The sequence below is a fragment of the Streptomyces sp. NPDC014676 genome (genome assembly GCF_043084105.1).
Taxonomy (GTDB): Bacteria; Actinomycetota; Actinomycetes; order Streptomycetales; family Streptomycetaceae; genus Streptomyces.
Window position 1 is genome coordinate 168,521 of record NZ_JBIBZI010000011.1, and the last position, 56,799, is coordinate 225,319.

Sequence of the window (56,799 nt, forward strand, 5' to 3'; positions counted from 1 at the left end):
TCGCCTCCCTCGCCGCGCGCCGGGAGGGACGCCCGCTGCCGGAGCGCCGCCCGCCCTGCTTCTTCGACCCGCGCCACGGCCCCTCGGTCGCCGACGCCGTCTGGACGCCGCCGGGCGGTGCCGAGCGCGAGGTCCCGGTGTGCGCGGCCGACCGGGCCCGGCTGGCCGACGGCCTCGACCCCGCCGTCCGCGAGGTCGACACCGAGTACGGGCGCCGGCCCTACTGGGACGCCGGTCCCGCGTACGGCCCCTGGGCCGGCGGCTACTTCGGCGGCGGTCTGCTGCCCGGCCTGCTCGTCGGCACCATGCTCGGCGGCATGATGGCCGGTCCCGCCTACGCGGCCGACTACGGAGCCGGCTACGGCGACTTCGGAGGCTACGAGGGCGGCGACGTCTCGGGCGCGGACTTCGACGGCGGGGACTTCGGTGGCGACTTCGGCGGGGGCGGCGGCTCCGGCGGAGGCGACTTCGGAGGCGGCGGGGACTTCGGAGGCGGCGGCTTCGGAGGCGGCGGGGACTTCGGAGGCGGCGGCTTCTGACCGGCCGGGGGATCCCGCCTCGGCCACCCGCGTGCCACCGCGTACCGCTCCCCGGCGGCATGCCACCACCCGGGCGGCGACGCGTCGCCGCCCGGAACGACGGAGCCGGCCCGCCCGGGATCCAGCCCGAGCCGCCGCAGCGCCTCCACGTCGACGGACACGGTGATCCACCCCCGCCACCGCCCGTCGCGACCCGGCCCGCACGCGTGATCCAGCCGCAGCTCCTCCGCGGTGAAGGGCACCCAGTCGATCCCCCGCTCACGCAGTCAACCGCACACGGCCGCCCAGGGGCGAAGGCGACCCGGCAGGTTCTCGTACTCGATGACGACGACCCACCCGGGCCGTGAGAACGCTCCACTGACCGTCATACCGGCCATGATGCGCCTTTCCCGTGACCCGGGTGCGCCACCGGCAGCGGTGGGGGCGGGCGCGCCGACGAGCCGAAGGCGGCGGAAAGCGCGGCGAGGTCGTGCTCGTGGATCCGCAGTGGCCGTACCGAGGGGAGCGAGGCCGCCGGTCCGGCGTGCTCCGGTACGCCGAGCGCCCGCCTTCCCACACGGGGGCGGGAGGCGGGCGCGCTCAGGAGGCGGCACCGGACGGGGCGCCGCGCCGACGAGGTCAGGCGTTGCGGATCGCCGAGATGTCGAAGTTCAGCTTGATCTTGTCGGAGACCAGGACGCCGCCCGTCTCCAGCGCCGCGTTCCAGGTCAGGCCCCACTCGGAGCGCAGGATCTCCGCCTTGCCCTCGAAGCCGACGCGCTCGTTGCCGAAGGGGTCCTTCGCGGCGCCGTTGAACTCCAGGTCGATGGTGAGCGGCCGGGTGGTGCCCAGGATGGTCAGGTCGCCGGTGATGCGGTAGTCGTCGCCGCCGAGGGCCTCCGCCTTGGTGGTGCGGAAGGTCATGGCCGGGAACTCGTCCGTCTTGAAGAAGTCGGCGCTCTTCAGGTGGCCGTCGCGGTCGGCGTTTCCGGTCTCGATGCTGTCCATCACCACGTCGATGGTGGCCGTGGACTTGGACGGGTCGGTGCCGTCCAGGTGCAGCGTGCCGGTGAAGTCCTGGAAGCTGCCCTTGACGTTGGTGACCATGGCGTGCCGGGCGACGAAGCCGAACGTGGAGTGCGCGGGGTCGATCGTGTACTCGCCGGTCAGCGCGGCCAGGTCCGGGTTCACCGCGGTGGTGGTCGCGGTGGCGGTCTCGTTGTCCTTGCGGCCGAAGATGCCCATGGTGTTCCTCCTGAAAGGGTGAGGTTTAATGTTCAACTAACCCGACAGGGTCCACCGTAGACCTATTCTCTTTAACTTTCAACATGTTTGGTGAAAGTGGCGGGATTGGGCCGCCGCGACGGGTGGTACCCGCCGGTCGTGTCCTCGGTCGCGGTCCTGGTGGAGCTGGTGCGGCGCGATACGTCGGGCGGCCAGGTGAAGTGCTGGGAGCACTTCGCGCGGAGCGCCGCCCGCCTCCCGGAGCGCCTGCCCGACGGCTCCGGCGGCACACCCCTCGACCTGACCGTCTACTTCCTCGGCGAACGCGAGCGGGTCGAGCGGCTCTCCCCGCACGTCCGGCTCGTCATGCTCCGGCCGGTGCTCAGTTCGGCGGCGACGCGCTCGGCCGACCGCGCGGAGGACGTCTGCGACCTCGCGCCGTACCACCCGCGGCTCGCCGCCCTGCTGCCCCGCCACGACGTCTGGCACCTGACCCACGGCTTCGCCTTCGCCGCCACCGCCGTACGGCTCCACCGCCGCGCGGCCCGGCGGCCCGCCCCACGGCCCCGGCTCATCGGCTCCGTGCACACCGACGTACCGCTGCTGGCCTCCGTCTACGCCCGCTACCTGGCCGGGCGGTGGCTGCCCGGGAACCATCCGAGGGTGGAGGAGCTGCTCGCGGACCGGGCCGAGAACGCGCTGCGCCGGCGCCGGGACCGGCTGCTGGAACCCTGCGAACGCGTCCTCGTCCCGACCCCGGAGGGCCGCGCGGAACTCGCCCGCGTCCTCGGGCCGCACCGGGTCGCCCTGCTGCGCCGGGGCGTCGACCACGAACTCTTCCGGCCCGACCCCACCGCGCGGGACTGGCTCGTACGCGCGTACGGCGTCCCGGCCGACCGCCCGCTGGTGCTGTTCGCCGGCCGGCTGGACGCCAGCAAAGGCGTGCCGCTGCTGACCGAGAGCCTCCGGCTGCTGCGCGCCCGGGGCGGTACCGCGCACCTGGTCATGGCGGGTTCCGGCGCGGAGGAGGACGCCGTGCGCCGCGGGCTCGGCCGGGACGTCACCCTGCTCGGGCCGCTCCCGCAGGACCGGCTGGCGTGGGTGTACGCCGGCTGCGACGTCTTCGCCTTCCCGTCCCGTACGGAGACCAGCGGCAACGTCGTCGCCGAGGCGATGGCGTGCGGCCTGGCGGTCGTCCTGCCCGAGGGCGCGCACACCACCCGCTGGCTGGCCGCGCCGGGGCTCGACGGCATCGTCGTCCCGGCCGACTCCCCGGCGGCCTGGGCGGACGCCCTGCACCCGCTGGTCGGGCGGCCCGCCGCGCGGGAGGCGGTACGGCGCCGGGCCGTGGAGACGTCCAGGACCACCCACCCCACCTGGGACCGCGTACTCGAGGAGGACCTCCTCCCGGTCTGGACCCGGCCGGCCCGCACGCCCCGGCGGGCCGGCTCCCGTACCGCTTGAGCCGCCCCGCCCGGAGCACCCGGACACACGCCGTGGCCGACCGCGCGCCCGCCGCCGAGTTCCTTCGCCCCCGCCGCCCCTTCCCTTCCCGTCCCTGGGTGCTCTGCCCCCGGACCCCCATGCGCGACCACGCGGCGGAGCCACCCCCCAGGGGCGCGGGGAACTGCGCGATCAGCCACGACGCGGCCGCAGGAGCCGTAGGACAGAACCACCCGCGCTCTCCCGCGCGCATCCCTTCCCCGCGCAGACGGGCGCCTGGGGGCGCGGCCCCCGGCGACGGGACGGGAAGGGGCGGCGGGGCGAAACCCCCGGCAGCCGGGGCCCGGTCACTCGTCGGCGGCCCGGTGCCGGCCGTGCGACGCCGCGACGACCGGTGACGTGTCCAGGGCCGCGATGCCCGCGGCCACCAGGGCCAGGCCCGTCAGCGTCACCGCCGAGACCAACAGGCCCGTGTGGATCGTCTCGTCGAAGAGGAGCATGCCCATGGCCACCGCGACCACCGGCTCCGTCGCGTCCAGGACCGTCATGCTCGCCGCCAGCGGGCCCTGTTGGAAGGCGCTCTGGATGAGCAGCAGGCCGCCCACGCTGGCCGCGACGAGAGCGTAGGTCTGCCAGGCGGCCAGGGCCGTGGGCAGCCCGTGCCGGAGCCGGTCCACCGTCGCGGCCAGCAGGACGGACTGGGTGCCCATCACCGCCCCCGCGGCGAGCGCCGTCGCCGAGGCCCGCCACGGACCGGACAGCACCCGCGCGGCCGCGAGCGCACCGCACACCACGGCCGCGACCGCGCCGACGGCCGGCAGCCAGGACAGCGGGCCGGCCGCCCGGGGGTCACCGCCGTGCGGGCGGGCGGAGAGCAGCGCCAGCGCCAGCCCCGCCGCCACCGCGAGCGTGCCGGACCACTCCCGCCGGCCCAGCCGCAGCCGGTACAGCCGTGCCGACAGCGGGACCGCGAAGACCAGCTCGGCGACGATCAGCGGCTGCACCAGACTCAGCGGCCCGAACGCCAGCGCCAGCGACTGGAACCCGTACGCCACCACGGCCAGCCCGATCCCGCACAGCCACAGGGGATCCCGCGCCAGCCGGCCCAGCAGCCGCGCGGTGAGCGCCTCCGCGTCCGGCCGCGCGGCCGCCGCCCACTGCTGCAGGACCCCCGCGACGGCGAAACACACACCGGCGGCGAGCGAGGCGAGGACGGCGACCGCCATGACGGAAGAGCCCCGGGAGCCGGCTAGTCGGGTGTCCGGCCGGTCGACGCGCCCCGCGCCGCCCCCCGCGTGTGGACGTACAGCGTGCGCCGGTCGCCGACGTCGAGGCGCTGGGGGAGCGGCAGCTCGTGGCGCACCGGCCGCGCATGGTCGGCGAGTTGCCGGCGCGGGTTGTAGACCTGGTTGAACTTCCACAGCATGCGGGCGAAGTTGGTCTGCCCGTGCAGCAGGTTGCGGCCGAGCACGCGCGCCGCGCCGAACGCCGTGCGCACCCCCAGGTGCTTGCGGTTGATGACCGCCTGGGTGCGCACCAGCTCCTCGTAGAAGCGCTCCAGCGGCAGCGTCGTCGGCACCACCGCGTGCTGGATGTCGAAGAGGCGGTAGTCGCGGGTGGTGAGCCGGCGCGACTCGGTGTGCCAGATCTCCGTACCCGGATACGGCGTCATCACCGTGAAGTGCACGATCTCCGGAACCGCCAGCGCGAACTCCCGTACCACGCGGAAGCGCTCCTCGTCCCAGGCCGGATCCACGATCAGGTTGATCGCGACCTTGATGCCGAGCCGCCGGGCCGTCTCCAACGCCTTCAGGTTCTCGTCCGGGCTGACCCGCTTGCGGTACAGGTCGAGCCCCTCGGCGTCGATCGCCTCCATGCCGAGGAACATGTAGCGCAGCCCCAGCCGCGCCCACCGCTCGAACACCTCGGGATGGCGCAGCAGGACGTCGGCGCGCGTCTCCAGGTAGTACTTCTTGCGGATGCCGCGCCGCTCCACCTCGGAGGCGATGGCGTTCCCGTGCTCGGGCCGGATGAACGCGACGTCGTCCACGATGAACACGTTCGGCTCGCGGATCCTCGCCAGGTCGTCCGCCGCCGCCTCGGGCGAGGCCTTGCGGTAACTGCGGCCGTAGAACGTCCACGCCGAGCAGAACGAGCAGTCCCAGGGGCAGCCGCGGGTGAACTCGACGGACGCGCACGGGTCGAGCTCGCCGATGAAGTAGCGGCGCCGGTCCCGCATCAGATCGCGGGCCGGGAGCGGTCCGTCGATGGCGTGCAGCATCAGCGGCGCCGGGCCGCGCCCGGCCGCCGTGACGACGCCCGGCACGCCCTCCACCCCGCCGTCGCGCACCGCCTCGAGCAGCGGCGCGACCGCGGGTTCCCCCTCGCCGCGGACCACCGCGTCGACCGCGCCCTCCGCCTGTTCGATGACCTCCTCGGCGACGAACGAGACACTGTGCCCGCCGAAGAACACGAAACAGTCCGGCACCTCCCGCTTCACCCGCGCGGCCAGCGCGATCGCCTCGGGGATGTTCGCCAGGTAGTTGAGCGAGACGCCGAGCGCCTCCGGGCGGAAGGACCGCACCTCGTCGCGCAGCCGGTTCACGCCCAGCACCTGGAGGTCGACGACCCGGACCTCGTGACCGGCCTCGCGGGCGGCGCCCGCCACCCGCTCCAGGCCCAGCGGTTCGAGCCGGAGGAAGATCTCGGAGTACATCAGGGCACTGGGGTGGACGAGCAGCAGGCGCATGGGGACCTCGCCACGGGGTCGGACGGACCGGGTACGGAAGGGCGTCCCCTTCGTATCCCGGCACACGCGGCCGCGTCCCCGCCATACGCCCGCCTGGACGCACCCCGCGGCCCGCAGGAGTGGTCCTGCGGCGCGGCGCGCCGGCCCCCGTGAGCACGGACGCCGCCTTCCGGCAGAGGCGGAAGCGGGCCGGGCGGACGGGCTTCAGCGCTGGCGGGGTGCACCGGAGTGGGGGTGTCCTGGAAGCCGAGGATCCGCAGCGACAGCGCATGGGAGACCGACTCGTGACCACCACCGGCTCCGGTTCCACCTACGACCCCCCGGCGGACCCCGCACACGGTGCCGCGGCCTCCGCCTCGGCGGCGGCACGCGGCCACGGGCCGCCGCCGCGCACCGGCCGGCGCGTCGCCCTCGTCACCGGCGCCTCCTCGGGCATCGGCGCGGCCACCGCGCGGCGCTTCGCCGCCGGGGGCTGGCAGTTGCTGCTCAGCGGCCGGGACCGGCGACGCCTCGAGGAGACGGCGTCCGGCACCTCGGCGGTCCTGCTGCCCGCCGACCTCGCCGCGCCGGACGGGGCCAAGATGCTGGCACAGGCCGCGCTGCGGGAGACCGGACGCGTCGACGTGCTGGTCGCCGGGGCGGGCATCGGCTGGGCCGGACCCTTCCTGACCATGCCGCACACCGACATCGACCGGGTGCTGTTCCTGGACCTCAACGCGACGCTGCACCTCGTACGGGAGGTACTGCCCGCGATGGTGGCGGCCGGCGGCGGCCGGGTGGTGCTCGTCGGCTCGGTGGCCGGCTCGGTCGGCGTACGGGAGGAGGCGGTGTACTCCGCGGCCAAGGCCGGGCTCGCCGCGTTCGCCGAGGCGCTCCGCCAGGAACTGCGCGGTACGGGGGTGGGGGTGACGCTCGTCGTGCCCGGACCCGTGGAGACGGGCTTCTTCGCCCGCCGCGGCACGCCGTACCACCGCTCCCACCCGCGCCCCACCTCGGCCGGCCGGGTCGCGGCCGCCGTCTGGAACGCCGTCTCCCAGGGCCGTGACGACACCTACATCCCCGCCTGGCTCGCCCTCCCCTCCCGGGTGCGCGCCCTGACCCCCGGCCTCTATCGCAGGCTCCTCGACCGCTTCGGCTGAGACCCCGGCGGGGAGCGGACCACCGCCCCCGCTACGCTCCGGGTGAGCGGACCGACCCGAACGGGTGCATGCGCCTCACATGAATGTGAGGTGGCTCTCAGGGGCCGTCTTTGTGCGACCCCCACAAGGGAGATGCCCTCTGAGCAGTCGGAACGGCTGCATGCCGCCGGGGTTCTGTTCAGGGGTACCAGGAAAACACCCCGGAGACTGTGAGGAGTCGACGGCTCGCATTTCCAGGTCGGCTTCGTAAGGTCACTACATGACCGTTTTGGATGAGGCGCCGGGTGAGCCGACCGACGCGCGCGGACGCGTGGCCGAACTGCACGAGATCCGTGCCCAGGCACTGGCCGGCCCGAGCGAGAAGGCGACCGCGGCGCAGCACGCCAAGGGCAAGCTGACCGCGCGGGAGCGCATCGAGCTGCTGCTGGACCCGGGGTCCTTCCGTGAGGTCGAGCAGTTGCGCCGGCACCGGGCCACCGGCTTCGGTCTCGAGGAGAAGAAGCCGTACACGGACGGTGTGATCACCGGCTGGGGCACCGTCGAGGGCCGCACGGTCTTCGTCTACGCCCATGACTTCCGGATCTTCGGCGGCGCGCTGGGCGAGGCCCACGCCACCAAGATCCACAAGATCATGGACATGGCCATCGCGGCCGGGGCGCCGCTGGTCTCCCTGAACGACGGCGCCGGCGCCCGCATCCAGGAGGGCGTCTCCGCCCTCGCCGGCTACGGCGGCATCTTCCAGCGCAACACCAAGGCGTCCGGCGTCATCCCGCAGATCAGCGTGATGCTCGGCCCCTGTGCGGGCGGCGCGGCCTACAGCCCCGCCCTCACCGACTTCGTGTTCATGGTCCGCGACACCTCGCAGATGTTCATCACGGGCCCGGACGTCGTCAAGGCGGTCACCGGCGAGGAGATCACCCAGAACGGTCTGGGCGGCGCGGACGTGCACGCCGAGACCTCCGGTGTCTGCCACTTCGCCTACGACGACGAGGAGACGTGCATCCACGAGGTGCGCTATCTCCTCTCGCTGCTCCCGCAGAACAACCGGGAGAACCCGCCGCGCGTGGAGTGCGCCGACGCCGCGGACCGCCGCAGTGACGTCCTCCTCGACCTGGTCCCCGCCGACGGCAACCGGCCGTACGACATGGCCAAGGTCATCGAGGAGATCGTCGACGACGGCGAGTACCTGGAGGTCCACGAGCGCTGGGCGCGCAACATCATCTGCGCCCTGGCCCGGATGGACGGCCAGGTCGTCGGCATCGTCGCCAACCAGCCGCAGTCGCTGGCCGGCGTGCTGGACATCGAGGCGTCCGAGAAGGCCGCCCGCTTCGTCCAGATGTGCGATGCCTTCAACATCCCGATCCTCACCTTCCTGGACGTCCCCGGCTTCCTCCCGGGCGTCGACCAGGAACACGGCGGCATCATCCGCCACGGCGCCAAGCTGCTGTACGCGTACTGCAACGCCACCGTGCCGCGGATCTCGCTGATCCTGCGCAAGGCGTACGGCGGTGCCTACATCGTCATGGACAGCCAGTCCATCGGCGCCGACCTCACGTACGCCTGGCCGACGAACGAGATCGCCGTGATGGGCGCGGAGGGCGCGGCCAACGTCATCTTCCGGCGTCAGATCGCCGAGGCCGAGGACCCCGAGGCCATGCGGGCGCGCATGGTCAAGGAGTACAAGTCCGAGCTGATGCACCCGTACTACGCCGCCGAGCGCGGACTGGTCGACGACGTCATCGACCCGGCCGAGACCCGCGAGGTGCTGATCCGTTCGCTGGCGATGCTGCAGACCAAGCACGCCGATCTGCCGTCCCGCAAGCACGGCAACCCGCCGCAGTAACCCGGCGGACATCTCTCCCAGGGAGACTGAGAGCCATGAGCACACCTGACATCCGTGTCGAGAAGGGCCACGCCGGGCCGGAGGAGGTCGCCGCGATCACGGCGATCCTGCTGGCCAGGGCTGCCGCCCGGCCGGCGGCTCCGGCCCACCGGGGCCGTGCGCGGGCCGGCTGGCGTCGCCTGGAACGCGAAGGCGGCTTCCGAGCCCCCCACAGCTGGCGCTGACCCCAAGAAGGGCCCCTCCACAAAAGGAGGGGCCCTTCTTTCGCACCCCGGCAGGGGCAACGCCCCCGGGGGCGCGGGGCTGTGACGATATGCGGCTCCGCCGCGCGGTCGCGACCAGCCATGGACTACCCGCACCCGGCATGCGCGAGCGGCCACCCCCCAGGGGCGCGGGGAACTGCGCGCCAAGCCACGAACTGCCCGCACCCGGCATGCAACAGCCCCCGGCAACCCAGTGGTCGCGGGGGGCGTTGCGCCGCTCGGCGCTGGCGAGGCGCCGCCCGCGGCGGCGGCAGCCGTCAGCGCAGGCGCGCCATCAGCGCGTGCTCCACGAGAGTGATCAGCGCACTCTTCGCGTCGGCGCGGTGGCGGGCGTCCGTGGTGATGATCGGGGTGTCGGGGCCGATCTGGAGCGCCTCGCGCACCTCTTCCGGCTGGTACGGCTGCTGGCCGTCGAAGCCGTTGAGGGCGATCACGAAGGGCAGTCCGCTGTTCTCGAAGTAGTCCACCGCGGGGAAGCAGTCGGCGAGCCTCCTCGTGTCGACGAGGACGATCGCGCCGATGGCGCCGCGCACCAGGTCGTCCCACATGAACCAGAAGCGGTCCTGGCCGGGCGTGCCGAACAGGTACAGGATCAGGTCCTGGTCCAGGGTGATACGGCCGAAGTCCATGGCCACCGTGGTGGTGGTCTTGTCCCCGGTGTGGGTGAGGTCGTCGATGCCCGCCGAGGCGGACGTCATGACGGCTTCCGTGCGCAGCGGGTTGATCTCCGAAACGGCCCCGACGAACGTGGTCTTGCCCACGCCGAAGCCACCCGCCACCACGATCTTCGCCGAGGTGGTGGAGCGGGAAGGACCGCCGCTAGAGCTTGCGAAGTCCACTGAGCACCCTTTCGAGCAGTGTCACGTCTGGCTGGCCGCCGGCGTTCTCGTCGCCGCCGGGCTGATGGATGGCGACCAGTCCCGCCTCCGCCAAGTCGGCGACGAGGATCCTGGCCACACCGAGAGGGATCGTCAGCAGGGCCGAGATCTCGGCCACCGACTTGATCTCCCGGCAGAGGGTGCAGATCCGCTGATGCTCGGGCAGCTGGCCCTGCATCTGGTGCGGCTGCGCGGTGGTGTGCACCAGCGCCTCGATGGCGAGCTGGTACCGCGGCCTGGTGCGGCCGCCCGTCATCGCGTACGGGCGCACCAGGGGATTGTTCGACGCCCCGGCGGGCGCCGGCTCGGGTGCCCGGCGTTGCGGCTGCACCGGCTGGATGCGCGGGGCGTGCGGCTGGTCGTACGGCGAAGGGCCGGGGCCCTGCGGCGCGTACGGCTGACCGTGGTGTGGCGCGGAGGGGTATCCGTACCGGTTCTGGGAACCGTCGTGCTGGCCCTGGGCAGGACCGTACGACCAGCTGCCCGCGGATGAACCGTCTGGGGGTGTTGCCACTTTCTCCTCCTCCGACTGTGCCTGGCACCCATCACTGTGGAGCCGCGTCCCGAAACCTTACGGCCCCGGAACGCCAAAACGCACCGTCTGTCCTCTAGTTGAGAAGGCTCCCTTGGAGCTCCGCTCGAAGATCCGGCGTCAGGACCGTACCGGCTCGGTCGACCAGAAGGGCCATCTCGTACCCAATGAGACCGATGTCCGCCTCGGGATGTGCGAGAACCGCGAGCGACGAGCCATCGGAAATGGACATGATGAACAGGAATCCCCGCTCCATCTCCACAACCGTCTGGTTCACGCTGCCGCCCTCGAAGATCCGGGAGGCGCCTGCCGTCAGAGACGTCAGACCGGAGGCGACGGCCGCGAGCTGGTCGGCGCGGTCGCGCGGAAAGCCTTCGGACATCGCCAGAAGGAGTCCGTCGGCGGAGACCACCACCGTGTGGGACACCCCCGGGGTGTTGTCCACGAAGTTGGTGATCAACCAGTTCAGGTTCTGTGCCGCCTGGCTCATCGGGCTCACACTAACGCTCCTGGTTGTAGGTGCTGTCAGAACCGAAGCCCTGACCGTTCGTTTCACTGCCCGCGCTGCGGCCCTTTTGGACGCCGCGACGCAGGTTGCTCAGCCTGCCCCGGACGTCTTCCGGGGCGCGGGAGACCTGGGGGCCTCCCTGGGGGGTGGTCTCGGCGGCTCCCTGGACCAGATTGGCCTTGGGGACTCGCCGCGGCAGACCGGAAGAGGTCACTCCGCCGGCCTTGGGCTTCCGGAGCGACGATGCCTGCTGCCAGCGCTCGTCGTTCGCCGAACGCCAGCCGCTGCCGCCGTCGCCCTCCGGAGTGGAAGCCGGCGGCTCCTGGTCCACACGCCGCGCGCCGCTCGAGCCGTTCGCGCCGCCCGCGGTGGATCCGCGGCGGGGAAGCCCGGCGTCGGTCAGCGGGTGGACGTCGGAGACAGCCGGTCCCGGACGGTCGAAGCCTACGCTGTCCTGCTCACGTGCGTCAGCGGCCTGCGTATTTTCCGATTCCGGAGCCTGAGCAGGGTACTGGTCCGGGTAGCCGTTGTGGTAACCGCCCTGCTGCGGCCAGTCGTCCCGGGCCGGCTCCGCGTAGGAGGCGTCCGGGTAGCCGCCGTTGGACGGGAAGGCGTCGTTCCGCGCCGGCCCGCCGTCCGGCGCGTAGAACCCCTCGCCGTACGTCTGCTGCTGCGGCTCCTCGTACGCCGTCCGCTGCCCGTTGTCGTACGCCTGCTGGTCGTACCCGGCGGTCTGCTGCTCCTGGTAGCCGGCGTCGAAGCCCTGGCCGTTGTCCTGGTAGCCCTGGCCGTCGTCGTAGCCCTGCTGGGCGGCGAACCCGTCCGGGTAGGCGGGCGCCTCGGGGGTCTCCTGGGCGTTCGCGGCGGCCGGCTCGGGCTGCGCCTGGGACTCCAGGGCCGCCCGGCGCTCCTCGCGCATCAGGGAACGGCCGACCGGGTCCAGGTCGCGGATGTCGTCCGGGACCTCGTAGCGGCTGTCGTCGAAGCCCAGCTCCGCGGCGGTGCGCAGCGGCTGGCGGCCGAAGTCCTCACCCTGGAAGTTCTGCTCCGGGATGATCTGCGAGACCGTGAACTGGTCGCGGTCCGGCTGCTGCTCGCCGCCACCACCGTGGGTGATCGCGTCCGGCAGCATGACCAGCGAGGTGGTGCCGGCCTGCTCGCCCGAGGGGCGCAGCTGGACCCGGATACCGTGCCGGTCGGACAGCCGGCCGACCACGAACAGACCCATGCGCTGCGAGATCGCGGCGTCCACGGTCGGCGGGTTGGCCAGCTTGTGGTTGATGTCGGCGAAGTCCTCGGCGGTCAGGCCGATGCCCTTGTCGTGGATCTCGACCATCACGCGGCCGTCGGGCAGACGGGTCGCGGTGACGCGGACCTTGGTCTGCGGGGAGGAGAACGTGGTGGCGTTCTCCAGGAGCTCGGCGAGCAGGTGCACGAGGTCGGTCACCGCGCGGCCGTGGATCTCGGCCTCGGGGACACCGGACAGCTCGATGCGCTCGTACTGCTCCACCTCGGAGGAGGCGGCGCGCAGCACGTCGACCAGCGGCACCGGCTGGTCCCAGCGGCGGCCGGGCTCCTCGCCGGCGAGGACCAGGAGGTTCTCGCCGTTGCGGCGCATACGGGTCGCGAGGTGGTCCAGGCGGAAGAGGTTCTCCAGCTGGTCCGGATCGGCCTCGTTGTTCTCCAGGTCGGTGATCAGGGTCAGCTGGCCCTCGATCAGAGACTGGTTGCGGCGCGACAGGTTGGTGAAGATCGCGTTGATGTTGCCCCGCAGGAGGGCCTGCTCGGCGGCGAGCCGGACGGCCTCGCGGTGGACCTGGTCGAAGGCGCGGGCGACCTCGCCTATCTCGTCGGTGGTGGAGATCGGGATCGGCGCGACCTTGGTGTCGACCCGGCCGGGGTCGGTACGGGAGAGCTGGTCGACCAGCATCGGCAGGCGCTGCTCGGCGATGCCGAAGGCGGCGTTGCGCAGCTGGCGCATGGAGCGGCTCATCTGGCGGGCCACCATGCCGGCCAGGATGAACGCGGCGAGCAGGGCGATGACGACGGCGGCACCGGTGATGAGGGCGTCGCGCTGGGCGTCGTCGGCGATCTGCGCGGCCTCGCTCACCGCGCTGTCGGTGAGGTCGGACTCGATCTCGCGGTAACCGTCGAACTTGAGGGTGTTCACGGCCCACCAGTTGGCGGGGGTGATGCCCTGGGCGGCGAGTTCGGCACGGGCGGACGCGTCCGTGGAGGGGAGCCGGCCCAGCTCGGAGATCATCGTCTCCGTCTTCGCGGGCGGCGCCACGTAGTCCGGGTCGCTCTGCTTGGCCTCCCGGGCCATCGCCGTGCCCTCGGCCTGGATCCGCTGCGCCGTCTGCTCCAGCTTCTCCGCGTCGGCCTCGGTGCCGCCGCCCCGGTACTCCTCGACGGCGATGCGCTCGAGGTAGGCGTACGAGGTGAGGGCCACGCGCTGACTGGCGAGCTGGCTGTCGGTCGGGCCGGGCTTCACCAGCAGGTGCATGCCGATGGAACGCTCCAGCGACAGGGCCGACTTGGTCAGCGAGATCGCGTAGACCGTGCGTCCGTAGCTGGTGATGTTGCCGGTGCCCAGACCGAGGTCGTTGGCGAACTCCATCAGGGGGTGGGCGACGGCGACGTAGCCCTCCTCGGTCGCGACACCCTTGAGCTTGGAGGTGTACGCGGCGGCGCGCAGCGCGGTCAGCTGGGGCTCGGCCTTGCGGAACAGATCCATCCGGCGCTTCAGGCCGGGCTTGTCCGGCATGCTCTGCGCGGCCGCGTCGAAGGCGTCGGCGGCCTTGTCGGTCGCGGCGCGGGCCTTGGTGACGTCCGGGTCGCTCGTGCCCTTGCCCTGTAGCAGCGGGACCGCGGTGACGTCCCGCTCGTTGTTGAGGGCGTCGGCGTAGGCGAGGGAGGCCTGCACCAGACGCGCGGTGTTCTCCGCGTCCTCGGCCTCGCTCCAGGTGTCGATCGAGCCCTTCACCTGGAAGCCGCCCATGACCAGGCCGACCAGCACGGGTATGAGCAGGATCGCGTTCAGCCTGGTCGTCACGCGCCAGTTGCGCGGGGAAAGGCGGCCTCCGCTCTTGGCGGGTGCGGCCGTCGGTTCGGGACCGGGCACGGGGGCGGGCGCCGCTGTGCGCGGCGGCGGCGTGAAGTTGCCCCGGGCCGACGACGGCTCGGGACTGTTCTTGCTTCGCCTCACTCGACCAACAACCTCTCGGCGGTCGGCACCATCGTTGTGCCGCTGTGTCTCAGAGCCCGGTGTGCCATCGACTGTGGAGTACGTCTTTGACCGATGGGCAGTTCAGGCATTCCAGCATGACGACCAGCGCTCTTCCAAACACTGGAAGGCGAGGAATTCAAGTGATGTAAGCCCTAGATAAAACGGTCATAAAGAGCGAGCACCGGCAAAAGGCGGGGTGTCCGTGCGCGTAGCGGTACCGCCTGACCGCATCGCGTGTCGGCCTCCGTCGATTCCTCTGCCGAAACGTTATGAACACCGGGGCCGGCCGTGTCAAAGGACACAGCCGGCTCCGGTGCATCTACGACAGCTGCCGTATGCCGCTTCTTGTCCGGTTCTACCTGAGACGCGCCATGAGGGCGTGCTCGACCAGGGTGATCAGCGCACTCTTCGCGTCGGCGCGGTGGCGGGCGTCCGTGGTGATGATCGGGGTGTCGGGGCCGATCTGGAGCGCCTCGCGCACCTCTTCCGGCTGGTACGGCTGCTGGCCGTCGAAGCCGTTGAGGGCGACCACGAAGGGCAGTCCGCTGTTCTCGAAGTAGTCCACCGCCGGGAAGCAGTCCGCCAGCCGGCGGGTGTCCACCAGGACCACCGCGCCGATGGCGCCGCGCACCAGGTCGTCCCACATGAACCAGAAGCGGTCCTGGCCGGGCGTGCCGAACAGGTACAGGATCAGGTCCTGGTCCAGGGTGATACGGCCGAAGTCCATGGCCACCGTGGTGGTGGTCTTGTCCCCGGTGTGGGTGAGGTCGTCGATGCCCGCCGAGGCGGACGTCATGACGGCCTCCGTGCGCAGCGGGTTGATCTCCGAGACGGCCCCGACGAACGTGGTCTTGCCCACGCCGAAGCCGCCCGCCACCACGATCTTCGCGGACGTGGTGGCACGGTTTTCGGAGACCGCCCCGCCGTTAGAGCTTGCGAAGTCCACTGAGCACCCTTTCGAGCAGTGTCACATCGGGGGCGCCGGTCGTCTCGTCGCCGCCCGGCTGGTGCACGGCGACGAGTCCCGCCTCCGCCAAGTCGGCCACCAGGATCCGGGCAACACCCAGTGGCATGTTGAGCAGCGCCGAGACCTCGGCGACCGACTTCACCTCACGGCACAGATGGCAGATGCGCTGGTGCTCCGGAAGGAGTCCCATGAGCGCTGCCGGGTCGGCCGTCGTACTGATCAGTGCCTCGATGGCCAGCTGGTAACGCGGCCTGGTCCGGCCGCCGGTCATCGCATACGGACGCACCAGCGGCTGGTCGCCCTCGTCCTCGTACGGTTCCGCGTACGGATCATGAGAGGCGGTGGGCGGGGTCATGGGTCCTCCGGACGGGACAGCAAGTCGGTCAGTCAAGCCGTCTGACGGGGCCGGTGGGGGGATTGTGGCGGCCGGACGGTGATTTGGTGAGACGGGTGGTGCCGGGGCCGATCAGTGGAGCAGACTTCCTTGTAGTTCGGCGCGGAGGTCCGGGGTGAGGACCGCTCCCGCGCGGTCGACCAGGAGCGCCATCTCGTAGCCGACGAGGCCGATGTCGCACTCGGGGTGCGCGAGAACGGCCAGGGACGAGCCGTCGGAGACGGACATGAGGAAGAGAAATCCTCTCTCCATCTCGACGACCGTCTGGGCCACGCTGCCGCCTTCGAAGATCCGGGAGGCGCCGGCCGTCAGGGAGGTCAGTCCCGAGGCGACGGCCGCGAGCTGGTCCGCGCGGTCGCGCGGGAACCCCTCGGACATGGCCAGCAGAAGACCGTCGGCGGACACGACGACGGTGTGGGACACCCCGGGGGTGTTGTCCACGAAGTTGGTGATCAACCAGTTGAGGTTCTGTGCCGCCTGGCTCATCGGGCTCAACTAACGCTCCTGCTGGTGAGTGGGGTTCGGGAAGCTGCCGGTCTGGGTGGTGCCGGCCTGACGACCCTGTGCGATACCCCGACGGAGATTGGTCAGCCGGCCGCGCACGTCATCGGGGGCGCGCGAGACCTGAGGACCGCTCTGGTGCTGTTGCTGCTGAGCCGTGCCCGGGACGAGGTTCGCCTTGGGCACCCGGCGCGGCAGGCCGGAGGTGGTGACACCGCCCGCGGCCGGCTGCCGGACGCGTTCGGCCTGCCGGACCAGCTCGTCGTTGGGCGAGCTGCGCCAGGTGGGGGCAGCGGACCGCTGCGGGCCGGTGGGGCCCTGCGGCTGCTGCGGCTGCTGGGGCTGGTGCTGCTGGGGTGCCGGAGCCGAGGTGTTGCCCTGCTCCTGCCCGCCACCATGGAACCAGTTGGTCTCCAGCGTGTCGTACAGCGGCGTACGGCCGTCGCCCGGACCGGACGCGGGCGGCAGCGCCCACGCGTCGGACACCGCGCGCCCGTCGGGCCGCTGCGCGGCACCGCCGGGGCCCTGCTGCGGGGCCGGCGGACGCGGGGCGACCGGGCCGGCTCCGTGTGTGCCGTTCGGCTGCGGACGCTCGTACTGGCCGGTGACGGCCGGGTCCGCGGCGTTCGGACGCTCCGGGAGGGAGTGACGGCCCGTGGCACCGTTGTCCTGGCCCGGCGTCGGGAACTGGCTGGTGGAGCCGTTGTCGTAACCCTGCGGGGCGGGGAACCGGCCCGTCGCGGCCGGGTTCTGCCCGCCCGGACCACCCTGCGGGGCGCCGAAGACGTCACCGCGGAGGAACGGATCCGTGTTCTGGGAACCGTTCGCGTCGGGCTGGGCGTACTGGCCCGTGTTCTGGGCGCCGTTCGCGCCCGGCTGGGGGTACGAGCCGGTGTTCTGGGAACCGCTCGCGCCGGGCTGGGCGTACTGGCCCGTGTTCTGGGCGCCGTTCGCGCCCGGCTGGGGGTACGAGCCGGTGTTCTGGGAACCGTTCGCGCCCGGCTGGGGGTACTGGCCCGTGTTCTGCGGGGCGCCGTAGGCGGGCGCACCGGGGTTCTGACGGTCGTCGAACCGGGGCATGGGCGAGGTCCGGGCGGCGTCCGGTTCCTCGTGACCGCGCGGGGCGTCCAGCGAGGCGCGCGGCACCGGCGGCTGGGCGTTCTCGTCGCTCCAGCTGGGCATGCGCGGCTGCTGCTGGTCACCGCCGGGCAGCTCCGGGCGCGCACCGCCGCGCGGCGGAAGCTGCGGACGGCGGGAGCGCTCGGGCTTTTTGCCGCCGCGCTGCGGCGGCACCTGGCCGCGTCCGCCACCGAAGGCGTCCTGGTCCTGCTGTCCGTTCGGACCCGCGGCCTGCATGCCCTGCTGCGGGGCACCGGGAGCCTGGCCGCCGAAGCCGGCCGGAGCCGGACGGCCCTGCGGAGCCGCACCGGGAGCACCCCGGTCGAACAGCGACGGCGTGGAGTTGGCCGGCTGGCCCTGCGGCCCCCGCGCTCCGTCGGGCCGGCCCGCGCCGTCCCGTCCGGGCAGCGCGGCCCGCGGACCCTGACCGGCGCCGAGCCGGCCACCGCCGGGCGCGCCGGCGCCGAGGGCACCGCCCGCGGACTGACCGGCACCGGCGGCACGCCGTGCGGCCGCGGCGCCCGCGGCGGCCTGCGCGGCGGCGGGACCACCGCCGCCCGCGCCCGGCTGACCCGGCTTGCCCTGCGGCTTCTTGCCGCCCTGGGCGACGTCCACGGGCAGCATGACCAGCGCGGTCGTACCACCGGAGTCGGACGGGCGGAGCTGGATGCGGATGCCGTGACGCTGCGACAGCCGGCCGACCACGAACAGACCCATGCGGCGGGAGACGGAGACGTCCACGGTGGGCGGCGCGGCGAGCCGCTCGTTGATCGCCGCCAGGTCCTCCGGCGACAGACCGATACCGGTGTCGTGGATCTCGATCAGCACCCGGCCGTCGGGCAGCGCGTGACCGGTGACCTTGACCTTGGTCTGCGGGGAGGAGAACGATGTCGCGTTCTCCAGCAGCTCGGCGAGCAGGTGCACGAGGTCGTTGACCACGCGGCCGGCCACTTCGGTGCTCGGCACCGAGGCCAGCTCGATGCGCTCGTACTGCTCCACCTCGGACGCGGCGGCACGGAGCACGTCGACCAGCGGGACCGGGCGGGTCCACCGGCGGCCGGGCTCCTCACCCGCGAGGACGAGGAGGTTCTCACCGTTACGGCGCATACGCGTGGCGAGGTGGTCGAGCTTGAACAGCGAGGAGAGCTGGTCCGGGTCGGCCTCGCGGGACTCCAGCTCGGAGATCAGCGACAGCTGGCGCTGGATCAGACCCTGGGAGCGGCGCGAGAGGTTGGTGAACATCGCGTTGACGTTGCCCCGCAGCAGGGCCTGCTCGGCGGCGAGGCGGACCGCCTCGCGGTGCACGTCGTCGAAGGCCGCGGCCACCTTGCCGATCTCGTCCCGGGAGTGCACACCGACCGACTGCACGGAGGTGTCGACGTCCTGCGGGTCGGACTCGGAGAGCTGCTTGACCAGCTCGGGCAGGCGTTCCTGGGCGACCTTGGTGGCGGTGTCCTCCAGCCGGCGCAGCGAGCGGATCATGGAGCGGGCCACGACGAAGGCGCCGACCAGCGACACGCCGAGCACGAGCAGGATCAGCACACCGGAGATGATCGCGTCGCGCTCGGTGGCGCTGCGCAGCTCACGGGCCTGCTGTTCCATGTCCTCGAGCAGATAGAGCTCGATGTTCTTCATCTGCTGGAGCTTGATGGAGCTGTCGTCCAGCCAGTCGCGGTAGGACCGCGCGCCCACCGAGGTGAGGCCGAACTCCGAGGCCAGGGCACGCCCGGCGTACTCGTCGGTGGCCTTGATCGTGCTGTTGCCCTCCTCGATCGGCAGCAGCAGCTCGGTGGCGGCGACATCGCCGTAGATGCTCTTGAAGCTGCGGATCTCGGACTTCTGGCTCGCCAGCGCGGACTCGGCGTAGAGCCGGTCGTTGTCGGAGAGCTTGCCCTTGGTGGTGTTGCTGGTGGGCAGCGCCGCGGCGAGGACCGCGCGCTGGATCGACGCGTACTCCTTGGCGGAGGAGAAGGACGCCAGGGCACGGGTGCGCTGGATCATCTCGGGGTTGCTGGTGGCCTCCGCCATGTCCTGCGAGAGCTCGACCAGCTTCTCGATCAGGCGGTGGTAGCCCTCGACGGTCTGGGTGGAGTTCTCCTCCGACTGGAACGCCGTGTTGCGGATCTTCTCCAGCTCGCCCAGTTCACCGGCGAGCTGCACCAGGTTGTCGCGGACGCCCTTGAGGTTGCCGTCCTTGCTGGCGTCGTCGATCTCCTCGGAGCTGTCGATGAAGAGGTTGCGCGCCCGGTCGGTCTTCTCGCGGTAGCCCTTGACCGAGAAGTCCGTGGCCTTGCCGCCGTGCGCCAGCGGGCCGGCCGACTGGTCGCGCTCCTCCTGGAGCGCGTGGGCCAGTTCGGTGGCCTGCTTGGTCATGTCCGTCAGCAGCTTCATGTTGTCGAGCTGCTGGATGTCGTCCAGCGACTGGTTGATACGCAGCGCGCCCAGCGAGGTGGCCGCGACCACCGGGAGGGCGAGCAGCGACACCAGACGGGTCGAGATCCGCCAGTTCCGCAGGGCTATTCGCGGCCCCGGACCGGTCGGACCCTTCGGGGTGGCCGGCGCCGGGCCCGACGCGGCGGCGCCGGTGCCCTCACCGCCCTTCCCGGCCGCGTCCGGGCCCTGGTTCTGGGCGTGCTGGGGCGAGGAGCCGACGGCCTTGGGACCGGTCCCGCCCTGCGGCTCCGGCTCTGCCGAAGCGCTGCCATCCCTCTTGAAACGTCCCTGCACTAGCGTCGCAACCTCTGAACCAGGCACCCCTCCGCGTGAACGGCGAGGCACGGTGTCGGCGTCATGGGGGCGCCCTGAATACGCCCCGTGGTGGTCGTGAGTGACCGGCGCTGGTTCCCCCTTCTCGCCCGCCACTCGGCGCGTCTGTGCGCCCCCTGTGCGCCGGCTCGATCCTGCGGCGGTTCCGTGGAATTCCAGCACAGTGCAGGATCTCCAACAAGGCCCACGGGCTTACCCGTGAGATACGTGACACCGCGTGAGTGGCGAGTCACCGGGGGTGGAAAGTGATCTCCCCCATAAGGGACGTATGCCCGCGAGTCGGCGGGCCCGCTCGGGTGTCCCAGTCGCCATGATCAGGAGCGGAATGGTGGCTTCAGGTGGTGAATGTCCGATTCCGTCTCCTCGGGGACCGAGTCGGAATGGGTGATTTGTCCAGTAGCTCGTGAGCAAACTCACATCCTGATCAAGGGCTCGGCCGAAGTCGGCGGGGAATCCCATGTTTAGCCTGACGCTTTACAGGGATGGCAGAACCGACAACCCGCGCCCTCACCGGGGTCACATACCCCCTTCGGGCGCCCGTGAACAGGACAGGGTCAAGTAAACAGTGAAGACGACGATGATGTTCCACAAGATCGCCAACCCGCGGCGCACCACGCTGGCGCACCTCGACGGCGCCGATGAACTGCAGGCACCGGTCCAGCAGGAGCACACCGTCGACCTCCCGGCCCAGACTGCCAACCCCAAGCGCACCATCCTCATGGAGATCCCGGCCGCGGCCACCGCCGCGAAGTGACACCGGTCCATACGCGCACCGGCCGCGAAACACTCAAGGGGCGTCCCCACGGCAACGGGGACGCCCCTCGTCATTGCGCGGAGCGCGGACCCCTGCCGCGTTAGCCTGGGGCGTCAGACGTCAGCCGATTCGGTCAAGGGGACAAGCATCCCGTGCGCATCGCCAGATTCTCCATCGACGGGAACGTCGCCTTCGGCGCGGTCGAGGGCGAGAAGCAGGACGAACTCGTCCTGGACATCATCAAGGGCATCCCGTTCGCGGACTTCGAGCTCTCCGGCACCAAGGTCCCGGTGAGCAAGGTCAGGCTGCTGCCCCCGGTGCTCCCCAACAAGGTGGTGGCCTTCGGCCGCAACTACGCCGAACACGCCAGGGAACTCGGCAACGAGGTCCCCGACGCCCCGTTCGCCTTCTTCAAGCCCTCCACCTCCGTCATCGGCCCCGGCGACGAGATCCAGTACCCCTCCTTCTCCCAGGACGTGCACCACGAGGCCGAGCTGGCCGTGGTCATCGGCCGGATGTGCCGCGAGGTCCCGCGCGAGCGCGTCAAGGACGTGATCCTCGGCTACACCTGCGCCAACGACATCACCGCGCGCGACGTCCAGAAGCGCGAGAAGCAGTGGGCCCGGGCCAAGGGCTTCGACACCTCCTGCCCGCTCGGCCCCTGGGTGGAGACGGACATCGACATCGCCGCCGCGGGCGACCTGACCATCCAGCTCACGGTCAACGGCGCCCAGCGCCAGCTCGGCCGCACCAGCGAGATGATCCACTCCATCGAGGACCTGATCGTCAACATCTCCGAGGCCATGACGCTGCTCCCGGGCGACGTCGTCCTCACGGGCACCCCGGCCGGGGTCGGCCCCCTCAACGTCGGCGACGAGGTCGCCGTCACCATCGAAGGCATCGGCACTCTCACCAACAAGGTTGTCAAGCGTGGCTAGCGCACCCTCCCCCAAGCCCTCGACTTCGCTCGCGCAGGGGGTACCCCCACGCGTACGTTTCTGCCCGTCGCCCACCGGTAACCCCCATGTGGGCCTGGTCCGCACCGCCCTGTTCAACTGGGCGTTCGCCAAGCATCACGGCGGCACCCTGGTCTTCCGCATCGAGGACACCGACGCGGCCCGCGACTCCGAGGAGTCGTACAACCAGCTTCTCGACTCCATGCGCTGGCTCGGCTTCGACTGGGACGAGGGCCCCGAGGTCGGCGGCCCGCACGCGCCGTACCGCCAGTCGCAGCGCACGGACCTCTACAAGGACGTCGCGGCGAAGCTCCTCGACGCCGGCCACGCCTACCGCTGCTACTGCTCCCAGGAGGAGCTGGACAGCCGCCGCGAGGCCGCCCGCGCCGCCGGCAGGCCCTCCGGGTACGACGGCCACTGCCGCGAGCTGACCGACGCCCAGGTCGAGGAGTACAAGGCCCAGGGCCGCGAGCCGATCGTCCGCTTCCGGATGCCCGACGAGACGATCACCTTCACCGACCTGGTCCGCGGCGAACTGACCTTCACCCCGGAGAACGTCCCCGACTACGGCATCGTCCGCGCCAACGGCGCCCCGCTCTACACGCTGGTCAACCCGGTCGACGACGCCCTGATGGAGATCACCCACGTCCTGCGCGGAGAGGACCTGCTCTCCTCCACCCCGCGCCAGATCGCCCTGTACAAGGCGCTCACCGAGCTGGGCATCGCCAAGCGGACCCCCGCCTTCGGCCACCTGCCGTACGTGATGGGCGAGGGCAACAAGAAGCTCTCCAAGCGCGACCCGCAGTCCTCCCTCAACCTCTACCGCGAGCGCGGCTTCCTTCCCGAGGGCCTGCTCAACTACCTCTCCCTGCTCGGCTGGTCGCTCTCCGCCGACCGGGACGTCTTCTCCATCGACGAGATGGTCGCCGCCTTCGACGTCGCCGACGTGCAGCCGAACCCGGCCCGCTTCGACCTGAAGAAGTGCGAGGCGATCAACGGCGACCACATCCGCATGCTGGATGTGAAGGACTTCACCGAGCGCTGCGCCCCCTGGCTCAAGGCGCCCTTCGCGCCCTGGGCCCCGGAGGCCTTCGACGAGGCCAAGTGGGCGGCCATCGCCCCGCACGCGCAGACCCGCCTGAAGGTGCTGTCGGAGATCACGGACAACGTCGACTTCCTGTTCCTGCCGGAGCCGGTCTTCGACGAGGCGTCCTGGAACAAGGCGATGAAGGAGGGCTCCGACGCCCTGCTCCGCACGGCCAGGGAGAAGCTGGAGTCCGCCGACTGGACGTCCCCCGAGTCCCTCAAGGAGGCCGTCCTGGCCGCCGGCGAGGCCCACGGCCTCAAGCTCGGCAAGGCCCAGGCCCCGGTCCGCGTCGCCGTCACCGGCCGCACGGTCGGCCTGCCGCTCTTCGAGTCCCTGGAGATCCTGGGCAAGGAGCAGACGCTGGCCAGGATCGACGCGGCCCTGGCGAAGCTCGCCGCGTGACCCACAGGCCGTGAAGGGGCGGCGCCCGGAACCATCCGGGCGCCGCCCCTTCACGTTCCCGGACACCGTCCCGGTCCCATGGCGACCCGAGCGGTTGCCCGGGACATGAACGCCGCGTCCGTCGGGGGATGATCCCCGAACCCCCGGCCGGTCCGGCTGTACTGTCGGTGGCATGCCGGTCAAAGCCGTTGTCTGGGACGTCGACGACACTCTCTTCGACACTGCGTCCGTCGGGGGATAACCCCCGAACCCCCAGCCGGTCCGGCTGTACCGTCGGTGGCATGCCGGTCAAAGCCGTTGTCTGGGACGTCGACGACACTCTCTTCGACTACACCACCGCCGATCGCGAGGGCATGCGCGCCCACCTGGTGGCCGAGGGGCTGCACGCGGGATACGCCTCCGTGGAGGAGGCGCTGGAGCGGTGGCGGGAGGTGACACGGGAGCAGTGGGCGCGGTTCGCCGCGCGGGAGGTGGACTACGAGACGCAGCGGCGCGACCGCACCCGGGTCTTCCTCGGGCGGGAGATGACCGACGCCGAGGCCGACGACTGGGACCGGCGGTACGTCACGCACTACGAGTCCGCCTGGAGCCTCTTCCCGGACGTGCTGCCCGTCCTCGACGCCCTCGCCGCCAGCCACCGGCACGCCGTGCTCTCCAACTCCAGCCTTCACGTCCAGGACCGCAAGCTGCGCGTCCTCGGCGTCCACGACCGCTTCGAGGCCATCCTGTGCGCCGCCGAACTGGGCGTCTCCAAGCCCGAGGCCGGCGCGTTCCTCGCCGCCTGCGACGCGCTGGCGCTGCCGCCGGACCAGGTGGCGTACGTCGGTGACCACCCGGAGATCGACGGCCGGGGCGCCGCCGACGCGGGGCTGCTGTCGGTGTGGATCGACCGCGGCGGCGCCCGCGCGACGGTCGAGCCGCCGGTGGGGCCGCGCCGTATCGCCTCCCTCGCGGAACTCCCGGCGGTACTCGCCGCCGATACCCGTTTTGGAGCCCCGTCCACCTTCGGGTAATGTTCTTCCTGCGCCGAGGGGAGCGGGCCGGAAGGCCGGAGCCCCTAGCGCGAAACTAGAACAAGAACCCCTCAGGGGCTTGCGTTCCAGTGGCCTATGGTGTAATTGGCAGCACGACTGATTCTGGTTCAGTTAGTCTTGGTTCGAGTCCAGGTAGGCCAGCTCGCAGAGCTCATCTGCACCGCGGATCTCATCCGCAAAGCCCCCGTTGTGTAGCGGCCTAGCACGCTGCCCTCTCAAGGCAGTAGCGCCGGTTCGAATCCGGTCGGGGGTACAGATCCTTCCCGCGAGGACGGTCAGGGTAGCTCCCGCCGTATTCGACGCAGGATCGCTAGGGCCCCCGTTGTGTAGCGGCCTAGCACGCCGCCCTCTCAAGGCGGTAGCGCCGGTTCGAATCCGGTCGGGGGTACTGACTGGTCTAAACCATCATTGGTCTATGGTGTAATTGGCAGCACGACTGATTCTGGTTCAGTTAGTCTTGGTTCGAGTCCAGGTAGACCAGCAGGATCTGCGGCAACGTATGATCCACGCCCCCGTTGTGTAGCGGCCTAGCACGCCGCCCTCTCAAGGCGGTAGCGCCGGTTCGAATCCGGTCGGGGGTACACAGCGAAAGCCCTCCACCTCGGTGGGGGGCTTTCGGCGTTCCGGGACGTGTGCCCGGGAACCGGGGAACGGACCCGCCGCGGCGTTGAGGCGGGCCCGTACCCACGGGACGAGGTGGTTCAGGAGCGGCGCAGCGCCTCGGAGAGGCGGCCGGCTGCGTCGATGACGGCCTGGGCGTGCATCCGGCCCGGGTGGCGGGACAGGCGCTCGATGGGGCCGGAGACCGAGACGGCGGCCACCACCCGGTTCGACGGCCCGCGCACCGGCGCGGAGACCGACGCCACGCCCGGCTCGCGCTCGCCGATCGACTGGGCCCAGCCCCGGCGTCGTACGCCCGAGAGGGCCGTCGCCGTGAACCGGGCCCCCTGCAGGCCCCGGTGCAGCCGCTCCGGCTCCTCCCAGGCCATCAGGATCTGCGCCGAGGAGCCGGCCTTCATCGTGAGCGTGGAGCCCACCGGCACCGTGTCCCTGAGGCCCGAGAGGCGCTCCGCCGCGGCGACGCAGATGCGCATGTCGCCCTGGCGGCGGTAGAGCTGGGCGCTCTCGCCGGTCACGTCGCGCAGGTGCGTGAGCACCGGGCCCGCCGTGGCGAGCAGCCGGTCCTCGCCCGCCGCCGCGGCCAGTTCGGCCAGGCGCGGGCCGAGAATGAAACGGCCCTGCATGTCGCGCGCCACCATGCGGTGGTGCTCCAGCGCCACCGCCAGGCGGTGGGCCGTGGGTCGTGCCAGTCCGGTGGCCCCGACCAGTCCCGCGAGGGTGGCCGGACCGGACTCCAGAGCGCTCAGGACGAGGGCCGCCTTGTCCAGAACGCCGACGCCGCTACTGTTGTCCATGCAACGATACTTGCGTCTCACTCTGTGAAACGCAAGTTCAATTTTCCGTGGAACCCGCCACTCTGGAGGCACGGAAGCAACGCGGCCCGTGGACCACCGGGCCTGGCGGCGGACGCCCGGAGGCAGGGGTGCGGGCGCCGTCTCCCCACAGATCTAGTTGGACCGGCGCACCACGGCCGGCCGGAGGGACAGCGATGGGTAGGACACTCGCGGAGAAGGTCTGGGACGACCACGTCGTCCGGCGCGCCGAGGGCGAGCCCGACCTCCTCTTCATCGATCTGCACCTGCTGCACGAGGTGACCAGCCCGCAGGCCTTCGACGGCCTGCGCAAGAACGGCCGCCCGGTGCGCCGTCTCGACCTCACCATCGCCACCGAGGACCACAACACCCCGACCCTGGACATCGACAAGCCGATCGCCGACCCCGTCTCCCGGGTCCAGCTCGAGACGCTGCGCAAGAACTGCGCCGAGTTCGGCGTCCGGCTGCACCCGCTGGGCGACGTCGAGCAGGGCGTCGTGCACGTCGTCGGCCCGCAGCTCGGTCTGACCCAGCCCGGCATGACCGTCGTCTGCGGCGACTCGCACACCTCCACGCACGGCGCCTTCGGCGGTCTCGCGTTCGGCATCGGCACCTCCCAGGTCGAGCACGTGCTGGCCACCCAGACGCTGCCGATGGCCCGCCCGAAGACCATGGCGATCACCGTCAACGGCGAACTGCCCGAGGGCGTCACGGCCAAGGACCTGATCCTGGCGATCATCGCGAGGATCGGTACCGGCGGCGGCCAGGGCTACGTCCTGGAGTACCGCGGCGAGGCCATCGAGAAGCTCTCGATGGAGGCCCGGATGACCATCTGCAACATGTCGATCGAGGCCGGCGCCCGCGCGGGCATGATCGCCCCCGACGAGACCACGTTCGCCTACCTGGAGGGCCGTCCGCACGCCCCGAAGGGCGAGGACTGGGACGCGGCCGTCGCCTACTGGAAGACGCTGAAGTCCGACGACGACGCCGAGTTCGACGCCGAGGTGGTCATCGAGGCCGCCGAACTGTCGCCGTTCGTCACCTGGGGCACCAACCCGGGCCAGGGCGCCCCGCTTTCGGCGTCCGTCCCCGACCCTGCTTCGTACGAAGACGCCTCGGAGCGGCTCGCCGCCGAAAAGGCCCTGGAGTACATGGGGTTGGAGGCCGGCCAGACGCTGCGCTCCATCGACGTGGACACCGTCTTCGTAGGTTCCTGCACCAACGGCCGCATCGAGGACCTGCGCGCCGCCGCGGACGTCATCAAGGGCCGCAAAGTCGCCGACGGCGTGCGGATGCTGGTCGTCCCCGGCTCCGCGCGGGTGGGCCTGCAGGCCGTCTCCGAGGGCCTGGACGTGGTCTTCAAGGAGGCCGGCGCCGAATGGCGGCACGCGGGCTGTTCCATGTGCCTGGGCATGAACCCCGACCAGCTCGCCCCCGGTGAGCGCTCCGCCTCCACCTCCAACCGCAACTTCGAGGGCCGGCAGGGCAAGGGCGGCCGCACCCACCTGGTGTCCCCGCAGGTCGCCGCCGCCACCGCGGTCCTCGGCCACCTGGCCTCCCCGGCCGACCTCGCCGCCGCCGACGCCCGTACGCCCGCTGGAGTCTGATCAGTCATGGAAGCATTCACCACCCACACCGGCCGGGCCGTCCCGCTGCGCCGCGGCAACGTCGACACCGACCAGATCATCCCCGCCCACTGGCTCAAGAAGGTGACCCGGGACGGGTTCGAGGACGGGCTGTTCGAGGCCTGGCGCAAGGACGCGTCCTTCATCCTCAACCAGCCCGAGCGCGAGGGCGCGACCGTGCTGGTCGCCGGCCCCGACTTCGGCACCGGCTCCTCCCGTGAGCACGCCGTCTGGGCGCTGCAGAACTACGGTTTCAAGGCCGTGATCTCCTCCCGCTTCGCCGACATCTTCCGCGGCAACTCGCTGAAGAACGGTCTGCTGACGGTGGTCCTCGACCAGAAGATCGTCGACGCGCTGTGGGAGCTCACCGAAGCCGACCCCACCGCCGAGATCACCGTCGACCTCCAGGCCCGCGAGGTGCGCGCCGGGGGCATCACCGCCTCCTTCGAGCTCGACGAGAACTCCCGCTGGCGGCTGCTGAACGGGCTCGACGACATCTCCATCACGCTGCGGAACGAGACGGACATCGCCGCGTACGAGGCGAAGCGCCCGTCGTTCAAGCCGAGGACGCTCACGGCCTGACCCGCGCCACGGCCGAAGTCCTCGCCAGAGGTCGACTTTCGGCCACCGGACACCCCTCCCGTACCCCCGATCGCCCCGATCGGGGGTACGGGCATGTCTGCACCCGTTCGGCCCCGCGCGTCACCTCGACGTCCCTCAACTTGCCACGTTAGGAAGGTGGTTGTCGGGGTACACGTGTCACGTGCCGGTGATCTTCGCGTGTGTCCGGACGGCCGTCCGAGGCGGCAGTTGCCCCCTGCGCAGGCGACAACTCGCCCCAGATGGCACAATCTGTGCATGGAACACGACGGCCAACTCCAGCTCTATGCGGCGGTCGCGGTCCGGCTCAAGGAAGCGCACGCGAAGGTGCGCGCACTGCAAGTCCCGGAGGGCGTACGGATGGCGCTGACCCGGAAGCTGCTGGTCATTACGGCCGCGGCCAAACATGATCTCGCCGGTGCGGCAAGGCGTCTGGAGCGGTTCACCGAGGACCTCGACGAGGGTCGATTCCCCGAAGAGGAACGCTGAACCAGTCGAGACAACCGAGTTCGTTGCGGCACAAGGGTGATTAGCCCGTTTCGTGTTTGATTTGCGGTATATATCTGCCTAACGTGCGAAAAAGCTTGAACACATTCGTTCTGGCGATGTCTCCGAAGGGGAAGACGTGAACAAGGCGCAGCTCGTAGAAGCGATTGCCGACAAGGTGGGCGGCCGCCAGCAGGCCGCCGAGGCTGTCGACCACGTACTGGACGCCATCGTCCGCGCGGTCGTCGCCGGGGAGCGGGTCTCGGTCACCGGCTTCGGTTCGTTCGAGAAGGTCGACCGTCCGGCCCGCTACGCCCGTAACCCCCAGACGGGCGAGCGGGTTCGGGTCAAGAAGACCTCCGTTCCGCGCTTCCGCGCGGGCCAGGGCTTCAAGGACCTGGTGAGCGGCTCGAAGAAGCTGCCGCGCGGTGGTGAGGTCTCGGTCAAGAAGGCACCCAAGGGCAGCCTGACCGGCGGCGCTTCGGCCACGGTCAAGAAGGCCGCCGCGAAGAAGACGACGGCGAAGAAGGCCGCCACCAAGACGGCGGCGGCCAAGAAGGCCCCGGCGAAGAAGGCCGCCACCAAGACGGCGGCGGCCACGAAGACCACGGCCAAGAAGGCGCCCGCCAAGACCGCGGCGACGGCGAAGACCACCGCCGCGAAGAAGACGGCCGCGAAGAAGGCCCCGGCGAAGAAGGCGACGGCCACGAAGGCACCCGCCAAGAAGTCCACCGCGCGCAAGACCACCGCCAAGAAGACCACCGCCCGCAAGAAGTAGCGGGCCGGGTCCCGTCCCCTCGGACAAGCGGCACTCACGCGCCGGGCCGGACTCCCTCGGGAGCCCGGCCCGCGGTGTGTGCGGGAGTGACCCGGGCGGTCAGAACGTCTGGAGCGTCACCAGCGTGATCCGCCGGGCCCCGCCCTCGCCCTCGGTCTCGATGCGCACCCGCTGCCCGGGACGCAGCAGCAGCAGACCTCCCGCGTCGAACGCCGGGGCGTCGAAGGGCACCGGCGTGCCGTCGTCCAGGAGCACCTGGCCGCTGCGGCTGTCGGGGTCGTAGGTGTACGCGGTGGCCTGCATGCCGGCAGCCTACTGCCCGGTGATGAGCGACCGCGCGGCGACCGCGGCCGTGCGGGGGCCCACCCCCAGTGCCAGTGCCGCCCGCAGATCGTCGCCGGTGTCCACGTCCTGCCGTACCGAGTCCACACCGTCGAGACCCAGTTCCACGGCTCCGGACTCCCGGTGCCGGGCCCGGGAGTCCGGGCCGAAGAACGGACGCAGTTCCCGGCCCCGGCTCGCGGCCAGCAAGGTCGTACCGACCCCGGCGGAATCGGCGAGGAACGCGCGCGGGAATGCGGCGGCCGCATCGAGAACACGGGCCAGTTCCGGCGGGCGGAGCGCCGGAAGATCGGCGTTGAGGGCCGCGACGCACGCCGCGCGGCGAACGGCGCCCGCCACCGCCGCGCCATGGGTGAGGGCCGCGTTCAGACCGCCGCGCGGCTCGTCCGGGACGATTCCGGCACCCAGCGCGGCCAGCTCCCGGGAGGCGAGGGCGTCGTCCGTGACGACCACCACATCCCGTACCGCCGGGCATTCCAGCGCGGCGGCCACCGTGTCCTGGGCGAAGGCGAGCGCGAGGCCCGGGCGCAAGGCGTCGTCCGCGGTGTCCGAGAGCCTGCTCTTGGCCCGGTCCAGCGGCTTCAGGGGTACCACCAAGGTCCACTGCACGAGTGTTGCGTCCCTCTCTTGTCGCGGTCATTGTCACCCGGCACACCGGGCGGCCGGGGGGCCGGGGCGTACGGTGTTCTCGACAGACCGGTGGCCCGGGGCGACACTTGTGCGGCCCGCCTGGCCTCCGGGGCCGGGCTCCGGGCCTGACATTCGGAACAGGAAGGTGTACTCGTGCCGCGCCGCAGAATCGGCTTCTGGTACCGCTTCGCCGCGGTTCTCTGCAAACCGCCGCTGGTGGTTCTGCTCAAGCGGGACTGGCGCGGAATGGAGAACATTCCGGCCGAGGGTGGATTTATCACCGCGGTGAACCACAATTCGCACATCGATCCCTTCGCCTACGCGCACTTTCAGTACAACACCGGGCGCGTTCCGCGATTCCTGGCGAAGAGCGGGCTTTTCAACAAGGGATTCATCGGCGCCGCGATGCGCGGCACCGGGCAGATCCCCGTCTACCGCGAGAGCACGGACGCGCTCAGCGCCTTCCGCGCGGCGATCGACGCCGTGGAGCGCGGTGAATGCGTCGCCTTCTACCCCGAGGGCACCCTCACCCGCGACCCCGACGGCTGGCCCATGACCGGCAAGACCGGTGCCGCGCGCGTCGCCCTGCAGACCAAGTGCCCCGTGATCCCGGTCGCCCAGTGGGGCGCCAACGAACTGCTGCCGCCGTACGCCAAGAAGCCCAGCCTGCTGCCGCGCAAGACGCACCGCGTGCTGGCCGGGCCGCCGGTGGACCTCGACCGCTTCTACGAGCGGGAGATGACCCCGGAACTGCTCAAGGAGGCGACGGAGGTCATCATGGCGGCCGTCACGCGCCAGCTGGAGCAGATCCGCGGCGAGAAGGCCCCCGGGACGCCGTACGACCCGCGCCGTGAGCGGATCGAGCAGCGCCGCAGGACGCACACGCAGAGGCGGGAGGAGCGGGCGCGGGGCGGCAGGCCCACCGCGCGGGAAGAGGGGCTGGGCACGTGAGCGAGCCGGTCAAGGCGGCCGTCTTCGGCACCGGATCGTGGGGGACGGCCTTCGGCATGGTCCTCGCCGACGCGGGCTGCGACGTCGTGCTGTGGGGGCGGCGCCCCGAACTCGCCGAGGCGGTCAACTCCACCCGCACCAACCCCGACTACCTGCCCGGGATCGAACTCCCGAAGAACCTGCGGGCCACCGCGGACGCCGCCGAGGCCGCCCGCGGAGCCGACTTCACCGTCCTCGCCGTCCCCTCCCAGACCCTGCGCGGCAACCTCGCCGAGTGGGCGCCGCTGCTCGCGCCCGGCACGGTCCTGGTGTCGCTGATGAAGGGCGTCGAACTCGGCTCCGCGATGCGGATGAGCGAGGTGATCGACGACGTCGCCAAGGTCGGCGCCGACCGCATCGCCGTGGTCACCGGCCCCAACCTGGCCCGGGAGATCGCCGCCCGGATGCCGGCCGCCGCCGTGGTCGCCTGCACCGACGAAGGCGTCGCCCGGCGGCTCCAGACCGCCTGCCACACCCCCTACTTCCGGCCGTACACCAACACCGACGTCATCGGCTGCGAACTGGGCGGCGCCGTGAAGAACGTCATCGGCCTGGCCGTCGGCATCGCGGACGGCATGGGGCTCGGCGACAACGCCAAGGGCTCGCTCATCACCCGCGGCCTCGCCGAGACCACCCGGCTCGGCGTCGCCCTCGGCGCCGACCCGCTGACCTTCTCCGGCCTCGCGGGCCTGGGCGACCTGGTGGCCACCTGCTCCTCGCCGCTGTCGCGCAACCACACCTTCGGCACCAACCTCGGCAAGGGCCTGACCCTCGAGGAGACCATCGCGGTCACCCAGCAGACCGCGGAGGGCGTCAAGTCCTGCGAGTCGGTGCTGGACCTGGCCCGCCGGCACGGCGTCGACATGCCGCTCACCGAGACGGTCGTCTCCATCGTGCACGAGGGCAAGCCCCCGGTGGTCGCCGTCAAGGAGCTGATGTCGCGCAGCGCGAAGCCCGAACGACGCTGAGCGACGGCCCCCTCCGTTCGGCCCACGCACGGCGTTGCGGGCGCTGTGTCCCGGCCCTACGGGCGGGTACGCTCATCGCGATATGAGCACCGAGAACCTCCCCCAGAGCCCCGAGCAGCCGTCCCGCAAGCCGCGTGTGGCCGTCGTGTTCGGCGGGCGCAGCTCCGAACACGGGATCTCCGTGGTCACCGCCGGCGCCGTCCTCAAGGCCATCGACCGGACCACGTACGACGTCCTGCCGATCGGCATCACCACGGACGGCCGCTGGGCGCTCACCGCCGACGAGCCGGAACGCATGGCGATCAGCGACCGCCGTACGCCCACCGTCGACCAGCTCGCCGAGTCGACGGAGGGCGCTGTGGTGCTCCCCGTGGACCCCGCCAGCCGTGAAGTCGTCTACAGCGAGCCGGGTTCGGTGCCCAAGGCGCTCGGCGAGGTCGACGTGGTCTTCCCGGTGCTGCACGGCCCCTACGGCGAGGACGGCACCCTCCAGGGCCTGCTGGAGCTCTCCGGCGTCCCCTACGTCGGCTCCGGCGTGCTCGCCTCGGCCGTCGGCCAGGACAAGGAGTACATGAAGCGGGTGTTCACCTCCTTCGGGCTGAAGGTCGGCCCGTACGTGGTGATCCGGCCGCGCGAGTGGGAGCGGGACGAGTCCGCCGCCCGCAGGAAGATCGTCGACTTCGCCGGCGAACACGGCTGGCCGCTGTTCGTGAAGCCCGCCCGCGCGGGCTCGTCGATCGGCATCACCAAGGTCGACGACATCTCCGGCCTGGACGAGGCGATCGCCGAGGCCCGGCGCCACGACCCGAAGATCCTCGTCGAGGCGGCGCTGCGCGGCCGTGAGATCGAGTGCGGTGTGCTGGAGTTCGAGGACGGCCCGCGCGCCTCGCTGCCGGCCGAGATCCCGCCGCCCGACGCGCACGCGTACTACGACTTCGAGGCCAAGTACATCGACTCCACGCCCGGCATCGTGCCCGCGCCGCTGACCGACGGGGAGACGGCCGAGGTGCGGCGGCTCGCGGTGGAGGCGTTCGACGCCGCCTCCTGCGAGGGGCTGGTGCGCGCGGACTTCTTCCTCACCGAGGACGGCGAGTTCGTGATCAACGAGATCAACACCATGCCCGGCTTCACACCCATCTCGATGTACCCGCAGATGTGGCAGGCCACCGGGGTGAGCTACCCGGAGCTGGTCGACCTGCTGGTGCGGGCGGCGCTGCGCCGGTCGACCGGGCTGCGCTGAGCCGCCCGGCCGCTTCACGCACGCTTCAGAAGGCGATCCCCTCGGGGATCGCCTTCTTCAGGGACGGGGCCAGATCGATCAGTACGCCCGTGCTGTCCCGTCCGTCGACCACCTCGACCTCGACGTACGCCTCGCGGTTGGCGGTGGTGAAGCGCTGCACGCCGTCGTCCAGCGTCTCCATGAGCCAGTCGACGCCGTTCACTCCGCCCGGCACCGCGTCGGCGTCGTTCCCGTTGGCCACCTTGGGATCGGCCATCTTCGGGGGTCGCTCGACACCGCACCGCAGTATGATCGCCACGCCGCCCCAGCCCGCGGTCAGTTCGGACGCGGGTTCGGGATCGTCGCGACTCTCACCGTCCACCTTCGCCGGCAGGGCCTTGTCCAGGTTCTGACACAGCTTGGTGACCTTCGCGTCCGGGCTGGGAACCGCCGCGGACGCGCTGTCGTCTGCCGAGGAGCAGCCCGCGGCGGCGGTGATCAGCACCGCGAGCGCGGACAGGACGGTGCACCGGTGACGGAAGGAGTTCACCGGCACAGGGTAGACGGGGGCTACAGATGGACGACCGGGCAGGTCAGGGTGCGGGTGATGCCGTCCACTTGCTGGACTTTGGCGACCACCATGCGGCCCAGGTCGTCGACGGTGTCGGCCTGGGCGCGCACGATCACGTCGTACGGTCCGGTCACGTCCTCGGCCTGGATGACTCCAGGGATCTTGCCGATCAGCTCGGCGACGGTCGACGCCTTGCCGACCTCGGTCTGGATCAGGATGTACGCCTGTACCACGGAACCTCCAGGGCGGCCACGAGGATCATGTGGGGAAAAGGAACGCCACGGTATCGCGTCGCCGCTCCTCGCGGGGAGACCTGCGGGAACCGGGCCTTGCGCGCCGGGGTACAGACACGAGAGAAGTTGACGGTCACTTCGACCGTAGCGAGGACTCGAACGCCTCGCGACCGGGCACGGACAGGCATAGAAGGGTCGAAAGGGAAATGAAGGGCACTGTTGGTGAGCTCGGCGAGTTCGGGCTCATCAGGGAGCTCACCTCCCGCCTCACCACCACCCCGGCGGTCCGGGTCGGCCCCGGCGACGACGCCGCGGTGGTCTCCGCGCCCGACCGCAGGGTCGTGGCCAGCACCGACATCCTGTTGGAGGGCCGGCACTTCCGCCGCGACTGGTCCACGGCCTACGACGTCGGCCGCAAGGCCGCCGCGCAGAACCTCGCCGACATCGCCGCCATGGGTGCCGTGCCGACCGCGCTGCTGCTCGGCCTCGTCGTCCCCGCGGAACTGCCGGTGACCTGGCCCAGCGAGCTGATGGACGGACTGCGCGACGAGTGCCAGGTCGCGGGTGCCGCGGTCGTCGGAGGCGATGTCGTACGCGGCGACACGATCATGGTGTCGATCACCGCGCTCGGCGACCTGCGCAACCAGGAGCCCGTCACCCGGGGCGGCGCGCAGCCCGGCGACCTCGTCGCGGTGACCGGCTGGCTGGGCTGGTCCGCGGCCGGGTACGCGGTGCTCTCCCGCGGTTTCCGCTCGCCGCGCGCCTTCGTCGAGGCGCACCGGCGTCCCGAACCGCCGTACCACGCGGGACCGGCCGCCGCCGGTCTCGGTGCGACCGCGATGTGCGACGTGAGCGACGGGCTGATCGCCGACCTCGGGCACATCGCCGAGGCCAGCAAGGTCCGCATCGACATCCGCTCCGGCGCGATCGACATCCCCTCGCAGATGAACGACATCGGCCAGGCCGTCGGCGTCGACCCCATGCAGTGGGTGCTGACCGGGGGAGAGGACCACGCGATCGTGGCGACCTTCCCGCCGGACGTGAAGCTGCCCGCCCGCTGGAAGGTGATCGGCGAGGTGCTCAACCCGTCGGCGCTGCCCCAGGTGACGGTCGACGGGGCGCCCTGGACGACCCAGGGCGGCTGGGACCACTTCGGGGACATCGAGTCATGAGCGCGCCGCCCGGGGTCCTCACCGTGGCCGGCTCCGACTCCGGCGGCGGCGCCGGCATCCAGGCCGACCTGAAGACGATGCTCGCGCTCGGCGTGCACGGCATGAGCGTGCTCACCGCGGTGACCGCGCAGAACTCCCTGGGCGTGCAGGGCGCCTGGGAGCTGCCCGTGGAGGCGGTGCGGGCCCAGTACCGCAGCGTCGTCGACGACATCGGGGTGCGGGCGGTCAAGACCGGCATGCTGTCCTCCGCCGAACTCGTCGAGGCGGTGGCCGACTTGGTCGCCGGCACGGACGCGCCGGCGGTCGTCGACCCGGTGGGGGTCTCCAAGCACGGGGACCCGCTGCTCGCGGCCTCCGCGCTGGACTCCGTACGGACGAGGCTGCTGCCGGTGGCGACGGTCGCCACCCCGAACCTGGACGAGGTGGCGCAGCTCACCGGCGTACGGGTCGAGTCGGAGGGCGATCTGCGCCGGGCGGCCCGGGCGGTGCTGGAGTTCGGGCCGCGCTGGGTGGTGATCAAGGGAGGCCACCTGTCCGGCGACGCCGTGGACCTGCTCACCGACGGCTCCGAGGAGCACTGGCTGCGCGCCCCGAGACACGACAACCGCCACACCCACGGCACGGGCTGCACCCTCGCCTCGGCGATCGCGTCGGAACTGGCGAAGGGCCACCCGATACCGGAGGCGGTGAGGACGGCCAAGTCCTACGTCACCGGAGCGATAGCGTCGGGCTTCGCCCTGGGCGCGGGCATAGGGCCGGTGAACCACGCCTGGAACCTGACCCCACCCCACTGACGCGGCCAGTCACCTGCCGTTCCCGCGGGTGACCGCCCTGTCGTTCCCGCGGGCAATCGTGCCTCCCCCAGTGCCTTAAAGGCCTGGGAGGTACCCCCAGGGCGGCACGGGTGGGCGATGGGGGTCCCCCCGCTCGAGCGAAGCCGGGAGTGGGGGAGGCACCCCGCAAGCGCCGGGCCGCCCACCCCCCCGGCCCACCCCACCCGCCGGCCACCTCACAAAAGCGCCGGACCACAGCAAAAAGCCGGCCCACCCCAAGGTGGACCGGCTAAGTGCGGCGAAACCGACTATGGCCGCGCGCTCAGCGAAAGCGTCAGCGCGAGACCTTGCCGGCCTTGATGCACGAGGTGCAGGCGTTCACGCGCTTCGGCGTCCCACCGACCACGGTACGCACACGCTGGATGTTCGGGTTCCAGCGACGGGGCGTACGGCGGTGCGAGTGGGAGATGTTGTTGCCGAAGCCCGGCCCCTTGCCGCAGACGTCGCAGTTGGCAGCCACGGGTCACTCCAAAGACTTCAGATGCACTTACGGATGATCCCGGCATGCCGGGATCGAAATTCCGAGCTCCAGGAGCCCTGTGGAATCTGAGTGGCGTTACCGGGGGAGAGGCCCGATCGGATCGGGCAACCGGAGCAGCATACAACGGCTGCACCCGTAGAACGAAACTACCACGGTGGCTCAGGGGCCCGCCTCCGGCCCTCTTCCGGCGGGCGGCGTCCCACGGTCTACGCTGCCTGCCACGGCCGGCAGCTCAAGGAGGCGCAGGTGGCGCAGGTGCCGCAGACATTCTTCGATGCTCTCGCGGTGCGCTCCTGGTGCGGTCTCGCGCTCGAGGCGCTGGGACGGGCCCGTGAGGAGATCGACGCGATCAACGTCTACCCGGTGGCGGACGGGGACACCGGGACGAACCTCTATCTGACCGTCGAGTCGGCGACCGCGGCGGTGGAGGCGGTGTTCGAGGGGCACGAGGCCGGCGGGGACCGGCGGCCGGCGTTCGCCGACGCGGTACGGGCGATGGCGCACGGTGCGCTGATCGGCGCCCGCGGCAACTCCGGGACGATCCTGGCACAGCTGCTGCGCGGCATGGCCCAGGTGCTGGCCGGCGACGGGGCCCCGGGGCACGCCGACGGGCAGGGACTGCGGACCGCGCTGCGGCACGCGGCCGACTCCGCGCGTCAGGCCGTCGCCCACCCCGTCGAGGGCACGGTCCTCACCGTCGCCTCGGCCGCCGCCGACGCGGCCGGCCGGGCGGAGGGCGACTGCGGGGCGGTGGCGCGGGCGGCCCACGAGGGAGCCCGCGCGGCACTCGCCGAGACCCCGGCCCGGCTGGCCGTCCTCCAGCGGGCCGGAGTGGTCGACGCGGGCGGCAGGGGTCTGGTGGCGGTGCTCGCGGCACTGGTGGAGACGTTCACGGGGGAGGCACCGCGGGCGATGCCGGCGGTGGGGGGCCCGTGGAGCGGCTCCGTACACGTCACCGGTTCCGGGCCGCACGCGCGCGTGCGGCATGTGGCCGAGCCGCCCGCCGGGGGCGCGGCGGGCCCGGGGGACGGGGCGCGGCGCCCGGCGCGCGCGGACGCGCGCGGAGATCTCCCCCAGGGAGCCGCCGAGCCCGCCGGAACCGGTGAGTGCGCCGACGCCGGAGCCGTACCGGGGGCCGGCGGTCCGGCCTTCGAGGTGATCTACCTGCTGGAGGCCGAGGACGCGGCCGTCGCGCGGCTGCGCGACCGGCTCGACGCGCTGGGCGACTCGCTCGTGGTGGTCGGCGGGGACGGACTGTGGAACGTCCATGTGCACGTCGACGACGCGGGCGCCGCCGTGGAGGCCGGGGTCGAGGCCGGACGGCCGTACCGGATCCGGATCACCCACTTCGGCGCGGGGGACGTCCACACCACCGGCACGGAGCCGACGGCGCCCGGGGAACGCGCGCAGCGGGCCGTCGTGGCCGTGGTGCCCGGAGAGGGCCTGGCGGGCCTGTACGCCGAGGCGGGCGCGACGACCGTGCTCGCCCGTCCCGGGGAGCCGCCCGCCAGCGGCGAACTCGTCGAGGCCGTACGGCGCGCGCACGCGCGGGAGGTGGTGCTGCTGCCCAACGACGCCGACCTGCGCCACACCGCCGCCGCGGCGGCCGAGCAGGTCCGGGCGGAGGGGGTCCGGGTGGCCCTCATCCCGACCCGCTCCGCGGTCCAGGGCATCGCGGCGCTCGCGGTGCACGAGCCGGAGCGCCGCTTCGACGAGGACGTGGTGTCGATGACGTCGGCGGCGGGCGCGACCCGCTACGCCGAGGTCACCGTCGCCGAGCGCCAGTCCTGGACCATGGCGGGCATCTGCCAGGCCGGGGACGTCCTCGGCCTGGTCGACGGGGACGTGGCCGTGATCGGGCAGGACCTCACGGCCACCGCGGAGGCCGTCCTCGACCGCATGCTCGCGGCCGGCGGCGAACTGGTCACCCTGGTCCTCGGCGACGACGCCCCCGCATCCGTCGCCGTCCGCCTGGAGACCCGCGTCCGTGAGGGCTACCTCGCCGTCGACACGGTGGTGTACCACGGCGGCAGGCAGGGCGCCCTGCTGCTCATCGGGGTGGAGTGACCTCCGTTGTCAGTGGTGTGGTGTCCAATGGATGCCGTGCCCGCACTGGAAGAACCACTGAAGAAAGTGCTCGGCCCCGCCACCGCGAAGGTGATGGCCGAGCACCTCGGCCTGCACACCGTAGGCGACCTCCTGCACCACTACCCGCGCAGATACGAGGAGCGCGGCCAGCTCACCCACCTCGCCGACCTCCCCATGGACGAGCACGTCACGGTGGTCGCCCAGGTCGCCGACGCCCGCCTGCACACCTTCGCCTCCGCCAAGGCCCCGCGCGGCAAGGGCCAGCGCCTGGAGGTGACCATCACGGACGGCAGCGGCCGGCTGCAACTGGTCTTCTTCGGCGCCGGAGTCCACAAACCGCACAAGGAACTCCTGCCGGGCACCCGCGCGATGTTCGCCGGCAAGGTCTCCGTCTTCAACCGTCGCCTCCAACTCACCCATCCCGCGTACGAGTTGCTGCGTGGTGACGCCGAGGAGACGGTCGAGACCTGGGCCGGCGCCCTCATCCCGATCTACCCCGCCACCACCAAGCTGGAGTCCTGGAAGATCGGCAAGGCGCTCCAGACGGTCCTGCCCAGCGCCCAGGAGGCCGTCGACCCGCTCCCGGAGTCCCTCCGCGCGGGCCGCGGACTGGCCACCCTCCCCGAGGCCCTGCTGAAGATCCACCGCCCGCACACCAAGGCGGACATCGAGGACGCCCGCGCCCGCCTCAAATGGGACGAGGCCTTCGTCCTCCAGGTCGCCCTCGCCCGCCGCCGCCACGCCGACGCGCAACTCCCCGCCGTGGCCCGCCGCCCCAAGCCGGACGGCCTCCTCGCCGCCTTCGACGACCGCCTCCCCTTCACCCTCACCGAGGGGCAGCAGAAGGTCTCCGCCGAGATCTTCACCGACCTCGCCACCGAACACCCCATGCACCGCCTGCTCCAGGGCGAGGTGGGGTCGGGCAAGACGATGGTCGCCCTGCGCGCCATGCTCGCCGTCGTCGACGCGGGCGGGCAGGCGGCGATGCTCGCGCCCACCGAGGTGCTCGCCCAGCAGCATCACCGGTCGGTCACCGAGATGATGGGGGAGCTGGCCGAGGGAGGGATGCTCGGGGGAGCGGAGACCGCCACCAAGGTGGTGCTGCTCACCGGGTCCATGGGGGCGGCGGCGCGGCGCCACGCGCTGCTCGACCTGGCCACCGGCGAGGCCGGCGTCGTCATCGGCACGCACGCGCTGATCGAGGACAAGGTGAAGTTCCACGACCTGGGCCTGGTCGTGGTCGACGAACAGCACCGCTTCGGTGTGGAGCAGCGCGACGCCCTGCGCGGCAAGGGCAAACAGCCCCCGCACCTGCTCGTCATGACCGCCACCCCCATCCCGCGCACGGTCGCGATGACGGTCTTCGGCGACCTGGAGACCTCCGTCCTCGACCAGCTCCCGGCCGGCCGCTCGCCCATCGCCAGCCATGTCGTACCGGCCGCCGACAAGCCGCACTTCCTCGCCCGCGCCTGGGAACGGGTCCGCGAGGAGGTCGCGAACGGCCACCAGGCGTACGTGGTCTGCCCGCGCATCGGTGACGAGGAGGACGACCCGAAGAAGGCCGGCAGGAAGAAGCCCCCCGAGGGCGAGGCGGAGAAGCGGCCCCCGCTCGCCGTCCTCGACATCGCGGAGCAGCTCGCGAGCGGGCCGCTGCGAGGGCTCCGGGTCGAGGTCCTGCACGGGCGCATGCAGCCCGACGACAAGGACGCCGTCATGCGCCGCTTCGCCGCCGGGGAGGCCGACGTCCTGGTCGCCACCACCGTCATCGAGGTCGGCGTCAACGTCCCCAACGCCACCGCGATGGTGATCATGGACGCCGACCGCTTCGGCGTCTCCCAGCTCCACCAGCTGCGCGGCCGGGTCGGCCGTGGCTCGGCCCCGGGCCTGTGTCTGCTGGTCACCGAGATGCCCGAGGCGAGCGCGGCCCGGCAGCGGCTGAACGCCGTCGCCGCCACCCTCGACGGCTTCGAACTCTCCCGCATCGACCTGGAGCAGCGCCGCGAGGGCGACGTCCTGGGCCAGGCCCAGTCCGGCACCCGTTCCAGCCTGCGCATGCTCGCCGTCATCGACGACGAGGAGATCATCGCCGAGGCGAGGGAGGAAGCGGCGGCGGTGGTCTCCGCCGACCCGGACCTGGCGCGTCTGCCCGCCCTGCGCACGGCCCTGGACGCACTGCTGGACGAGGAGCGGGAGCAGTACCTGGAAAAGGGCTGACAGACTGGGACGGTCACCGACCAGCACACACCGACAAGGACCGAGGACATGACTCGCGTGATCGCCGGCGCGGCCGGCGGACGCCGCCTGGCCGTTCCGCCGGGACAGGGGACCCGCCCCACCTCCGACCGCGCACGCGAAGGCCTCTTCTCCACCTGGCAGTCCCTGCTCGGCGGCCCGTTGGACGGCGAACGCGTCCTCGACCTGTACGCCGGCTCCGGCGCCGTCGGCCTGGAGGCCCTGTCCCGCGGCGCCGGACACGTCCTGCTCGTGGAGGCCGACGCCCGCGCCGTCCGCACGGTCCGGGAGAACGTGAAGTCGCTCGGACTCCCCGGCGCCGAGGTCGGATCCGGCAAAGCGGAACAGATCATCCGCACCGCGCCCCCGCACGGGCCGTACGACATCGTCTTCCTCGACCCGCCCTATGCCGTCCCGGACGACGATCTCCGCGAGATTCTGCTCACACTCCGCTCGGGGGGCTGGCTCGCCGAGGAAGCCCTCGTCACCGTGGAGCGCAGCACCCGAGGCGGGGAATTCGCCTGGCCGCCCGGCTTCGAGGGGATCCGGGCCCGCCGCTACGGCGAGGGAACGTTTTGGTACGGTCGCGCCGCCTCTACGTGCGAAGACGCACGATGACCGGACCGGAGAGCGAGGGATCACAAGTGCGCCGCGCCGTATGCCCCGGGTCGTTCGACCCGATCACCAACGGACACCTCGACATCATCGCCCGGGCCTCCCGGCTGTACGACGAGGTCTACGTCGCGGTGATGATCAACCAGTCCAAGAAGGGCCTGTTCGAGATCGAGGAGCGGATCGACCTGATCCGCCGGGTCACCGCCGAGTACGGCAACGTCCGTGTGGAGGCCTTCCACGGCCTGCTCGTCGACTTCTGCAAGCAGCGCGACATCCCCGCCATCGTCAAGGGCCTGCGCGCGGTCAGCGACTTCGACTACGAACTGCAGATGGCCCAGATGAACAACGGCCTCTCGGGCGTGGAGACCCTCTTCGTCCCCACCAACCCCACCTACAGCTTCCTGTCCTCCTCGCTCGTCAAGGAGGTCGCGGCCTGGGGCGGCGACGTCTCCCACCTGGTGCCGCCGGAGGTCCTGACGGCCCTCACCGAACGCCTGCGCCAGGACTGACCGTCCGTACCGGCCGCCCGGTGTCCACCGGGCGGCCCGGGGTCGTACAGTCGTCCCGTCCGTCTCCAACACAGCTGTAGAGAGTGGCGAGCACACGGTGGACGTGCAGAAGAAGCTCGATGAGATCGTCGCCGCGGTCTCCAGTGCCCGGTCGATGCCCATGTCGGCCTCGTGCGTGATCAACCGCGCCGAACTGCTCTCGATGCTCGAAGAGGTGCGCGCGGCGCTGCCCGACTCCCTCGCGCAGGCCGAGGAACTGATCGGCGGCCGGGAGCAGATGGTCGAGCAGGCCCGCCAGGAGGCCGAACGGATCATCGAGGGCGCGCACGCGCAGCGCGGCTCCCTGATCTCCGACACGGAGATCGCCCGCCGCTCCCAGGCCGAGGCCGACCGGATCCTCGAGGAGGCCCGCAAGGAGGCCGAGGAGGTCCGCGCGGAGGCCGACGACTACGTCGACTCCAAGCTGGCCAACTTCGAGGTCGTCCTCACCAAGACGCTCGGCTCGGTCGGCCGCGGCCGCGAGAAGCTGCTCGGCACCGGACCCGGCCTCGACGAGCAGGGCTACGAGGACGAGGACGCCCCCGAGCGCAGCCACGACCCGGAGACCCTGCGCCGCAGCGCCGACGAATACGTCGACGTCAAGCTCGGCGCCTTCGAGGCGGTCCTCGCCAAGACCCTGGAGGCGGTCGGGAAGGGACGGCAGAAGCTGCACGGCCGGATCGCCAGCGACGACCTCGGCGCCCTCGCCGACGACACGACGACCGTCCAGCACTCCAGCGACGCCGACTACCTCGCCGACCTCGCGTCCCTCGCCGAGCAGGACGCCGCCCCGGCCAAGCAGGCCGAGCCGCAGCAGCGGACCTACGCCCAGCCGGAGCCCGCGTACGGCTATCAGCAGCAGCCGGACCCCTATGCCGACTACCAGCAGCAGTACGGCGGCGGGCAGGACGCCTACGGCTATCAGCAGCAGCCGGACCCCTACGCCGCGTACCAGGGCTACGAGACGCAGGCGTACGACCCGGACCAGGGGCGGCAGGCCGGGCACGACCAGCAGGCGCAGCAGGCCCAGCAGGGCTACGCCCTGGACGAGACCAGCCTCTTCGACACCAGCATGATCACGCCCGAGCAGTTGCGGGCCTATGAGCGCGAGCGGGGCCTGTAGGGGCGGATTGGGCCGAGAGCGAAAGGTCCAGTATCCTGGCTCTTCGGTCGCGCTTACGTCCGCGATCCACGCTGCCAGGGAACATCACAGGGCAGTGATATCTCTGAGCTCGAAGACCGAAAGCAGGAATGGCCCTGAACGCCCGCCTCGACCACCGCAACCCCCTCGTGTTCGACACGCACGAGCTGGGGCGGCGGCCCGGTGCGCTGCAGCGCCTGACCCGCACGGTCGACGCTCCCCAGGACTTCGGGATCAAGGACGTCATCGGAGTGCCGGAAGGCGCTCCGGTGGAGCTGGAGCTCCGGCTCGAGTCGGTCATGGAAGGTGTGCTCGTCACAGGCACCGCCCGTGCCAAGGCCGAGGGGGAGTGCGTAAGGTGTCTGGAGCCGCTGGAGCAGGAGCTCGAAGCGGACTTCCAGGAGATGTTCTCGTACCCTGACGCCGACGACCGGGGCCGCGTGATCGCGGAGCCGGGCGACGACGCCGAGGACGACGAGGACAGGCTCTTTCTCGAGGACGGCCTGTTCGACCTCGAGCCTGTGCTGCGTGATGCGGTGGTGCTCGCACTGCCGATGCAGCCGGTGTGCCGGGAAGACTGCCCGGGTCTGTGCTCCGAGTGCGGAGCACGGCTCGCTGACGACCCGGACCACCACCACGATGCCGTCGACATCCGTTGGGCGGCTTTGCAGGGACTCGCCGGTTCACTCGGAGACGGCGAGAAGGACGAGATGAGCGGCGCCGAACCGGGCGTCGACGAGAAGCAGGAGAAGTAGCCGTGGCTGTTCCGAAGCGGAAGATGTCGCGCAGCAACACGCGCCACCGCCGGTCGCAGTGGAAGGCTGCGGTCCCCACCCTGGTTGCGTGCGAGCGCTGCCACGAGCCCAAGCTGCAGCACATCGCGTGCCCGTCTTGCGGCACTTACAACAAGCGCCAGGTCCTCGAGGTCTGAGCGGCTGGTGAGAGGCACTGTGTCGACGCCGAAGAAGAACTCAGCGGACCACCAGGCCTCGTCCCACACGCTTCTGGAAGGGCGGCTCGGCTACAAGCTCGAGTCCGCCCTTCTGGTGCGTGCGCTGACCCACCGTTCCTACGCGTACGAGAACGGCGGTCTGCCGACGAACGAGCGGCTGGAGTTCCTCGGGGACTCCGTGCTCGGCCTCGTCGTCACGGACACGCTGTACAACATCCACCCCGACCTGCCCGAAGGCCAGCTGGCCAAGCTGCGGGCCGCGGTGGTCAACTCGCGTGCGCTGGCGGAGGTGGGCCGCGGGCTCGACCTGGGCTCCTTCATCCGGCTCGGCCGCGGTGAAGAGGGCACGGGCGGCCGGGACAAGGCGTCCATCCTCGCCGACACCCTGGAAGCGGTGATCGGCGCCGTCTATCTCGACCAGGGCCTGGACGCGGCCTCCGAACTGGTGCACCGCCTGTTCGACCCGCTGATCGAGAAGTCCTCGAACCTCGGAGCCGGCCTGGACTGGAAGACCAGTCTCCAGGAGCTCACCGCGACCGAAGGACTCGGCGTGCCCGAGTACCTGGTCACGGAGACCGGCCCCGACCACGAGAAGACCTTCACTGCTGCCGCCCGCGTCGGAGGCGTCTCGTACGGCACCGGCACCGGCCGCAGCAAGAAGGAGGCGGAGCAGCAGGCCGCCGAGTCCGCGTGGCGGTCCATCCGGGCCGCGGCGGACGAGCGCGCCAAGGCGGCGGCGGAGGCCGAGGAGGTCGTCCGGACCGCCGAAGCCGATGCCTCCGACAAGAGCGCCGACGCCCCGTCGGCCTCCGCCTGAAAGAACAGCGCGACCCGAGCGCCCGCCCCCGGACCGGGGGCGGGCGCTCGCGACGCCAGAGCCTGTCCGGCCGTCCGGACCGGAGCCGGGACGGACGGCCTCGACGCGACGGGGCCCGCACACGGCGGATCCTCCACGCACGGGGAAGAGACCGGGCGTGGCGGGCCGCCGACCGCCGACGCCCCGGACGGCTCTCAGTACACCGGTCCTTGGAGGGGACACCATGCCCGAGCTGCCCGAGGTCGAGGTCGTACGGCGCGGACTCGAGCGGTGGGTCGCCCACCGGACCGTCGCCGACGCCGAGGTGCTGCACCCGCGCGCGGTACGCCGTCACGTAGCCGGCGCCGACGACTTCGCGCACCGGCTCGAGGGGCACCGCATCGGCGTCCCCAGCCGTCGCGGCAAGTACCTGTGGCTGCCCTTGGAGGACACCGGCCAGTCGGTCCTGGCCCACCTCGGCATGAGCGGCCAGTTGCTGGTCCAGCCGCACACGGCACCGGACGAGAAGCACCTGCGCGTCCGCGTCCGTTTCACCGACGCCCTGGACACCGAACTCCGCTTCGTCGACCAGCGCACCTTCGGCGGTCTGTCGCTGCACGGGACCACCCCCGACGGACTGCCCGACGTCATCGCGCACATCGCCCGGGACCCCCTCGACCCGCTCTTCGACGAGGAGGCGTTCCACCAGGCGCTGCGCCGCAGGCGGACCACCATCAAGCGGGCCCTGCTCGACCAGTCACTGATCAGCGGCGTCGGCAACATCTACGCCGACGAGGCGCTGTGGCGGGCCCGCATCCACTACGAGCGCCCCACGGCCGGCTTCACCCGCCCCCGCACCCTGCTCCTGCTGGGCCACGTCCGGGACGTCATGAACGCCGCGCTCGCGGTGGGCGGCACCAGCTTCGACAGTCTCTACGTCAACGTCAACGGGGAGTCCGGCTACTTCGACCGGTCCCTGGACGCGTACGGCCGTGAGGGTCTGCCCTGCCGCCGCTGCGGTACGCCGATGCGCCGACGGGCATGGATGAACCGCTCCAGCTACTTCTGCCCGAGGTGTCAGCGGGCGCCGCGCGTCTCGTCGTAGCGCTCACGGGCCTGGAGCACGGCGTCCATGCTGCCCTCGACGCACTGGATGAGGGCGAGCAGACGCCGGGCGACCTCGTGGCCCAGCGGGGTCAGTTCGTAGTCCACGCGGGGCGGGTTGGTCGGCTGGGCCTCGCGGTGCACCAGGCCGTCGCGCTCCAGCGCGTGCAGCGTCTGGGAGAGCATCTTCTCGCTCACCCCGTCGACCCGGCGGCGCAGCTCGTTGAACCGGAGCGAGCCCTCATGGAGCGCGCCGAGGGTCAGCGCGCCCCAGCGTCCGGTCACATGCTCCAGCGTGCCGCGGGACGGGCACGCCTTGGCGAACACGTTGAAGGGGAGCTCCTGCTCCGCCGGGCGCTGCGTGGTCGTCATGGGCCAAGCCTACTTCAGAGCAGCGCTAACCAATAGGTTGCACTAACCAGAAGCTAGTGCTTTCCTTTTTACAGTGTTGGCGAGCCGCTGATTCGCCTGTTCTCTCGCTTTCCCAAGAGCCCTCCAAGGAGCGCCCACCATGACCACCCCTGTCGTTTCCATCGCCCATCACTCCGGCTTCGGCCACACCGCCGTCCTCGCCGAAGCCGTGCGCACGGGTGCCGCCGACGCCGGTGCCGAGGTGCATCTGATCGACGTCGGGACGATCACCGAGGAGCAGTGGGCGATCCTGGACCGCTCGGACGCCATCGTGTTCGGCTCCCCGACCTACATGGGCACCGCCTCCGCCGCCTTCCACGCCTTCGCCGAGGCCACCTCGAAGCGCTGGGGGGACCAGGTGTGGCGGGACAAGCTCGCCGCGGGATTCACCAACTCGGGCTCGAAGAGCGGCGACAAGCTGCACACCCTGCAGTTCTTCCAGATCCTCGCCGCGCAGCTCGGCATGCACTGGGTCAACCTCGGCCTGCTGCCGGGCTGGAACAGCAGCACGGCTTCGGAGAACGACCTCAACCGCCTCGGCGTGTTCGCCGGCGCCGCCGCCCAGACCAATGTCGACGAGGGTCCGGACGCCGTCCACAAGGCCGACATTGCCACGGCGGAGCACCTGGGCCGAAGGGTGGCCCGGACCGCCGAGATCTTCCTGCGGGGCCGGGCGGCCGTCGCCGCGTGACACGAAGGACGGCGGGCCGGGAGGATCCCGGCCCGCCGTCCTTCGCACTCATCGTGTAGCGCTAGTACCCGAAGTTCTGGGTCCACCACGGGCCGCCCGACCCCATGTGGACGCCCACGCCCAGCGTCTTGAAGTCGCAGTTCAGTATGTTCGCCTTGTGGCCGGGGCTGTCCATCCAGGCCTGCATCACGGCCGCGGCGTCGGCCTGGCCCCGGGCGATGTTCTCGCCGCCCAGGTTGCTTATGCCGGCCGTCTTGGCCCTGTCCCACGGGGTGTCGCCGTCGGGGTCGGTGTGGTCGAAGAAGCCGCGGTCGGCCATGTCGGTGCTGAACGACGTGGCCAGATCGGTCAGCTCGCCGCTCGCGGTGACCGGGCTGCAACCCACCTTGGCCCGCTCCACGTTGACCAGCCGGAGCACCTCGGCGCCGGCGACGGCCTCCGCGGACGAGGGTGCCGGGTCGCTCGTCCTCTTCTCCGGCTCCGGCTCCGGCGTCGCCTCGCGGGGCGGCGTCTTCTCCGCGGTCTTCTCGGGGGCCGCCGCGGGCTCCTTCTTCTCCGGAGCCTTCTTCTCCGGGGTCTTCGTCGGCGCGGCCGGCGTCGAGGCCGACGCGGACGGCTCGGGCGAGACGGAGCGCTCGGCGTCACGGCTCGCCGGGGTACCGGCGTCGCGGCTCGGGCTCTCCAGGCTGCCGGACGTGCCGCCCTGCTCGCTGGGCGAGTTGGTCGGCGCGCCCCCGGCCTGCACGCTGTCACCGGAGGTGCTGTCGCCGCCGAGCCGGTAGCTCTCCAGGCCGGGTACCGCGCCCGTGGCCACCGCCACCGTGCCGAGGGCCACCGCGGCGGAGACACCGAGCAGGCCGGTACGGACGGGGGTCGCGGCCTTCTTCTTCCGGCGCCGGTGTCCGTCGGGGCGGGGTGCGTCGTCGCCGGGCGCGAGACCGTCACCGGGGAAGGCGTGGCCGATCCGGTCCGTGGCGGAGCCGATCCGGTCCGTGGCGGAGCCGATCCGGTCCGGGCCCGTGGAGAAGTCGGTGCCCGGGAAGCCGCCGCGGGTGAAGTCGCCGCCCCCGGCGGGGGTTCCGGCGCCGTCCGTCGCGTAGAGGTAGGCCTCGCTTTTGGCGTACGTCTCGGCGTACGCCTGTGGGTTCAGATACGGCGCGGTGCCCATCGTGGGCGGGCCGTCCCCCCGGTCGCCCCCCGGAAGCGGGCCGCCGTAGCGGGGATCGTCGTGGGTGACCCCGGTGGCGCGGCCCGTGGCGGCGCGGCCGGCGGCGGAGCGTCGGTGGCGTCCCATGTCCTGGCCTTCCTCGTCCTTGCGGTCGACTCATGCTGGCGACCAACCCGAAACCCGATGATCACGAAACTCACACGAACGAGTGAGTTTCATATGAGATTCATGGCTGGGGACGCTACCGCATGGCGCATGGGCCAGGTGTGCCCCAAGTGACTTTGTCCGGTTAGGTTGCAGCCATGAGCGAGGATGTGCGCATGGTCGCCTGGGTGCGCGGGCGTGTCCAAGGTGTGGGTTTCCGCTGGTTCACCCGGGCCAAGGCGCTGGAGATCGGCGGCCTGAGTGGTTTTGCTCTCAATCTGGGCGACGGCAGGGTCCAAGTGGTCGCCGAGGGCACCCGCGAACGCTGCGAGGGACTGCTCGACTGGCTCCAGGCCGGCGACACGCCCGGACGGGTGGACGGAGTCACCGAGATCTGGGACACACCGCGCGGCGGCTACGAGGGCTTCGCCGTCCGCTGATCCCGCCCGCTCCAGCGGCCCCGGTCACCGCGGACGGCCCGCACGACGAGCCCTCCCCGACGAAAAAGTCCTGGTGATTGCCGAGAAGGGCTTGCCGTGGGCGGCGCCGGCCGTCAAGATGATCGCCACGCCCCGAGGACCCGTGAGACTCGCGCCGCCGCCGTCGGCCGGCCGTGCGCGCCCGGTTGTCCGCCAATACGGGGCGTGATCGTGTTGACCCTCAAACTTTTTGGTGAGACGCTGAAAGCCCCGCGCACCTTAGCTGTTTGGCATGGCTGAACGGCAGTACAACTCCAGGCAGGCCAAGCACCGCGGGTGCGAATCCCTCACGACCCACACCGCATCGGTCGGTCACTCATTGTGGAGGACCATCCATCATGGCAAAGGCGCTTCTCGGTTACGTCGGCGGCTCCGACCCGCGACTCCTCGCCGAGATGCGACGGCTCCAGCAGCGCGTCCAGGACCTGGAATCCGAGCTCGTACGGATCCAGGCGGAGAAGGACGCGCTGGCGGCTGCCGCTTCTCACGACAGGATCATGGAGAGCGTTGACGCACACCAGGCGGAGCCTGCGCTCACCTGATCACTGCACGGCTGATCACTTCACCGTCGCACGAAACCGCTGCACGAACAGCACAGCGGTGGTCGGGCCCGCCCGTCACCACCGCCGAGCAGTCAGAATTGCAAGGGACGCCCCGGCGTCCCTTCTTTCTTTCCCGCCTCCGTGATCCCGCTCCGGCGCCCGCACCCCCGCGCACGACGCTCGTTGTCCCGCGCATCCTTTCACCCTCTTCAACATCTGGTCTGCCCTGCGCGTTCACCCGCGAAACCGCGCGTTCATGGAGTGGGATCCGCCCGGCGGGTAAAGTCCGGCGGCGTGCACCTCAAGGCCCTGACCCTCCGCGGCTTCAAGTCGTTCGCTTCCGCGACCACGCTCCGGTTCGAGCCGGGGATCACGTGCGTCGTGGGTCCGAACGGCTCGGGCAAGTCCAACGTCGTGGACGCGCTCAGCTGGGTCATGGGCGAGCAGGGCGCCAAGTCGCTGCGCGGCGGCAAGATGGAGGACGTCATCTTCGCCGGCACCACCGGCCGCCCCCCGCTGGGCCGTGCCGAGGTGTCCCTGACCATCGACAACTCCGACGGCGCCCTCCCCATCGAGTACGCCGAGGTCACCATCACACGGATCATGTTCCGCAACGGTGGCAGCGAGTACCAGATCAACGGCGACACCTGCCGGCTCCTCGACATCCAGGAGCTGCTCTCCGACTCAGGCATCGGCCGGGAGATGCACGTCATCGTCGGCCAGGGCCGGCTCGACTCCGTCCTGCACGCCGACCCCATGGGCCGCCGCGCCTTCATCGAGGAGGCCGCCGGCGTCCTCAAGCACCGCAAGCGCAAGGAGAAGGCGCTGCGGAAACTGGACGCGATGGGGGCCAACCTCGCACGGGTGCAGGACCTCACCGACGAGCTGCGGCGCCAGCTCAAGCCGCTCGGCCGCCAGGCCGCCGTCGCGCGGCGGGCCGCCGTCATCCAGGCCGACCTGCGCGACGCGCGGCTGCGCCTCCTCGCCGACGACCTCGTACGGCTGCGCGAGGCACTGCGGGCCGAGATCGCCGACGAGGCCGCCCTCAAGGAGCGCAAGGAGGCGACCGAGACCGAGCTGGGGAAGGCCCTCCGGCACGAGGCCCACCTGGAGGACGAGGTACGCCGGCTCGCCCCGCGGCTGCACAGCGCCCAGCAGACCTGGTACGAGCTCTCCCAGCTCGCCGAACGGGTGCGCGGCACGATCTCGCTGGCCGACGCACGCGTGCAGAGCGCGACCTCCGCGCCCCCCGAGGAGCGGCGCGGCCGGGACCCGGAGGACATGGAGCGCGAGGCCGCCCGCATCCGCGAGCAGGAGGCCGAACTGGAGGCCGCCCTGGAGGCGGCCGAACGCGCCCTGGAGGACACGGTCGCCCACCGCGCGGAGCTGGAACGCGAACTCGCCCAGGAGGAACGGCGGCTGAAGGACGCCGCGCGGGCCATCGCCGACCGGCGCGAGGGGCTCGCCCGGCTCACGGGACAGGTGGGCGCGGCCCGTTCGCGTGCCGCCGCCGCCCAAGCGGAGATCGAACGGCTGGCCGTCGCCCGGGACGAGGCCCGGGAGCGGGCCGCCGCCGCGCAGGAGGAGTACGAGGCCCTCCAGGCCGAGGTCGACGGCCTCGACGCGGGCGACGCGGAACTCGCCGAGCTGCACGATGCCGCCAAGCGGCGGCTCGCGGACGCGGAGGCCGCCCTCACCACCGCCCGTGAGGCGGCCACCGCCGCCGAACGCAGCCGCGCGGCGACCCGGGCCCGCCACGAGGCCCTCGCCCTCGGTCTGCGCCGCAAGGACGGCACCGGTGCCCTGCTGAGCGCGAAGGACCGCCTCACCGGGTTGCTGGGCCCGGCCGCGGAGCTGCTGACGGTGACGCCCGGCTACGAGGTACCGCTCGCGGCCGCGTTCGGCACGGCGGCGGACGCCCTCGCGGTCACCTCACCGTCCGCCGCGGCCGACGCGATCCGTCTCCTGCGCAAACAGGACGCGGGCCGAGCGACCCTGCTCCTGGCGGAAGCAGCCGAAGCAGCACCCCCAAGGGGCGCGGGGAACCGCGCGATCGACCACAGCGAACCCGCGGCCGCCGACACACCCGCGGCCGCCCTCCCCGCCGAGCACCTCGTCAGCGGACCCCCCGAGCTCATGCCGGCCGTGCGACGGCTGCTGCACCGCATCGTCGTCGTCGGCACCCTGGAGGACGCCGAGGAAGTCGTCGGCGCCCACCCCGGCCTCACCGCCGTCACCGCCGAGGGCGACCTGCTCGGCGCCCACTTCGCGCAGGGCGGTTCCGCAGGCGCCCCCAGCCTGCTGGAAGTACAGGCGTCCGTGGACGAGGCCGCCGCCGAGCTGGCGGAGCTGGCCATACGCTGCGCGGAGCTGGCCGAGGCGCAGGAGGAGGCCACCGGCCGGCGCCGGGAGTGCGCGGCCCTCGTCGAGGAACTCGGGGAGCGGCGCCGGGCCGCGGACCGGGAGAAGTCCTCCGTCGCCCAGCGGCTCGGCCGGCTCGCCGGCCAGGCACGCGGCGCCGCCGGGGAGGCCGAGCGGGCCGGAGCCGCGGCAGACCGGGCGCAGGAAGCCCTCGACAAGGCGCTCGTCGACGTCGAGGAACTCGCCGAGCGGCTCGCCGTCGCCGAGGAGACGCCGTTCGAGGAGGAGCCCGACACCGCCGTACGCGACCGGCTCGCCGCCGACGGGGCCAACGCCCGCCAGACCGAGATGGAGGCCCGCCTCCAGGCCCGTACACACGAGGAACGGGTCAAGGGGCTCGCCGGACGGGCCGACTCCCTCGACCGGGCCGCCCGCGCGGAACGCGAGGCACGCGCGCGTGCCGAACAGCGCCGGGCCCGGCTGCGCCACGAGGCGGAAGTCGCCCGGGCCGTCGCCGCCGGCGCCCGGACGCTCCTCGCGCACGTCGAGGTCTCCCTCGCCCGCGCCGACCAGGAGCGCACCGCCGCCGACGCCGCCAAGGCCCGCCGCGAGCAGGAACTCGCCCGCGCCCGCGCCGAGGGGCGCGATCTCAAGGCGGAACTCGACAAGTTGACGGATTCAGTTCACCGGGGCGAGGTACTCGGCGCCGAGAAACGGCTGCGGGTGGAGCAGCTGGAGACCAAGGCGCTGGAGGAACTGGGTGTGGAACCGGCCGGGCTGGTGGCGGAGTACGGACCGCACCAGCCGGTGCCGCCCTCGCCCCCCGCCGAGGGCGAGGAGCTGCCGGAGGACCCCGAGCACCCGCGCAACAGGCCCCGCCCCTTCGTACGGGCCGAGCAGGAGAAGCGCCTCAAGGCCGCCGAACGCGCCTACCAGCAGCTCGGCAAGGTGAACCCGCTCGCCCTGGAGGAGTTCGCGGCGCTGGAGGAACGCCACCAGTTCCTCAGCGAGCAGCTGGAGGACCTGAAGAAGACCCGCGCGGACCTGCTCCAGGTCGTCAAGGAGGTCGACGAACGCGTCGAACAGGTCTTCACCGAGGCCTACCGGGACACCGCGCGCGAGTTCGAGGGCGTCTTCTCCCGGCTGTTCCCGGGCGGTGAGGGGCGCCTGGTGCTGACCGACCCCGACAACATGCTCACCACGGGCGTGGACGTCGAGGCGCGTCCGCCCGGCAAGAAGGTCAAGCGCCTCTCCCTGCTCTCGGGCGGCGAGCGGTCGCTGACCGCCGTGGCGATGCTCGTGTCGATCTTCAAGGCGCGGCCCAGCCCGTTCTACGTCATGGACGAGGTCGAGGCCGCCCTCGACGACACCAACCTCCAGCGGCTGATCCGGATCATGCAGGAGCTGCAGGAGGCCTCGCAGCTGATCGTGATCACGCACCAGAAGCGCACGATGGAGGTCGCCGACGCGCTCTACGGCGTCTCCATGCAGGGCGACGGCGTGTCCAAGGTCATCAGCCAGCGGCTGCGCTAGACCGGCACACAACCTTCAAGTTCTGAACGATCTCCACTCCGTCACGTCTAAAAACTCACAGCACATGACCTATTGACTTCAAAAGTTGAAGGCATAGTCTCTGCAATGTTGTTTTTACCTTCAGGTACCTTCAGCTGGACCTCGAAGGGCTGACCCCCATCCGGCGATGTTGCCGGTGGCCCGAGGAGTACACGTGACCAGCACAGCGCAGGCACAGAAGTCAGGAGCCGGGACGGCTCACCCCGAACATCTCGGGCACGTCGTCTTCATCGCGGCGGCGGCCGCCATGGGCGGTTTCCTCTTCGGCTACGACAGCTCCGTGATCAACGGCGCCGTCGAGGCCATCCGCGACCGCTACGACATCGGCTCCGCCGCGCTCGCACAGGTCATCGCCGTCGCCCTGATCGGCTGCGCCGTCGGCGCCGCGACCGCCGGCCGCATAGCCGACCGCATCGGCCGCATCCGGTGCATGCAGATCGCCGCGGTCCTGTTCACCATCAGCGCCGTCGGCTCCGCGCTGCCCTTCGCGCTGTGGGACCTCGCCTTCTGGCGGATCGTCGGCGGCTTCGCCATCGGCATGGCCTCCGTCATCGGCCCGGCCTACATCGCCGAGGTCGCCCCGCCCGCCTACCGCGGCCGGCTCGGCTCCTTCCAGCAGGCCGCGATCGTCGTCGGCATCGCCGTCTCGCAGCTGGTCAACTGGGGCATCCTCAACGCTGCCGACGGCGACCAGCGCGGTGAGCTGATGGGCCTGGAGGCCTGGCAGGTCATGCTCGGCGTCATGGTGATCCCGGCCGTCCTCTACGGCCTGCTCTCCTTCGCCATCCCCGAGTCCCCGCGCTACCTGATCTCCGTCGGCAAGCACGAGCGCGCCCGGCAGATCCTCGAAGAGGTCGAGGGCAAGGACATCGACCTGACCGCCCGCGTCACCGAGATCGAGTCGGCGATGCACCGCGAGGAGAAGTCCAGCTTCAAGGACCTGCTCGGCGGCAGCTTCTTCTTCAAGCCGATCGTCTGGATCGGCATCGGCCTGTCGGTGTTCCAGCAGTTCGTCGGCATCAACGTCGCGTTCTACTACTCCTCGACGCTGTGGCAGTCGGTCGGCGTCGACCCGACGGACTCCTTCCTCTACTCCTTCACCACGTCGATCATCAACATCGTCGGCACCGTCATCGCGATGATCTTCGTCGACCGCATCGGCCGCAAACCGCTCGCGATCATCGGTTCCGTCGGCATGGTGATCGGTCTGGCGCTGGAGGCCTGGGCCTTCTCCGCCGACCTCGTCGACGGGGCGCTGCCCGCCACCCAGGGCTGGGTCGCCCTGATCGCCGCCCACGTCTTCGTCCTCTTCTTCGCCCTGTCCTGGGGCGTGGTCGTCTGGGTCATGCTCGGCGAGATGTTCCCCAACCGCATCCGCGCCGCCGCCCTGGGTGTCGCCGCCGCCGCGCAGTGGGTCGCCAACTGGGCCATCACCGCGAGCTTCCCCTCGCTGGCCGACTGGAACCTGTCGGCCACCTACGTGATCTACACGGTCTTCGCCGCGCTCTCCATCCCGTTCGTCCTGAAGTTCGTGAAGGAGACGAAGGGCAAGGCGCTGGAGGAGATGGGCTGAGCGGCAGCCCCCAAGTCCGGGGAGAAGGACCCAAGTCCCCGCTGTCCCTCTCCTCGTACCCTCACCGCCGCCCTCGCCCGGGTCACCCGGGCGAGGGCGGCGGCGTGTTCTCCCCGGGGACCGGGCGCCGGGCGCGCCTTCGCGGACCCGCGCGTAGAACGAACGGCCTCGCGGGAGGTCACGCCATACTGGGGCTGTTATGGACATCGTCATCCTTGCTGTAGTCATCGCCGTGGTCGTGCTCGGCGCGCTCGGCGGGCTCATCGTCGGCAGCCGGCGCAAGAAGCCGCTGCCCCCGCCGCCGCCCGCCGCGCCCGACATCACCGCCCCTCCGGCCGAACCGCACGTCGGCGAAGAGGCCGAGACGCCGCGGGAGGAACCGCGGCGCACCATAGAGGAGGTTGATCTTCCGGCGGGCGCGGGTCCCGTCGTCATCGAGGAACCGCCCGCCGCCGAGGCTCCCGAGATCGAGATCCCGGAGCCCACCGCCGGCCGTCTGGTCCGGCTGCGGGCCCGTCTCTCCCGTTCGCAGAACGCCCTGGGCAAGGGCCTGCTCGTCCTGCTGTCCCGCGAGCACCTCGACGAGGACACCTGGGAGGAGATCGAGGACACCCTGCTCACCGCCGACGTCGGTGTGCAGCCCACCCAGGAGCTGGTCGAGCGGCTGCGCGAGCGCGTGAAGGTGCTCGGCACCCGCACCCCCGAGGAGCTGCGCGGACTGCTCCGTGAGGAGCTGATCACGCTGGTCGGCCCCGAGATGGACCGCACCGTGCACACCGAGAACGCGGCCGGCGGCCCCGGCATCGTGATGGTCGTCGGCGTCAACGGCACCGGCAAGACCACCACCACCGGCAAGCTCGCCCGCGTCCTGGTCGCCGACGGCAACACCGTCGTGCTCGGCGCCGCCGACACCTTCCGTGCCGCCGCCGCCGACCAGTTGCAGACCTGGGGCGAGCGGGTCGGCGCCCACACCGTGCGCGGCCCGGAGGGCGGCGACCCCGCCTCCGTCGCGTTCGACGCGGTCAAGGAGGGCAAGGAGATGGCCGCCGACGCCGTGCTCATCGACACCGCGGGGCGGCTGCACACCAAGACCGGTCTCATGGACGAGCTCGGCAAGGTCAAGCGGGTCGTGGAGAAGCAGGCCCCGCTGGACGAGGTGCTGCTCGTGCTCGACGCGACCACCGGGCAGAACGGTCTGGTCCAGGCGCGGGTGTTCGCCGAAGTCGTCGACATCACCGGCATCGTGCTCACCAAGCTGGACGGTACGGCCAAGGGCGGCATCGTGATCGCCGTGCAGCGCGAGCTGGGTGTGCCGGTCAAGCTGATCGGGCTCGGTGAGGGGGCGGACGATCTGGCGCCGTTCGAGCCGGAGGCGTTCGTGGATGCCCTTATCGGGGAGTGAGGTCCTGACTCCGACTCCGTCGGACGGATTCGGCAGACGCGAAGAAGCGCCCGCCCCTGAGTAGACCGGGGGACGGGCGCTTCGCCATGTCCGGGGGCTCCGGCGTGGGTGTGGGCCGGGGGCGTCGCGCGGCCCGGCGTTTGCGGGGTGCCTCCCCCAGAGGGGGCACCCCCAGCCCACCCGTGCCGCCCTGGGGGCACCTCCCAGGCCTTTAAGGCACGGGGGGAGGCACGACTGCCCGCGGGGACGGTTACGTTCCCGAGCGGTGGGCCACGTAGGCCAGGGTGCCCAGGAGCAGGCGGGCCTCCGGCGG

Annotated in this window: 53 protein-coding genes and 5 tRNA genes (2 of these 58 only partly in view); 38 read left to right on the forward strand and 20 right to left on the reverse strand. The window is 71.5% G+C overall.

Annotated elements, in window-relative coordinates:
• Positions 1–539: the 3' portion of a hypothetical protein gene (locus tag ACF1DX_RS27815; RefSeq protein ID WP_391793883.1), read on the forward strand. 862 nt of this gene lie to the left of the window's left edge; 539 of the gene's 1,401 nt are visible here — the last part of the coding sequence; its start codon lies beyond the left edge, outside the window; it ends in the stop codon at positions 537–539.
• 618 nt (positions 540–1,157) lie between these two features.
• Here the strand turns inward: ACF1DX_RS27815 and ACF1DX_RS27820 are convergent.
• Entirely contained in the window at positions 1,158–1,763 is a 606-nt protein-coding gene (locus ACF1DX_RS27820) for a YceI family protein (protein ID WP_391793884.1), read from the reverse strand.
• 138 nt (positions 1,764–1,901) lie between these two features.
• On the opposite strand from ACF1DX_RS27820, the gene ACF1DX_RS27825 reads away from it, so the two are divergent.
• Positions 1,902–3,206 (forward strand): glycosyltransferase, encoded by a 1,305-nt coding sequence (locus tag ACF1DX_RS27825; protein ID WP_391793885.1) that lies wholly within the window; start codon positions 1,902–1,904, stop codon positions 3,204–3,206.
• A gap of 326 nt (positions 3,207–3,532) precedes the next feature.
• Here ACF1DX_RS27825 and ACF1DX_RS27830 read toward each other — a convergent pair whose 3' ends face one another.
• Positions 3,533–4,411 (reverse strand): DMT family transporter, encoded by an 879-nt coding sequence (locus ACF1DX_RS27830; RefSeq protein WP_391793886.1) that lies wholly within the window; start codon positions 4,409–4,411, stop codon positions 3,533–3,535.
• 23 nt (positions 4,412–4,434) lie between these two features.
• Positions 4,435–5,934 carry a hopanoid C-3 methylase HpnR gene (gene hpnR, locus ACF1DX_RS27835; protein ID WP_391793887.1) on the reverse strand — a complete coding sequence of 500 codons (1,500 nt, stop codon included), beginning with the start codon at positions 5,932–5,934 and terminating at the stop codon, positions 4,435–4,437.
• Positions 5,935–6,218: 284 nt separating this feature from the next.
• On the opposite strand from hpnR, the gene ACF1DX_RS27840 reads away from it, so the two are divergent.
• From ACF1DX_RS27840 to ACF1DX_RS27850, 3 genes are all read left to right on the forward strand, one after another.
• Positions 6,219–7,073, forward strand: a complete 855-nt coding sequence (locus tag ACF1DX_RS27840; protein ID WP_391793981.1) for an SDR family NAD(P)-dependent oxidoreductase — start codon at positions 6,219–6,221, stop codon at positions 7,071–7,073.
• Positions 7,074–7,332: 259 nt separating this feature from the next.
• A complete protein-coding gene (locus ACF1DX_RS27845) occupies positions 7,333–8,916 on the forward strand; it encodes an acyl-CoA carboxylase subunit beta (protein ID WP_391793888.1) in 1,584 nt (527 codons plus the stop codon).
• Between the two features lie 35 nt (positions 8,917–8,951).
• A complete protein-coding gene (locus ACF1DX_RS27850; protein ID WP_391793889.1) occupies positions 8,952–9,140 on the forward strand; it encodes an acyl-CoA carboxylase epsilon subunit in 189 nt (62 codons plus the stop codon).
• Between the two features lie 296 nt (positions 9,141–9,436).
• Here the strand turns inward: ACF1DX_RS27850 and ACF1DX_RS27855 are convergent, their stop codons facing one another.
• From ACF1DX_RS27855 to ACF1DX_RS27890, 8 genes are all read right to left on the reverse strand, one after another.
• The gene (locus ACF1DX_RS27855) at positions 9,437–10,018 is read right to left on the reverse strand and encodes an ATP/GTP-binding protein (RefSeq protein ID WP_391793890.1); all 582 of its coding nucleotides are present in this window, start codon (positions 10,016–10,018) and stop codon (positions 9,437–9,439) included.
• Complete coding sequence (locus ACF1DX_RS27860; RefSeq protein ID WP_391793891.1) at positions 9,999–10,571, reverse strand: DUF742 domain-containing protein; 573 nt, start codon at positions 10,569–10,571, stop codon at positions 9,999–10,001. The genes ACF1DX_RS27855 and ACF1DX_RS27860 overlap by 20 nt, the downstream gene beginning before the upstream one ends.
• Positions 10,572–10,665: 94 nt before the next feature.
• The gene (locus ACF1DX_RS27865; protein WP_004983065.1) at positions 10,666–11,079 is read right to left on the reverse strand and encodes a roadblock/LC7 domain-containing protein; all 414 of its coding nucleotides are present in this window, start codon (positions 11,077–11,079) and stop codon (positions 10,666–10,668) included.
• A gap of 10 nt (positions 11,080–11,089) precedes the next feature.
• Complete coding sequence (locus tag ACF1DX_RS27870) at positions 11,090–14,305, reverse strand: nitrate- and nitrite sensing domain-containing protein (protein WP_391793892.1); 3,216 nt, start codon at positions 14,303–14,305, stop codon at positions 11,090–11,092.
• A gap of 376 nt (positions 14,306–14,681) precedes the next feature.
• A complete protein-coding gene (locus ACF1DX_RS27875; RefSeq protein ID WP_073936442.1) occupies positions 14,682–15,272 on the reverse strand; it encodes an ATP/GTP-binding protein in 591 nt (196 codons plus the stop codon).
• Positions 15,253–15,648, reverse strand: coding sequence for a DUF742 domain-containing protein (locus ACF1DX_RS27880; RefSeq protein WP_004924977.1), 396 nt, complete (start codon positions 15,646–15,648; stop codon positions 15,253–15,255). The genes ACF1DX_RS27875 and ACF1DX_RS27880 overlap by 20 nt, the downstream gene beginning before the upstream one ends.
• A gap of 111 nt (positions 15,649–15,759) precedes the next feature.
• A complete protein-coding gene (locus ACF1DX_RS27885; protein WP_003993189.1) occupies positions 15,760–16,173 on the reverse strand; it encodes a roadblock/LC7 domain-containing protein in 414 nt (137 codons plus the stop codon).
• A 9-nt stretch (positions 16,174–16,182) separates the two neighbouring features.
• Positions 16,183–20,034 (reverse strand): nitrate- and nitrite sensing domain-containing protein, encoded by a 3,852-nt coding sequence (locus ACF1DX_RS27890; RefSeq protein ID WP_391793893.1) that lies wholly within the window; start codon positions 20,032–20,034, stop codon positions 16,183–16,185.
• Between the two features lie 604 nt (positions 20,035–20,638).
• Between ACF1DX_RS27890 and ACF1DX_RS27895 the strand changes: the two genes are divergently transcribed.
• The 9 genes from ACF1DX_RS27895 (at position 20,639) to ACF1DX_RS27935 (ending at position 24,887) form a co-directional block, all read left to right on the forward strand.
• Positions 20,639–20,827 (forward strand): hypothetical protein, encoded by a 189-nt coding sequence (locus ACF1DX_RS27895; RefSeq protein WP_391793894.1) that lies wholly within the window; start codon positions 20,639–20,641, stop codon positions 20,825–20,827.
• 152 nt (positions 20,828–20,979) lie between these two features.
• Positions 20,980–21,765, forward strand: a complete 786-nt coding sequence (locus tag ACF1DX_RS27900) for a fumarylacetoacetate hydrolase family protein (RefSeq protein ID WP_391793895.1) — start codon at positions 20,980–20,982, stop codon at positions 21,763–21,765.
• A complete protein-coding gene (gene gltX, locus ACF1DX_RS27905) occupies positions 21,758–23,272 on the forward strand; it encodes a glutamate--tRNA ligase (RefSeq protein WP_391793896.1) in 1,515 nt (504 codons plus the stop codon). Before ACF1DX_RS27900 ends, gltX begins: the two co-directional genes overlap by 8 nt.
• A gap of 281 nt (positions 23,273–23,553) precedes the next feature.
• On the forward strand, positions 23,554–24,285 hold the full coding sequence (locus tag ACF1DX_RS27910; protein WP_391793897.1) for an HAD family hydrolase: 732 nt from the start codon (positions 23,554–23,556) through the stop codon (positions 24,283–24,285).
• 90 nt (positions 24,286–24,375) lie between these two features.
• Positions 24,376–24,447 (forward strand) — tRNA-Gln (locus ACF1DX_RS27915).
• A 39-nt stretch (positions 24,448–24,486) separates the two neighbouring features.
• Positions 24,487–24,559 (forward strand) — tRNA-Glu (locus ACF1DX_RS27920).
• A 62-nt stretch (positions 24,560–24,621) separates the two neighbouring features.
• Positions 24,622–24,694 (forward strand) — tRNA-Glu (locus ACF1DX_RS27925).
• A 21-nt stretch (positions 24,695–24,715) separates the two neighbouring features.
• Positions 24,716–24,787: transfer RNA gene (locus ACF1DX_RS27930), tRNA-Gln, on the forward strand.
• 27 nt (positions 24,788–24,814) lie between these two features.
• Positions 24,815–24,887, forward strand: a tRNA-Glu gene (locus tag ACF1DX_RS27935).
• A gap of 120 nt (positions 24,888–25,007) precedes the next feature.
• Here the strand turns inward: ACF1DX_RS27935 and ndgR are convergent.
• On the reverse strand, positions 25,008–25,721 hold the full coding sequence (gene ndgR / locus ACF1DX_RS27940) for an IclR family transcriptional regulator NdgR (protein WP_030866220.1): 714 nt from the start codon (positions 25,719–25,721) through the stop codon (positions 25,008–25,010).
• Between the two features lie 194 nt (positions 25,722–25,915).
• Here ndgR and leuC point away from each other — a divergent pair, with 194 nt between their 5' ends.
• From leuC to ACF1DX_RS27960, 4 genes are all read left to right on the forward strand, one after another.
• Positions 25,916–27,346, forward strand: a complete 1,431-nt coding sequence (gene leuC / locus ACF1DX_RS27945; RefSeq protein ID WP_391793898.1) for a 3-isopropylmalate dehydratase large subunit — start codon at positions 25,916–25,918, stop codon at positions 27,344–27,346.
• 6 nt (positions 27,347–27,352) lie between these two features.
• A complete protein-coding gene (gene leuD / locus ACF1DX_RS27950) occupies positions 27,353–27,946 on the forward strand; it encodes a 3-isopropylmalate dehydratase small subunit (RefSeq protein WP_391793899.1) in 594 nt (197 codons plus the stop codon).
• A gap of 276 nt (positions 27,947–28,222) precedes the next feature.
• The gene (locus ACF1DX_RS27955; protein WP_085573006.1) at positions 28,223–28,453 is read left to right on the forward strand and encodes a hypothetical protein; all 231 of its coding nucleotides are present in this window, start codon (positions 28,223–28,225) and stop codon (positions 28,451–28,453) included.
• Positions 28,454–28,589: 136 nt separating this feature from the next.
• Positions 28,590–29,228 carry an HU family DNA-binding protein gene (locus ACF1DX_RS27960; RefSeq protein WP_391793900.1) on the forward strand — a complete coding sequence of 213 codons (639 nt, stop codon included), beginning with the start codon at positions 28,590–28,592 and terminating at the stop codon, positions 29,226–29,228.
• Between the two features lie 99 nt (positions 29,229–29,327).
• On the opposite strand, the gene ACF1DX_RS27965 is transcribed toward ACF1DX_RS27960, so the two are convergent.
• Both ACF1DX_RS27965 and cofC read right to left on the reverse strand, forming a co-directional pair.
• Complete coding sequence (locus tag ACF1DX_RS27965; RefSeq protein WP_030824720.1) at positions 29,328–29,531, reverse strand: hypothetical protein; 204 nt, start codon at positions 29,529–29,531, stop codon at positions 29,328–29,330.
• Between the two features lie 9 nt (positions 29,532–29,540).
• Positions 29,541–30,179: a 2-phospho-L-lactate guanylyltransferase gene (cofC, locus tag ACF1DX_RS27970; RefSeq protein ID WP_391793901.1), complete on the reverse strand. Its 639-nt coding sequence runs from the start codon at positions 30,177–30,179 to the stop codon at positions 29,541–29,543.
• A 174-nt stretch (positions 30,180–30,353) separates the two neighbouring features.
• Between cofC and ACF1DX_RS27975 the strand changes: the two genes are divergently transcribed.
• The 3 genes from ACF1DX_RS27975 (at position 30,354) to ACF1DX_RS27985 (ending at position 33,398) form a co-directional block, all read left to right on the forward strand.
• Positions 30,354–31,151: a lysophospholipid acyltransferase family protein gene (locus ACF1DX_RS27975; RefSeq protein WP_391793902.1), complete on the forward strand. Its 798-nt coding sequence runs from the start codon at positions 30,354–30,356 to the stop codon at positions 31,149–31,151.
• Positions 31,148–32,158: an NAD(P)H-dependent glycerol-3-phosphate dehydrogenase gene (locus ACF1DX_RS27980; RefSeq protein ID WP_391793903.1), complete on the forward strand. Its 1,011-nt coding sequence runs from the start codon at positions 31,148–31,150 to the stop codon at positions 32,156–32,158. The genes ACF1DX_RS27975 and ACF1DX_RS27980 overlap by 4 nt, the downstream gene beginning before the upstream one ends.
• 82 nt (positions 32,159–32,240) lie before the next feature.
• Positions 32,241–33,398 (forward strand): D-alanine--D-alanine ligase family protein, encoded by a 1,158-nt coding sequence (locus ACF1DX_RS27985; RefSeq protein ID WP_391793904.1) that lies wholly within the window; start codon positions 32,241–32,243, stop codon positions 33,396–33,398.
• A gap of 25 nt (positions 33,399–33,423) precedes the next feature.
• On the opposite strand, the gene ACF1DX_RS27990 is transcribed toward ACF1DX_RS27985, so the two are convergent.
• Both ACF1DX_RS27990 and ACF1DX_RS27995 read right to left on the reverse strand, forming a co-directional pair.
• A complete protein-coding gene (locus ACF1DX_RS27990) occupies positions 33,424–33,927 on the reverse strand; it encodes a DUF3515 domain-containing protein (RefSeq protein WP_391793905.1) in 504 nt (167 codons plus the stop codon).
• A gap of 20 nt (positions 33,928–33,947) precedes the next feature.
• Positions 33,948–34,181: an Lrp/AsnC family transcriptional regulator gene (locus ACF1DX_RS27995; protein ID WP_037933238.1), complete on the reverse strand. Its 234-nt coding sequence runs from the start codon at positions 34,179–34,181 to the stop codon at positions 33,948–33,950.
• A gap of 206 nt (positions 34,182–34,387) precedes the next feature.
• On the opposite strand from ACF1DX_RS27995, the gene ACF1DX_RS28000 reads away from it, so the two are divergent.
• Positions 34,388–35,353: a thiamine-phosphate kinase gene (locus tag ACF1DX_RS28000; RefSeq protein ID WP_391793906.1), complete on the forward strand. Its 966-nt coding sequence runs from the start codon at positions 34,388–34,390 to the stop codon at positions 35,351–35,353.
• Entirely contained in the window at positions 35,350–36,147 is a 798-nt protein-coding gene (gene thiD / locus ACF1DX_RS28005) for a bifunctional hydroxymethylpyrimidine kinase/phosphomethylpyrimidine kinase (protein ID WP_391793907.1), read from the forward strand. The genes ACF1DX_RS28000 and thiD overlap by 4 nt, the downstream gene beginning before the upstream one ends.
• Positions 36,148–36,460: 313 nt before the next feature.
• Here thiD and rpmB read toward each other — a convergent pair whose 3' ends face one another.
• On the reverse strand, positions 36,461–36,646 hold the full coding sequence (gene rpmB, locus ACF1DX_RS28010; RefSeq protein WP_004924906.1) for a 50S ribosomal protein L28: 186 nt from the start codon (positions 36,644–36,646) through the stop codon (positions 36,461–36,463).
• Between the two features lie 267 nt (positions 36,647–36,913).
• Here rpmB and ACF1DX_RS28015 point away from each other — a divergent pair, with 267 nt between their 5' ends.
• The 9 genes from ACF1DX_RS28015 (at position 36,914) to mutM (ending at position 46,144) form a co-directional block, all read left to right on the forward strand.
• Entirely contained in the window at positions 36,914–38,734 is a 1,821-nt protein-coding gene (locus tag ACF1DX_RS28015) for a DAK2 domain-containing protein (RefSeq protein WP_391793908.1), read from the forward strand.
• 27 nt (positions 38,735–38,761) lie between these two features.
• Complete coding sequence (recG, locus tag ACF1DX_RS28020; protein ID WP_391793909.1) at positions 38,762–40,969, forward strand: ATP-dependent DNA helicase RecG; 2,208 nt, start codon at positions 38,762–38,764, stop codon at positions 40,967–40,969.
• A 48-nt stretch (positions 40,970–41,017) separates the two neighbouring features.
• Complete coding sequence (rsmD, locus tag ACF1DX_RS28025; protein WP_391793910.1) at positions 41,018–41,605, forward strand: 16S rRNA (guanine(966)-N(2))-methyltransferase RsmD; 588 nt, start codon at positions 41,018–41,020, stop codon at positions 41,603–41,605.
• Between the two features lie 26 nt (positions 41,606–41,631).
• Positions 41,632–42,111, forward strand: a complete 480-nt coding sequence (coaD, locus tag ACF1DX_RS28030) for a pantetheine-phosphate adenylyltransferase (RefSeq protein WP_391793911.1) — start codon at positions 41,632–41,634, stop codon at positions 42,109–42,111.
• Positions 42,112–42,208: 97 nt separating this feature from the next.
• Positions 42,209–43,273, forward strand: coding sequence for a cell division initiation protein (locus ACF1DX_RS28035; RefSeq protein ID WP_391793912.1), 1,065 nt, complete (start codon positions 42,209–42,211; stop codon positions 43,271–43,273).
• 128 nt (positions 43,274–43,401) lie between these two features.
• Positions 43,402–44,046 carry a YceD family protein gene (locus ACF1DX_RS28040; protein ID WP_385058198.1) on the forward strand — a complete coding sequence of 215 codons (645 nt, stop codon included), beginning with the start codon at positions 43,402–43,404 and terminating at the stop codon, positions 44,044–44,046.
• Between the two features lie 2 nt (positions 44,047–44,048).
• On the forward strand, positions 44,049–44,222 hold the full coding sequence (gene rpmF / locus ACF1DX_RS28045; RefSeq protein WP_007493396.1) for a 50S ribosomal protein L32: 174 nt from the start codon (positions 44,049–44,051) through the stop codon (positions 44,220–44,222).
• A 19-nt stretch (positions 44,223–44,241) separates the two neighbouring features.
• Positions 44,242–45,060, forward strand: coding sequence for a ribonuclease III (rnc, locus tag ACF1DX_RS28050; RefSeq protein ID WP_391793982.1), 819 nt, complete (start codon positions 44,242–44,244; stop codon positions 45,058–45,060).
• A 223-nt stretch (positions 45,061–45,283) separates the two neighbouring features.
• Positions 45,284–46,144, forward strand: coding sequence for a bifunctional DNA-formamidopyrimidine glycosylase/DNA-(apurinic or apyrimidinic site) lyase (mutM, locus tag ACF1DX_RS28055; protein WP_391793913.1), 861 nt, complete (start codon positions 45,284–45,286; stop codon positions 46,142–46,144).
• Here mutM and ACF1DX_RS28060 read toward each other — a convergent pair.
• The gene (locus tag ACF1DX_RS28060; RefSeq protein WP_391793914.1) at positions 46,117–46,515 is read right to left on the reverse strand and encodes a winged helix-turn-helix transcriptional regulator; all 399 of its coding nucleotides are present in this window, start codon (positions 46,513–46,515) and stop codon (positions 46,117–46,119) included. The two genes, mutM and ACF1DX_RS28060, sit on opposite strands and share 28 nt — an antisense overlap.
• 139 nt (positions 46,516–46,654) lie before the next feature.
• Here ACF1DX_RS28060 and ACF1DX_RS28065 point away from each other — a divergent pair, with 139 nt between their 5' ends.
• Positions 46,655–47,245 (forward strand): flavodoxin family protein, encoded by a 591-nt coding sequence (locus tag ACF1DX_RS28065; RefSeq protein WP_391793915.1) that lies wholly within the window; start codon positions 46,655–46,657, stop codon positions 47,243–47,245.
• A gap of 61 nt (positions 47,246–47,306) precedes the next feature.
• On the opposite strand, the gene ACF1DX_RS28070 is transcribed toward ACF1DX_RS28065, so the two are convergent.
• Complete coding sequence (locus ACF1DX_RS28070; RefSeq protein ID WP_391793916.1) at positions 47,307–48,539, reverse strand: CAP domain-containing protein; 1,233 nt, start codon at positions 48,537–48,539, stop codon at positions 47,307–47,309.
• A 176-nt stretch (positions 48,540–48,715) separates the two neighbouring features.
• On the opposite strand from ACF1DX_RS28070, the gene ACF1DX_RS28075 reads away from it, so the two are divergent.
• The 5 genes from ACF1DX_RS28075 (at position 48,716) to ftsY (ending at position 56,486) form a co-directional block, all read left to right on the forward strand.
• Positions 48,716–48,997 (forward strand): acylphosphatase, encoded by a 282-nt coding sequence (locus ACF1DX_RS28075; RefSeq protein ID WP_391793917.1) that lies wholly within the window; start codon positions 48,716–48,718, stop codon positions 48,995–48,997.
• A 377-nt stretch (positions 48,998–49,374) separates the two neighbouring features.
• Entirely contained in the window at positions 49,375–49,578 is a 204-nt protein-coding gene (locus ACF1DX_RS28080; protein WP_030824772.1) for a hypothetical protein, read from the forward strand.
• A 294-nt stretch (positions 49,579–49,872) separates the two neighbouring features.
• Positions 49,873–53,472, forward strand: coding sequence for a chromosome segregation protein SMC (gene smc, locus ACF1DX_RS28085; RefSeq protein WP_391793918.1), 3,600 nt, complete (start codon positions 49,873–49,875; stop codon positions 53,470–53,472).
• Between the two features lie 193 nt (positions 53,473–53,665).
• Positions 53,666–55,084 carry a sugar porter family MFS transporter gene (locus tag ACF1DX_RS28090; protein WP_391793919.1) on the forward strand — a complete coding sequence of 473 codons (1,419 nt, stop codon included), beginning with the start codon at positions 53,666–53,668 and terminating at the stop codon, positions 55,082–55,084.
• A gap of 199 nt (positions 55,085–55,283) precedes the next feature.
• Positions 55,284–56,486 carry a signal recognition particle-docking protein FtsY gene (gene ftsY, locus ACF1DX_RS28095; RefSeq protein ID WP_391793920.1) on the forward strand — a complete coding sequence of 401 codons (1,203 nt, stop codon included), beginning with the start codon at positions 55,284–55,286 and terminating at the stop codon, positions 56,484–56,486.
• A 250-nt stretch (positions 56,487–56,736) separates the two neighbouring features.
• Here the strand turns inward: ftsY and ACF1DX_RS28100 are convergent, their stop codons facing one another.
• Positions 56,737–56,799: the end of a bifunctional DNA primase/polymerase gene (locus ACF1DX_RS28100; protein ID WP_391793921.1), read on the reverse strand. Its footprint extends 603 nt past the window's final position; 63 of the gene's 666 nt are visible here — the last part of the coding sequence; its start codon lies beyond the right edge, outside the window — the gene reads right to left on this strand; the stop codon is at positions 56,737–56,739.

Excerpts from the sequence above, each read along its gene's own strand:
- ACF1DX_RS28075 (WP_391793917.1), top strand. The coding sequence starts at position 48,716 with ATGAGCGAGGATGTGCGCATGGTCGCCTGGGTGCGCGGGCGTGTCCAA.
- leuC (WP_391793898.1), top strand. The coding sequence starts at position 25,916 with ATGGGTAGGACACTCGCGGAGAAGGTCTGGGACGACCACGTCGTCCGG.
- ACF1DX_RS27885 (WP_003993189.1), bottom strand. The coding sequence starts at position 16,173 with ATGAGCCAGGCGGCACAGAACCTCAACTGGTTGATCACCAACTTCGTG.
- ACF1DX_RS28060 (WP_391793914.1), bottom strand. The coding sequence starts at position 46,515 with ATGACGACCACGCAGCGCCCGGCGGAGCAGGAGCTCCCCTTCAACGTG.
- ACF1DX_RS27965 (WP_030824720.1), bottom strand. The coding sequence starts at position 29,531 with ATGCAGGCCACCGCGTACACCTACGACCCCGACAGCCGCAGCGGCCAG.
- ACF1DX_RS28070 (WP_391793916.1), bottom strand. The coding sequence starts at position 48,539 with ATGGGACGCCACCGACGCTCCGCCGCCGGCCGCGCCGCCACGGGCCGC.
- rsmD (WP_391793910.1), top strand. The coding sequence starts at position 41,018 with ATGACTCGCGTGATCGCCGGCGCGGCCGGCGGACGCCGCCTGGCCGTT.
- ftsY (WP_391793920.1), top strand. The coding sequence starts at position 55,284 with ATGGACATCGTCATCCTTGCTGTAGTCATCGCCGTGGTCGTGCTCGGC.
- ACF1DX_RS27845 (WP_391793888.1), top strand. The coding sequence starts at position 7,333 with ATGACCGTTTTGGATGAGGCGCCGGGTGAGCCGACCGACGCGCGCGGA.
- ACF1DX_RS28000 (WP_391793906.1), top strand. The coding sequence starts at position 34,388 with ATGAAGGGCACTGTTGGTGAGCTCGGCGAGTTCGGGCTCATCAGGGAG.
- ACF1DX_RS27865 (WP_004983065.1), bottom strand. The coding sequence starts at position 11,079 with ATGAGCCAGGCGGCACAGAACCTGAACTGGTTGATCACCAACTTCGTG.
- ACF1DX_RS27910 (WP_391793897.1), top strand. The coding sequence starts at position 23,554 with ATGCCGGTCAAAGCCGTTGTCTGGGACGTCGACGACACTCTCTTCGAC.
- ACF1DX_RS28065 (WP_391793915.1), top strand. The coding sequence starts at position 46,655 with ATGACCACCCCTGTCGTTTCCATCGCCCATCACTCCGGCTTCGGCCAC.
- mutM (WP_391793913.1), top strand. The coding sequence starts at position 45,284 with ATGCCCGAGCTGCCCGAGGTCGAGGTCGTACGGCGCGGACTCGAGCGG.
- ACF1DX_RS27830 (WP_391793886.1), bottom strand. The coding sequence starts at position 4,411 with ATGGCGGTCGCCGTCCTCGCCTCGCTCGCCGCCGGTGTGTGTTTCGCC.
- leuD (WP_391793899.1), top strand. The coding sequence starts at position 27,353 with ATGGAAGCATTCACCACCCACACCGGCCGGGCCGTCCCGCTGCGCCGC.
- ACF1DX_RS27985 (WP_391793904.1), top strand. The coding sequence starts at position 32,241 with ATGAGCACCGAGAACCTCCCCCAGAGCCCCGAGCAGCCGTCCCGCAAG.
- ACF1DX_RS28080 (WP_030824772.1), top strand. The coding sequence starts at position 49,375 with ATGGCAAAGGCGCTTCTCGGTTACGTCGGCGGCTCCGACCCGCGACTC.
- ACF1DX_RS27850 (WP_391793889.1), top strand. The coding sequence starts at position 8,952 with ATGAGCACACCTGACATCCGTGTCGAGAAGGGCCACGCCGGGCCGGAG.
- recG (WP_391793909.1), top strand. The coding sequence starts at position 38,762 with ATGGATGCCGTGCCCGCACTGGAAGAACCACTGAAGAAAGTGCTCGGC.
- ACF1DX_RS28040 (WP_385058198.1), top strand. The coding sequence starts at position 43,402 with ATGGCCCTGAACGCCCGCCTCGACCACCGCAACCCCCTCGTGTTCGAC.
- thiD (WP_391793907.1), top strand. The coding sequence starts at position 35,350 with ATGAGCGCGCCGCCCGGGGTCCTCACCGTGGCCGGCTCCGACTCCGGC.
- hpnR (WP_391793887.1), bottom strand. The coding sequence starts at position 5,934 with ATGCGCCTGCTGCTCGTCCACCCCAGTGCCCTGATGTACTCCGAGATC.
- ACF1DX_RS27820 (WP_391793884.1), bottom strand. The coding sequence starts at position 1,763 with ATGGGCATCTTCGGCCGCAAGGACAACGAGACCGCCACCGCGACCACC.
- ACF1DX_RS27880 (WP_004924977.1), bottom strand. The coding sequence starts at position 15,648 with ATGACCCCGCCCACCGCCTCTCATGATCCGTACGCGGAACCGTACGAG.
- ACF1DX_RS27955 (WP_085573006.1), top strand. The coding sequence starts at position 28,223 with ATGGAACACGACGGCCAACTCCAGCTCTATGCGGCGGTCGCGGTCCGG.
- ndgR (WP_030866220.1), bottom strand. The coding sequence starts at position 25,721 with ATGGACAACAGTAGCGGCGTCGGCGTTCTGGACAAGGCGGCCCTCGTC.